Source organism: Bacillus pumilus, from assembly GCF_038738535.1.
GTDB lineage: Bacteria > Bacillota > Bacilli > Bacillales > Bacillaceae > Bacillus.
Genome location: NZ_CP046128.1, coordinates 1,318,985 through 1,375,987 on the forward strand (window position 1 = coordinate 1,318,985; position 57,003 = coordinate 1,375,987).

A 57,003-nucleotide genomic window follows, 5' to 3' on the forward strand; every position below is an offset into this window, starting at 1 on the left:
ATACCCAAATGCGAAGGTATCACTTGTGACCGGCTGGAGTAGTGAAATGCTCAAAAGCTTATACGAGGACCACGTGCACATTGGGATTATTCGCGGAAACCCTGATTGGAAGGGAACAAAGGAATATTTGATGACAGATCATTTATATTTAGTCGATTCTGTCATCAAAGACGTGGACGAGTTAATCGAGACAGAACGCCCGTTTATTCAATTTAAAAGCGACAGCACGTATTATCAGGAAATCCAGCACTGGTGGCACCAAAAATTTAAAGTGTCTCCAAAGCAGACGATTCTAGTGGACCAGATTGAGACATGTAAACAAATGGCCTACCACGGCATCGGCTACGCCATTTTGCCTTCAGTCACCTTATATGACCACGAAAAAAGTGTTCATAAAACACCGCTTGTTGACGTGAATGGAGAGCAAATCGGACGTGACACATGGCTGCTAGGCTATGAAGCTTCTTTTCAATTAAAACAGGTGCAAGCATTTGTCGGTGTGGTCAAAGAAATGCTTGAAAGTGATGCGGTGTAAGTACCTTCTTGGAAGAGGAAGGTGCTTTTTTTATGAAATCATTTGACAATGAAAATCATTATCATTTAAAGTGTACATATAATAATTGAAAATGATTATCATTTAGATGAGGTGACCGATAGATGAAAGCACTAATTGCATTTGCGAGTATGTCTGGTAATACAGAAGATATGGCAGCAATCATAAAGCAAACACTTGAAGGAAAAGGGATAGACACAGAGATGATGGAATTTGATGATACAAGCGCAGAGGACCTTTCTTCATACGATTATGTGTTCATCGGTTCTTATACATGGGGTGATGGTGATTTACCTTATGAAGCTGAGGACTTTTATGAAGAGGTCTCTACGCTTGAACTAAGTGACATCAAAGCAGCTGTGTTCGGATCTGGAGATTACAGCTACCCGAAGTTTTGTGAGGCTGTCCATACATTTCATAACATGCTCAAATCAACCGGGGCATCCGTATTTCCTGAGACATTGAAAATGGAGCTTGCGCCAGATACAGATGAGGATGTGGCGTGCTGTCAGGAATTTGCCACGAGCTTCTTAACTTGGGCCACTTTGTCTGAGAAACGAGTTGAAAATCATGTTTCATAAAGGAGCGACAGCTGTTGCTGCTTCTAAAAATGGTGGATACTTTGTCGCTGTAAAACGTGAAGGTATTTTTCACTACAGTGTGGAGAGCGGGTGGCAGCAGCTCTTTAAGCTCAAGCATAAAATTCATGCCATCAGCTATATCGGACCTTATTTATTCGGTGTTGGTGAAAATGGCACAGTGATTAGATCAGGAGATGAAGGCAATACATGGGCGCTATCATCATTTCCAACAAATGCAGTCGTTTGGTCTATTACAGGACGCAAAGACGGGTTTGTGTGTGCACATGGAAAACATAGTATTTATGTGTCAAATGATTTCGGGATTTCCTGGGAAATTATGAAGCCATTTGCTCATGTGAACCACCCGCCTGTTATTCGTTCTTTATGTGCTGCAGGTGATCACCTTTATATTGGAACACAGATTCATGAGGTTCACGGAGGAATATGGATGTATGACTTGGAGAGTGAGCAGGTTTTCCTCCTAAACAGAGAGGAGCACCGGATGACAGCTTCTATGCTGCTCTGTCAGGAACATCTTCTTGTTTGCGCATTAGGATCAAAAAAAGGAAAAAAGGGGTCTGTTCAAATTTTAGATTTACATACAAATATGCTGCATGATATTCAATCACAGGCCTTTGCTAGAGAGGAATCATTTTTGGATGTGTCAGAGGATAATGGCATTGTATATGTGACCACCTCACAAGACGAACACGGATTTTCTAAAGTGTATCAGCTTGATATTGAGCAAAAAGAGCTCAAATGGTTTGATACGATCAAAGGACACGGTTTTCGTGTAGCCAATCAAAATGAAAACTTTTTCTGTGCTGGTTTATATGAAAGCAAGTTTGTGAGGCCATATGAGGAGCCGGCATTGATTCATTGATAAGGAGGAAGAAAAAGTGACAGAAAAGGTTTTATTGGTGTATGCCACGATGTCTGGGAATACAGAAGCGATGGCAGATTTAATTGAAAAAGGAATAACAGAAGCGGGAGCTAGCGTGGACCGGCATGAAGCGATGGATATTGATGCAGAGCTTCTCAATGATTACACGCACATTATGTTAGGTGCGTACACATGGGGAGATGGTGACCTTCCTGATGATTTTATTGATTTATATGAAGAAATGGAAGAGCTTGATTTAACGGGAAAAGCATTTGCTGTATTCGGTTCTGGGGATACATCTTATGAGCATTTTTGCGGAGCTGTTGACCTAATCGAAGAAAAAGTGAAGGAACTTGGCGGTGACATTGTCTTGCCATCAGTCAAGATTGAGCTGAATCCAGAAGGAGAAGAAGAAGAGAAATTGATTTCTTTTGGCAAACAATTTGTTCATCTTCACCAGCAGGAAGCGGGGTAATCGGTCCCGCTTGTTTTATTTTCCATTGAAGAGTCAACTCTTTCACTTGTCATTAAAACTCTCCTTTGGTACAGTAATGAAGTATAAATTAAGAGGAGGACATACATACATGAAACAAATGGACGCTAATGAAATTATTTCATTTATTCAAAATAGTACAAAATCAACACCTGTGAAAGTCTACATCAAAGGTGATTTAGAAGGTATTAAATTTGGTGAACATGCAAAAACGTTCATCACAGGAAACACTGGAGTTGTTTTCGGTGAGTGGAGCGAAATCCAAGAAGCGCTGGAAACGAACAAAGACAAAATTGAAGATGTTGTCGTGGAAAATGACCGCCGCAACTCTGCAATCCCGATGTTAGATTTAAAGAACATTAAAGCACGTATTGAGCCAGGTGCTATCATTCGTGACCAAGTAGAAATCGGTGATAATGCAGTCATCATGATGGGAGCTTCTATTAATATCGGTTCTGTGATCGGTGAAGGTACGATGATTGACATGAACGTGGTGCTTGGTGGCCGTGCAACAGTAGGTAAGAACTGTCATATCGGTGCTGGGTCTGTTCTTGCAGGTGTCATTGAGCCGCCGTCTGCTAAACCAGTTGTTGTAGAAGATGATGTTGTCATCGGTGCGAACGCTGTAGTTCTAGAAGGTGTGACAATTGGTAAAGGTGCAGTCGTAGCAGCTGGTGCGATCGTTGTGAACGATGTGGAGCCTTACACAGTTGTAGCAGGTACACCTGCAAAGAAAATCAAAGACATTGATGAAAAAACAAAAGGTAAAACGGAAATCAAACAAGAACTGCGTCAGCTTTAATTCACATAATTCGCAGTTGAAGACATAGACGTGGATGATATATATCCACGTCTTATTCGTATAGAGGAAAGGAAGCGAGTTCACTTGTTAAATCGTGAGCAATTAATATCCATTCGAAGAGATTTACACCAAATCCCTGAGCTTGGTTTTAAGGAATTCAAAACACAAGCGTATCTCATCAAGCATCTTGGTGCTTATTCAAAAGATCGAGTTGAGATGGAAACGTGGCGCACTGGACTTTTTGTCAAAGTAAAGGGAACAAATCCTGAGCGCGTTTTTGCTTATCGTGCAGATATGGACGGCCTCTCTATTCCTGAGGAGACAGGGTATCCATTTCAATCAGTACATGAAGGGAACATGCACGCATGTGGACATGACCTTCATATGACCATCGCACTTGGAATCATTGATCATTTCGTTCATGAGCCAATCAAAGAAGATCTATTATTTATTTTCCAGCCGGCAGAAGAAGGTCCAGGCGGAGCTGAACCGATGCTTACAAGCGATGTGCTGAAAAAGTGGACGCCAGACTTTATTACAGCGCTTCATATTGCACCTGAATATCCTGTCGGAACGATAGCCACAAAAACAGGGCTGTTATTTGCTAATACGAGTGAGCTTGTGATTGATCTTGAAGGAAAAGGCGGACACGCTGCTTACCCTCATTTAGCGAATGATATGGTTGTGGCTGCGAGTGCACTTGTAAATCAACTGCAATCGGTTATTTCTCGTAATGTGGATCCTCTTGATAGTGCGGTCATTACGATTGGCACAATTACCGGCGGAACGGCTCAAAATATCATTGCCCAGCATGCAAAGCTTGACGGCACTATTCGTACACTTTCACCAGAGTCTATGGATAAGGTGAGAAAGCGAATTGAAGCACTAGCAAAAGGGATTGAAATTGGCTACGAATGCAAGGCAACCGTGCGATACCCTTCATCTTATTACGAAGTGGACAATTCAAAGGATCTGACAGAGGAATTTATGTCATATGTTGCCGGAGAAGGGCTTGCGAATGTGGTTGAATGCAGAGAAGCCATGACAGGAGAAGACTTTGGCTACATGTTGAAAAAATACCCTGGATTCATGTTTTGGTTAGGGGTCGATTCAGAATATGGCCTGCATCATGCAAAACTCATGCCTGATGAAAAAGCGATAGAAACAGCTGTAAACGTTATGACAGCTTATTTCAAAAAGCAAGCAGGTGAATGAATAATCAAGCTGCCTCCTGTACACCTTATGAACAGGAGGTGTTCTTGATTATGACAAGAATTGGTGTAGAACCATCTTTATCCGATGTAGAAGAACTACTGAAGCAAAAAGGGTATGACGTTGTACGCATTCAAAATGAGCAGCAAATGGATCAGTGTGACTGCTATGTGGTCACAGGGCTAGATTCAAATGTTCTTGGCATTTCAGACACAACGACAAAAGCATCTGTGATTACTGCGTCAGGTATGACGGCTGATGAAATTTGTCAAGAAGTAGAACAGCGTGTTCAATAAAACAAACAAGAAAAAGAACCGGTAGATTATAATCCCGGTTCTTTTTGCTCTTTTTCTATATCGAGTACTTCTTTCATTTTTTTGCGCAAGATTCGTTCTACCCGCCATTGCTCCATTGTTTCGGTTTTAGCTATGATGCGCAGTACGAGTGAAGAGGAGCCGAACGCCTCCACGCCGACAACTTGAGGTCCTTCGATAATTTGAGGGATTTCTTCCCGTACCTCATCACACGCAGCTTGAAGGGCTGTGATCATTTGATCCACATTCTCTTCTGGAGATAACTCGATATCAACGAGTGCCTGCATCGTCCCTCTTGAATGGTTGCTCACGTTCAATATACTTCGATTTGGGATAAAATGAAGGGTGCCGTCAAAGCTTCGAAGCTGAGTGGTTCTAAGTCCAATTTGTTCTACGATCCCATCAAAGCCAGCAACTGTTATATATTCTCCCACATCGAATTGTTTCTCTAATAATATAAAGAATCCTGTCACAATATCACTCACTAGTCCTTGAGCGCCAAAACCGATCGCAAGCCCCACAACGCCTGCGCCAGCTAGCAAAGCGGTCGGGTTATAATGAAATAAGTCGAGGATCATGACCACTAGAATAAAAATCAATATGTAGGCGAAAATATTTAACGTGAGACTTTGCAGCGTCTGAGCTCTTGATAAAGAGACGTCATGCTTTTCAGAGAATGTGGAATAGGCACGCCTAATCATCTTGTTTCCGATGGCTCTGATGATAAAATAAATCGCAAAAATAACGATTAGTTTTAGCAAAATCATACTGCTATTGAGGATAATGGAAACCCAATCTACTTGTTCAAATGCTTTCATGTTCTTCAAAACCTTTCTATGTATGCTCTAATAGAGAAGCTAATCATTTGTTCCCTTATGCAAGACATGTTAAACTTTTGTTAAGTGGAGCAAGAGATTGTGACAAATCGTTAATTAAATTTATTATTAATTAATATTGACTAAAAACCGCTTAAGTATTATAATTGTAATTGTGAAGTTATTAACTAAATGAGAATTTCAACTTTTGATTCTCATTTTATATACAGCTTAGAAGTCTGTATAAAGATATTATTTTTTGGAGGGATTTACATATGGCAGAGCGTTTTGTAGGAAAACAAGCTCCACGTTTTGAAATGGAAGCAGTACTTGCTAACAAGGAATTTGGTAAAGTGAGTTTAGAGGAAAACATGAAGAATGACAAATGGACAGTTCTTTTCTTCTATCCAATGGATTTCACATTTGTTTGCCCAACTGAAATTACAGCAATGAGCGATCGTTATGATGAGTTCGAAGATTTAGATGCAGAAATCATTGGTGTATCTACTGATACAATCCATACGCATCTTGCTTGGATCAACACAGACCGTAAAGAAAATGGTCTAGGTGAATTGAAATATCCGCTAGCTGCTGACACAAACCACACAGTATCTAGAGAATACGGCGTTTTAATTGAAGAAGAAGGTATTGCACTTCGCGGTCTATTCATTATCAACCCAGAAGGCGAACTTCAATATCAAACAGTATTCCACAACAATATCGGTCGTGATGTAGATGAGACATTACGTGTTCTTCAAGCATTACAAACTGGTGGACTTTGCCCAGCTAACTGGAAGCCTGGTCAAAAAACACTTTAATTGATAGCTGAAGAAACAGGAGGGTCTAACTGATGTTAGACCTTTTTGTTTCGACACATACAATGGATGGAGGCGCTTCAAAATGAAATTACGTCAACCAATGCCAGAACTAACTGGTGCAAAAGAATGGTTAAATGGAGAAGTAACAAAAGAAGATCTAATTGGTGACAAACCAACATTGATTCATTTCTGGTCAGTCAGCTGTCATCTTTGTAAAGAGGCCATGCCTCAAGTCAATCAATTCCGTGATGAATACAAGGATCAACTAAACGTTGTAGCCGTTCATATGCCGCGTTCAGAGGATGACCTAGATCTAGATAAAATCAAAGAGGTTGCGAAAGAGCATGAAATCACGCAGCCAATTTTTGTGGACAGTGATCATCACTTAACAGAAGCCTTTGAAAATGAATATGTACCAGCATATTATGTATTTGATAAAACAGGTGCTCTGCGCCACTTCCAAGCTGGCGGAAGCGGAATGAAAATGCTTGAGAAACGTGTCAATCGAGTGCTTTCTGAGTCTGAAAAGGCTGCAGAATAGGCTTTCCCCCATAAATGGGGGTTTTTTCATGGACAAAAATAGGCGACCTATTGCACGGAATGGACTTTTTATGTACGTGTCCTTCCTAAGAAAAGAGAAATTGAGGGAGTTTATTAAAAAATATTCCTGAAATAAAAAGGTATTAAGACCTATTTACATTTTTGTTTTGAAATGAAAATGTAAAGATTTTAACTTTTTACTATTCAGAACGTTTTTTCACAAAAGAAATTTCAGTTTGGTAAATAACGATGTAAATCAAGTAGTATAAGTGTTTATTCAAATTTTTTACAATATTTTAAAGTTTGTCAAAAGCCTTTAGTGGCAATGAAATGGATGCCGATTGTTCCTCTTTGGCAAAATTTTAGTTGAAAATACCTATCTGATAGCAAACTGTAAAATGATAAAAAAATAGTTGATAAAATTAGTTTTCTAATCTAATATTTACTATAGAATATTTTTTATATGATGAGGGGGAAATCCATTGTTTAATGAGAGGGAAGCGTTACGATTACGATTGGAACAACTAAACGAAGCAGAAGTAAAGGTCATCCGTGAATATCAAATTGAGCGAGATGCGATTTATGCAAAATTAAGAGAATTAGACCGTCAAGGAACAGGTCTAGTGTCAGATACAAAAAAAGAAGTGCGTACAGAAAGAAAGACGGATTCGCTGCCTGTATTAGCTGAACTGGCTGCACAAGAAATGAGAAGCTACCAGCCGCCGGCACAATCACAATCAAATCCTGCATCATCTTTAGGAACAGGACAGCTAAACGGTGTACCTGTAGGTATTCCTGAAGGATCTACAAGACGCAGAAGAGGCACAGCCCGCCCTGGTTCAAAGGCAGCTAAGCTTCGTGAAGCTGCGATTAAAACGTTAAAGCGTCATAATGCGGCGATTAAAAGCTCTGAGCTTCAAAAAGAGATTGAAAAAGAGAGCGGTCTTGAAATTCCAAATATGACAACGTTTATGCAAAGCTTAATTAAAATGTATCCTGAAGTGAAAAAGCCATATCGCGGACAGTATATTTTAGAAGGCGACATTCAAACAGAAGACGAATAAATAAAAGAAACTGCTGACGTAAAAGCCAGCAGTTTTTTATTGCGAGAATTACTTTTTTTGATCAACTGTATAGACAATTTTTCGTTCCTTTGACAGGTGATCACGCTGTTTTTTGAAGCCGTCGATCTTCACTGTCATGACCTCTCCATTTCCCTGCACCGCATCGACTTGTGCCTGGAGTATTTGAACTTGTTCGTTCAGCTTTTTCAAGATGGGTTCGATTTCTTCCGTTGTTTGCAGGACGCTGTCTCGAGAGAATGGCTGTGAATTTGTTTGAGCTGACTGGTCAATATCAGCAAAATGAGATGCGATCCATTCCTCGCTTTCTGCTAACTGCTTTTGATAGCTTGTGAGCGTTTCATAAAAAATCGCTTCCTTTGCTTTTTCAATTTGCAGTAATTTCTCTTGTGTTTCATAAAAACGCTCCTGCAGGTGTCTAACGCCTTCCTGTAATAGATGAAGCTCTGCATTTTTATCACTTAATGTTTGCTGCAGTTTCTCAATCACAGCGGATAAAGTATTTCCTTTTTTCTCCTCTTTTGCAAGCCGTTTATCTTGATCCTGCATCCGTTCATTTAATTGTTGAGAGATTTCTTTATATTTGATGACTTTTAAATGCAGCCGATGTTTTTCTTCCGTTTCTTTCCTTCTATGAAAGGTTTCCTTTTGGAGCATTTCATGAAGAAAGACTATTTTATGTAATAATTCAGATTTGCTTGAGGAGAGATCCTGTATTTTTGAGGCTGCATCGTCTTGATCAATGGTCATTTCATCCAATTGTTGTTTTAATTGCGTGTAATCCTTTTTCATCTCATGATATTCTTGAGTTAACTTCTTATTTTTAGAATACGTATATGAGGACTGTAAATCAGAGATCATTTGTTGATATTTGGCTGTTTCAGCTTTTAAGTATAAATTCTCTTGAGATAGGTCATGGAATAGGGGAGAAGCATGGCGCCTGTTCATGGATAGACCCTCCTTATTCATGTTACCAATAAAGTATGCGAAATGAGTGCGATTAGAACAACCATATCCAAGGAGGGTGAGAGAATGGATGTAGTGAATGTCATTTTAGCTGGAGGAGCTTCCAGACGTTTTGGAGTGCCAAAGGCAAGCCATATGTATCAAGGAAAACCACTATATGAGTATGTGAAAAAGCAGCTTTTGAAAGGACAGATGGTCATCATCAGCCATCCATCACTTCTGCCCTTTTTTAAAGAAAGAGGTGAACGAAGTGTGTGGTTAGATGATGAACAGGTGCGCGGATGCGGGCCGCTTGCCGGCATGTATACGGCGATGCAAAAGCAAGAAGCAGCATGGTATTTGGTGACGGCATGTGACATGCCCTTCATACGGAGGGAGACCGCCGAAGCATTATCGTCCTATTGCAGCGAGCACGTAGATGCTATCATCCCGCTTGTTCAGGGCAGATTACAGCCTTTATTTGCGCTTTATCATCGCCGCTGTCTGCCGTCCATTGATGCGTGTTTAAAAGAGAATCAATTAGCCATCAAAGAGTTACTTCAAAGGCTTAAGGTGCGCATCGTCCCAGAGGAGGAACTGAACGTAACACCAAATGAATTTCTAAATATCAATAAAAGAAGCGATTTACCTGAAAACGGTATGATATGATACATAAAAATGGTGAGGAGAGAACAGCATTGAATGACCGATATTCAAGACAAATCTTGTTCCCTCCGGTTGGGGAAAAGGGTCAGCGTGCGCTTGCTGACAGTCATGTTCTGATCGTTGGAGCCGGTGCACTTGGAACTGCCTCCGCTGAAGGGCTTGTCCGGTCTGGGATCGGCACGTTGACGATTGTTGATCGTGATTATGTAGAGTTTTCAAATTTACAGCGGCAGCAGCTGTACACAGAACATGATGCAAAGGCACATGTGCCAAAAGCAGCTGCGGCAAAAAAACGTCTCCAAGAGATCAATCATGAAGTGATCATACACGCCCTGATTGAAGATGCAGGGGTGGAGCTGTTAAGACCGTTATTTCAGAGCGCAGATATTGTCATTGATGCGACGGATAATTTTGAGACGAGAATGGTGATGAATGATTTATCGCAGGAAACGAAGACGCCGTGGATATATGGCGCTTGTGTGAGCAGCCAGGGGATGTATATGACCATTTTGCCGGATAAAACGCCGTGTTTATCGTGTGTCTTTACAGAACTGCCTGTTGGCGGCTTGACGTGTGATACAGCGGGGATTATTTCTCCAGCAGTTCAAATGGTTTCTGCTTATCAGCAAACAGAGGCGCTAAAATATTTAACAGGACATGAAGATCAAATCGAACGGAAATTTGTCACATTTGATCTTTGGCAGGCGACATCGTTTAAAATGGATTTGTCTCGTACTAAGCAGAAGAACTGCCCATCCTGCGGTGAAGAAAGAACCTATCCTTATTTACATGAGCAGCGTAAAAAAACGACGATTCTTTGCGGACGGGATACAGTTCAAGTTGTATCTAAAGATTTAGCAAATCTATCATTTCAGCATGTGAAAGAGAGGCTGTCATCTATTTGTGAGGTGGAAGTGAATGACTTCTTAATCCATGTCCGCTATGAATCTTATCGTATTGTCTTTTTCAAAGGTGGACGTGCATTAATCCATGGGACGAATGATGAAAAAGCAGCCAATTCATTACTAGCAAGACTGCTAGGGATATAGGAGTGAAGTGTGATGGAAAGACGTCAGCCAATTCCAGTAGAAGAAGCCATTCAGAAAGTCCATCAATATGAAAAGCATGGAGAAGCAGAATGGGTGCCTTTAAAAAATAGCCTTGAAAGGTTCATTGCAGAAGATATTTTAGCAGATCATGATGTTCCTGCATTTGATCGTTCCCCGTATGATGGTTTTGCACTTCGGGCAGAAGATACAAAAGAAGCGTCAAGCGAGCATCCGGTTGAATTTGAGGTCATTGACCATATTGGTGCAGGAATGGTCTCAGCAAAAACCATCGGTCCCTTTCAAGCCATCCGTATCATGACAGGAGCAAAAATCCCGGATGGAGCAAATGTCGTCATCATGCTTGAGCTGACTAAGACCTTCGAAAAAGACGGCAAATCATACATGTCACTTAAAAGAACGCTGAAAAAAGGGGACAATATTTCTCGTCAAGGAGAAGAAGTACTTGAAGGAAATGTGATGGTCAAAAAAGGAACCAAAGTAACTCCGGGCGTTACGGCCCTATTGGCGACATTTGGATATGGTGTAGTGCCAGTTGTCAAAAAGCCAGTGATCGGCATCATCTCAACAGGTACAGAGCTTCTTCAAGTGAGTGATGCGATGGTGGACGGTAAGATTAGAAACAGTAATCTTAGTATGGTTTATGCCCAGATACTTGAGGCCGGGGGAGAGCCGCTTGATTTAGGCGGTGTGTCTGATGATTTTGACAAAAGCTATCATGCAGTCAAAGCAGCCTTAAGCAAGGTAGATTTCTTAATCACAACAGGCGGTGTGTCAGTAGGTGATTTTGACTTTCTCCCTGCGATTTATGAAAAGCTGGGAGCTGAGGTGCTGTTTAATAAAGTGGCCATGAGACCCGGAAGTGTGACGACGGTTGCTGCAATGCCAAATGGTCAACTGCTGTTTGGGCTGTCAGGAAATCCCGCTGCCTGTTTTGTTGGCTTTGAATTATTTGTGAAACCGATGATCTATAAATGGTCTTTGAAGAAGCAGCCGTTTCCTGCTTTTGCTGAGGCGAAGCTGACACACGATTTTCCAAAAGCCAATCCGTTCACTCGATTTGTCAGAGCGGCACTACAATTCACGGGCAGTCAGCTCAGTGTGACCCCAACAGGTCTTGATAAATCAAGTGCCGTGACCTCTATTGCAGATGCTAACTGTTTCATCGTGCTGCCCGGAGGAACAAGAGGTTTTAAGGCCGGTGATCAGGTCCATGTTCTGCTGTTTCAGCACGAAGGAGAGGGTTCCCCATGCTGGATGACACATTAAGCATATTACAGGTGGTCGGTTATCAAAACAGCGGCAAGACTATGTTGATTGAAAAGCTCTGTCAGCTGGCTGTACTTGACGGGCTGAAGCTAGGCTGCTTTAAACACCATGGACATGGCGGTAAACCAGATCGTCTTTTGAAAGAAAAAGACACCGATCGATATGTCGGGGCAGGTGCATTTGCCGCTGGCGTGGAAGGAGAGGGTGAATTTCACTTTTCAATGCAGCACATCACGTTAGAGCAGTTGCTCAACATGTGTCAGCATCTTCCATTAGACGCTGTCTTGATAGAAGGGTATAAACAGGCACCATACCGCAAAATCGTTTGTGTAAAGAATGAAGAGGAGCTCATTGATCTTTCAACTCTTTCCAATATACAAGCAGCTATTTATTTTTCTCAAGAGTTTCAATTAATCGAAAATTACTCGTTTCCAGTGTTTTCAGCCTTTGAAAAGGGCGCAGTCACATTTGGTTTTAACTTATTGAAGGGAGGTGTCTCTGCTTGAGTGAATTTTTTAAAATAACAAAAACGCCGATTGATGTAAACGAATTGATTCAGCATGTGACAAGGCGAAAGGCAGGGGCCATTACGACGTTTATCGGGACGGTCAGAGAGTGGACAAACGGCAAAAAAACATTGCGTTTAACTTATGAAGCATACATACCAATGGCTGAAAGCATGCTAAGTCAAATTGGACAAGAAATCAAGAAACGGTGGCCTGAAACTGAAGCAGCCATTGTGCACCGGATCGGGACACTTGATATAACGGATATTGCTGTTGTGATAGCCGTTTCATCTCCTCATAGGAAGGCTGCATACGAAGCGAACGAATATGCCATTGAGCGAATTAAGGAAATCGTTCCAATTTGGAAAAAAGAATATTGGGAAGACGGGGAAGCCTGGATAGGTGATCAGCTTGAAACGGTTTCATATCCAGAGGGGAAACCTAGCGATCTTCAACTTGCAAAGAAAGAAGGTGATCAGTTTGATTAGTGTATTATTGTTCGCCGGCCTTGCTGAGAAGGCCGGTAAACAACAAATCATCATTCAAAAAGATCAAACAACGGTTGATGAGATTAAATTAGAATTACAGGAGGTATATGGTGTTGATGCTGCACAAAACGTGATGGTTGCAGTCAACGAACTATATACGAGGGAAAACGCTGAAGTGCGTAGCGGGGACACTGTTGCATTCATTCCTCCTGTAAGCGGTGGATAATAGATATTAGAGGATTTGGTTATGGCCAGCGGCTGTAACCAATTTTTTATGTGTGAAAAGATTGTAGAGGTATTTGGGTGTGATCTTCGTAAATAAAACATCCCCTTCGTGCTTTAGAAATGTGAGGGTCGAGCTGCTGGATCAGATCATACAATTCGCTAATTCGTCTCACATTGAAATCTGTCTGGGCGTGAAGCTGTTCTTTTAATTCTTTTGTACTCACAATGCTTCCCTTTTTCTCTTTAATAATATCTACACATCTAGCAGCGTAGTATATTTTGTCATTAGAGGGTCTGCTTTCTTTCATATCAAGTAATTTGAGCTCATGATAAATCAGTTCTCTTTCCTTTCGAAAGTATTGCCATGCTTCTTGTTCCTTTTCATAAAGTAAAATCAATTGTGTTTTCAATTTTTCTCTTAACATTCACTTGACTCCATTTCCACTATCATTTAACCTACCTCTATTTTACATTATATGAAAAAATAACTTTTGATCAAGTAAAAACCTTATATTTTTCATTTTTTAATATGAAAGTATTGATACTAAAGGCTCATTTGTTCTATAAAAGAAACCAATCATAGTCCTATAAAGCCGAGATTTGTCGAAATTACTAGGATTATTTTAACAAAAAATTGTTGTGTCTAACTAAGACCATCCGAATTCAAAGGAAAAGGATATTTATTCCGAAAGACATGTGGTTTTTTGATAAAATGTTTTTAGGTCAGTAAAACCTCTATTTTTTGATATGAATATGGTCTGGTCATGGTGTCATTTGGAGGATGTCATTCGTGATAATAGAATAATAGATAAATTTTTTCCTCAATGAAAATAAGAAAATCAAATCATCCATCACTTATTGGCAATCTTTTGATAAAATAGAAAGAACAAGAGAGAACATGTGCGTTTGCATACTTGCATGACATAGAGAGGAGACATTTGATGAAAGAAAATATGCAAAAGCCCACGATCATTGGAGTGAGCACAAGACCTTTAGAGCACCTGAAAAGAGTATAAGAAAACCCGGTGGTTTGGTGGCCTTTATCCTGTGTGCTTCTTTTAACAGTGATTGTGACTTATTTGTCAGAGCTAGTGAATGAAGGAATGTGGGCAGATTTAAGCTTGCCGGTATCGGTCGTTTATGTGGTGACGCTAATTGGTCTAATTCTCGGGCTTGTGATTAATGCTGCTATATATAAGTTCATCGTATTTTTAGCAAAGGGTGATGCATCGTTTCAGCAGCTGTTTTCAGCGGTCCTGTTTATTACACCAGTTACGATCATTGGTACGATTATTTCTCATCTGTCCGTCATCCTGTTCCATGTGCCAAAAAACATCACAATAACCTCATTAAATGCACTCATTCAAACTTCTGGTCCATGGCACGGTGTGTTTGCTAATATTGATCTCTTTGTGATCTGGAATCTTGTTTTAACAGGCTTTTTATTGATCAAAGTCGGTCATATATCTCCAAGAATATCTTGGACCATGATAGGAGTCTTTTATGTCATTTCTTTCATTCTTCAATATGTAGGAACCGCAATCAACATATCAGTAAGCTGGGGGTAGAATGTCTTATGAGAAAGAAAATCATCATCGGATCCATTTTTATTATTGTCATCGGTCTATTTATTGGCTTTAACATTGCGAAAAATCAATCAAAGCCTGCTTCGACAGCAGCTATTAAAACAGTAAAACCCACACAAAAAGAAATCACCACTACGGTAATGACGCCAGGGACACTTTCATTCTCTGAAGAGCAGTTCATTTATGCAGAAGAGGAAAAAGGACACTTGAAGGGGATTTCTGTGAAAGAAGGAGAAAAGGTAAAGGCTGGAACGCCGCTTCTTACATATGAAAATAGGGAGCTGGAGCTTGAAGAGCAGCAGCAAGCTCTTGCGGCTGAATCAAGTACGCTAAAACGCGAACAATTACAAAATAGACTGAGCGAATTAGATGAAAAACAAGCAGGCGACTCAGTCGCCCATCCTAAAAACGAGCGAGACCAGCTCGAATTAGAGCTGAAAGCGGCTGAATTAGAACAAAAACAAGCAGAGATCAGCCAAGAAAAAGTAAAAGCACAAATAGAAGATTTAACCGTACATAGTAAAATTGACGGTACAGTGATTTCCATTGAGCAAGAAGAAGGGGCAGGAAAGCCGGAAGAAAGACAGCCGATCATTCATATTGGCAATGAGAAAAAAATGATTGTGCGAGGATTGATTTCTGAGTATGACGCCATAAAAGTGAAAAAGAAACAAAAAGTAAAGGTTACATCTGATGTCATTCGCGGAAAGAGCTGGCAAGGGGTCGTGAAAAAAGTGGGGGCTGTACCTGCTCAGGCAGCATCCGAAACAACTGCGGGTGATCAAACGGTACAATATCCTGTTGAAATCGAAATAAAGGGAAAAAAACCTGAAGCGAAACCTGGTTTTAAAATGATCATGGAAATTGAAACAGATAAGCGTCAAGCCCAAACGATTCCTGAATCAGCTGTAAAAAAAGAGGATGATGGACAATACGTTTATGTTGTCAAAAAGAATGTACTTAAAAAAGTAAAAGTGGTGCTAGGGGAAACGTCAGGTCATGACCTTGAAGTGACAAAAGGTGTCAAGGCAGAGGATCAAATCATTGCTCATCCATCAGATGACATGTATGACGGAATGGAAGTGAATGCTGAATGATTCAGCTTTCAAACGTGATAAAAAGCTATGAGGTCGCCCAAGAAACATTTGATGTATTAAGTGAGATCGATCTTGTCATTGAAAAAGGCGAGTATATGTCCATTATGGGCCCGTCCGGCTCTGGAAAATCGACGTTAATGAATATCATTGGCTGTTTAGACCGACCAACCACAGGACAATATCATTTTCAAGGAAGAGAGCTGTCAGCTGCAAAGGATCAAGAGCTTGCAGTGATTCGAAATCAATTCATTGGATTTGTCTTTCAGCAATTTCACCTGCTGCCGAGGTTAAATGCGAGGCGTAATGTTGAGCTTCCGATGATTTACGCTGGTATCAGTCAAAAGGAAAGAAAAGAACGCGCAGAAATGGCACTTGAAAAGGTTGGTTTGGCAGACCGAATGAAGCATATGCCAAGTGAGTTGTCTGGAGGGCAAAAGCAAAGAGTGGCTATTGCTCGTGCAATTGTCAATAAGCCGCAGCTTATCTTAGCAGATGAACCAACAGGCGCTCTTGACTCAAAAACAAGCTTCTCAATCATGGAACAGTTTACTAAGCTGAATGAGGAAGGGACAACGATTGTGCTTGTCACCCATGAAGAAGAAATGGCTGCGTATACAAATCGGACGGTCGTTGTAAGAGATGGACGGCTCGTTGAAGATAGATTGACACAAGGGGACGCTATGGAATGAAACTCTTTGAAAATATCAAAATAGCGATGAATTCTGTTTTAGCTCATAAATTACGTTCTATTTTAACGATGCTTGGGATTATTATTGGTGTTGGATCGGTCATTGCGGTCGTGGCTATCGGTCAAGGCGGAGAGCAAATGTTAAAAGGGTCGATTTCAGGTCCAAACAATACCATTGATATGACATATACGCCTTCTGACGAAGAGTTAAATGCAAATCCAAACGCTTTATTCGACGCCACATTTACTGAGGAAGACATAAAAAGCATTAAGACAATCAACGGTGTGAATCAGGTTGCCTCTTCGACTGCACAAGGAATGCAGCTGAGATTTCAAGATACGACAGTGGATGCGACAGTTAACGGTATAAATGAAGGGTATACGAATGTCCATTCATTACAAATAGCAGAAGGACAGAATTTAAGAGATGTTGACTTTAGAAGCGGCAGAAGAGCCGCTCTCATTTCTGAAGGCTTACAAAAAGAATTATTTAATGGACAGAAGGCATTGGGCGAAATGATTTGGATGAACGGACAGCCTGTTGAAGTCATCGGTGTTTTAGCAAAACAGAAAGGGATGTTTTCATTTGATATGAACGAAATATTTGTCCCGTTTGCTATGCTCACCTCCACATTTGGGATCAATGAATATGATAAGTTGTCAATCCAAGTCGCACATGCTGATCAAATGAAGGAAGTAGGAAAGAATGCGGCTGCATTATTAAATGAAAATCATCATACAGAAGATGCTTATGAAATGATCAATATGGAAGAAATCGCAGAAGGCATTGGTCAAATCACATCTGTTATGACAACAATCATTGGCTCAATAGCTGGGATTTCTTTGCTTGTCGGCGGTATCGGTGTGATGAATATCATGCTTGTTTCTGTGACAGAGAGGACAAGGGAAATCGGTATCCGAAAGGCGATTGGAGCAACAAGGGCTCAAATACTCGTTCAATTTTTAATTGAATCTGTCGTCTTAACATTGATCGGCGGGTTGATGGGGATCGCACTTGGCTTAGGTGGCGCTGCGCTAGTATCACTAGTTGCCGGCTGGCCGTCCTTAGTATCTTGGCAAGTCATCTGTGGCGGTGTGCTGTTTAGTATGCTTATTGGGATTGTTTTTGGGTTAATTCCTGCGAATAAAGCAGCAAGACTAGATCCTATTGATTCTCTTAGATATGAATAATTTGGAGAAGAACAAAAGCATACAAACAGCGTGAATTCGCCTGTAATCCACCATCAAAAGCTTTTATGCACATCGCATAAAAGCTTTTTTTAGTTCCATTGAATGAAATGAAAAATGATAGAAATGCTAAGATCATGACTTTCATCTTAATGTCACATATTTTTCAGTTTACAAATGGTACATATAAAGGTAAGATGACCATGGTGAAAGATTTTGATAGTTATTGAATGTATTTGATTGTTTTGTATTGATAATGTTGAAAAAAGCGATTACAATAAAGGTGCGCGCAAAATGAATACGTTTTCAAAAGGGGGTGTTTTCATGTTGACACCGGAAAGACATCAACTCATTATCGACTGTTTAGAAGAAAATGATGTCATCAAAATACAGGACTTAACGATTATGACGGATGCTTCTGAATCTACAATTAGAAGAGATTTATCAGCCCTTGAAGAAAAAGGATTTCTTAAAAGAGTCCATGGGGGAGCAGCCAAGATATCAAGTATCCGTCTTGAACCAGATGTATTTGAGAAATCTGCCAAAAACCTTCAAGAAAAGTCATTGGTTGCAGAGGCAGCTGCTTCACTTTTAAAACAAGGCGATTGTATTTATTTAGATGCTGGTACGACCACACAGCAAATGATTGAATATATCGATCCCGATCAAGATATTGTTGTGGTGACAAACGGTGTTATGCACATTGAAGCACTCATGAGAAAAGGCATTTCTTTTTACCTGATAGGCGGATCAGTGAAACATCGAACAGGAGCCATGGTGGGAGCCGCAGCTTTGACAGCGATGGAAAATTACCGTTTTGACAAAAGCTTTGTTGGGACGAACGGCATTCATCCCGAGGCGGGGTTTACAACACCTGATCCAGAGGAAGCGCTCATGAAAAAAAGAGCCATGAAGCAGGCGAAAAAAACCTATATCTTATCAGATGCCTCTAAGTTTGGCGAAATATCGTTTTCAGCCTTTGCTAGTTTACAGGAAGCCACCATTATCACAAACGACGCAAAAGAGGATTCATTCGATAATTACCATGAAAAAACGGTTATAAAGGTAGTGAAAACATGATTTATACAGTTACTTTAAACCCATCAGTTGATTACATCGTACACGTGGAGGATTTCGCAGTCGGCAGTTTGAATCGTTCAACCTATGACAAAAAATATCCAGGTGGAAAAGGGATCAATGTCTCAAGGCTTTTAAAACGTCACGGTGTTGAATCAAAAGCGCTTGGATTTATAGGCGGATTTACAGGAAAATATATTCAAGACTTTTTACAAAACGAACAATTACAAACAGCCTTTCACGAGGTGTCAGAAGATACACGAATTAATGTGAAACTAAAAACAGGTGAAGAAACCGAAATCAACGGACTCGGCCCATCTATTACTGAAGCGCAATTTGAGTCGTTTCTGTCTCAATTTTCTTCATTGACTGAAGGAGATGTCGTTGTCTTAGCTGGCAGCATTCCTTCTTCATTGCCTCATAACACGTATGAACGTATTGCTGAGGTGTGCGAAAAGCAAGGTGTCAGAGTTGTCCTTGATATTTCCGGGGAAGCACTAAAAAAAGCAGCAGGCTTGAAACCGTTCTTAATGAAGCCAAACCATCATGAGCTAGGTGAAATGTTTGAGACAAGCATCTCATCTGCGGAAGAAGCCATTCCTTATGGGAAGAAGCTGTTAGAACAAGGTGCTGAACATGTCATCGTATCAATGGCTGGAGATGGAGCTCTCTTATTCAGTAAGGAAGGGGTTTATCAGTCCAATGTTCCAAAGGGTACGCTTGTTAATTCAGTTGGTGCAGGGGATTCAGTCGTTGCAGGATTTTTAGCCGGCGTTTCGAAAGGCCTTTCGATTGAAGAATCATTTAAGCTTGGCGTCACATCAGGCAGCGCTACAGCATTTTCTGAGGAGCTTGGAACTAAAGAGCTTGTCGACACACTATTACCACAAGTAAAAGTCACACGCATTTAAAGGAGGAGTCATCATGAAAATTACAGAACTACTCACAAAGCAGACAATTAAGCTTCAATTAGACAGCCAGCAGAAAGAAGCAGTCATTGAAGAACTAGTCACTGTTTTAGATACAGCAGGCAAGCTAAATGATAAAGAGGGCTACAAAGAAGCAGTGATCAACCGTGAAAAACAGAGCTCTACTGGTATTGGCGAAGGAATTGCTATCCCTCACGCTAAAACAGCAAGTGTAAAAGAGCCTGCCATTGCATTTGGCCGCTCGACAGCTGGTGTAGATTATGAATCACTGGACGCGCAGCCGAGTCATCTTGTCTTTATGATTGCAGCAACTGAAGGCGCAAACAACACGCACTTAGAAGCACTTTCTCGTTTATCAACACTTCTCATGCGTGAAGAAATCCGAAAGCAGCTTCTTGAAGCGGCTACTGAAGATGAAATCATCGATATCATCAATACGCATGACAAGGACGATGATGAAGAAGAAGAGGAAGTTCAAGAAGAGCCGGCTGTATCAGGTAAACCAGCTAAGATTTTAGCAGTAACAGCTTGCCCAACAGGTATTGCGCATACATTTATGGCAGCAGATGCTTTGAAAGAAAAAGCAAAAGAAATGGGCATTGACATTAAAGTCGAAACAAACGGCTCTGGCGGTATTAAACACGCCCTTACGGCAAAAGAAATCGAAGAAGCACCAGCCATCATTGTGGCAGCGGACAAGCAAGTTGAAATGGAACGCTTTAAAGGCAAACATGTCATTGAAGTACCTGTGACAGCTGGAATCCGCCGTCCTCAGGAATTAATTGAAAAAGCAGTCAATCAAGATGCGCCGATTTATAAAGGCTCAGGCGGCAGTTCTTCAAAAGACGAAAATGAGTCATCTGGCAAAGGTAGAAGTGGTTTCTACAAGCACTTAATGAGTGGTGTAAGCAACATGCTTCCATTTGTTGTCGGGGGCGGTATCCTTGTTGCAATTTCATTTTTCTGGGGAATTAACTCAGCAGATCCTAAGGACCCTTCATTTAATTCATTTGCAGCTGTATTAAAAGGAATTGGCGGAGATAATGCGCTTGCCTTAATCGTTGCTGTTTTAGCCGGATTTATTGCAATGAGTATTGCAGATCGTCCAGGTTTTGCGCCAGGTATGGTCGGTGGATTTATGGCGTCGGCAGCAGGTGCAGGATTCTTAGGCGGACTAATTGCCGGTTTCCTTGCAGGTTATGTCGTTGTGCTACTTAAAAAAGTATTCACATTCGTACCGCAGTCACTCGACGGAATTAAACCGGTTCTGCTGTATCCATTGTTCGGTATTTTCTTCACAGGCATCATCATGCATTACATTGTTAACACACCGGTAAAAATGGTGATGGATGGATTAACTCACTGGCTTGAAACTTTAGGTACTGGAAACCTTGTCTTAATGGGCATTATTTTGGCAGGTATGATGGCGATTGATATGGGGGGCCCAATTAACAAAGCGGCTTACACATTCGGTCTTGCGATGATTGCTGCTGGAAACTATGCACCGCATGCTGCCATTATGGCAGGCGGAATGGTACCACCATTAGGTATTGCACTTGCTACAACAATCTTTAGAAATAAATTCTCAAAACGTGACCGAGAAGCAGGGATTACATGCTACTTCATGGGAGCTGCCTTCATCACTGAAGGGGCGATCCCGTTTGCAGCGGCTGACCCTCTGCGCGTAATTCCTTCAGCTGTCATTGGAGCAGCCGTGGCTGGCGGATTAACGGAATTCTTTAGAGTCACGCTTCCTGCGCCGCACGGCGGACTATTCGTTTTCTGGGTAACAAATCATCCGGTTCTTTATATCATCAGCATCTTAATCGGTGCCGTTGTAACAGCGATTTTACTGGGTATTTTGAAAAAACCAGTCAAACTAGAAGCGTAATTCAGAAGAGAAGCATCGTGAAGAGCGGTGCTTCTTTTTGTTTAATCATGAACAAATTAGGAAAAAATATCTAATTGAATGGTTGTCTTGTGAATTTTTAAATGACATGTGATAAAGTAAAGTTATTCAATTCACGTTTCAAGTCTTTTAGCAGAAAGTCTTAGGAGGAAGCAGTATTTTGAACGAAGAAAACAAACAAAACGAAAATGATATTCAATCTGATGCAAAGCAAGACAAAACAGAGAAGAAAAGTTCACTGTTTGAATGGATCAAAGCCATTTTAATTGCACTTGCGCTCGTCCTGCTCATCCGTACGTTTATATTTGAGCCGTATGTGGTGGAAGGAGAGTCAATGGAACCGACTCTTCATGATGGGGAAAAGCTGTTTGTCAACAAAACCATTAACTATCTAGGTGGTGTCAAACGAGGTGACATCGTGATTATTAATGGAAAAGATGGCCAGAAGATTCATTATGTAAAACGATTGATCGGCCTTCCGGGAGACACGATTGAAATGAAGGATGATACGCTTTACATTAATGGTAAAAAAGTTGATGAGCCTTATTTAAAAGAGAACAAGGCACATGCGAAAGAGTATGAAGTGCATTTAACAGGGGATTTTGGTCCAGTGAAAGTACCGAAAAACGATTACTTTGTGATGGGGGACAACAGACTCAATTCTATGGACAGCAGAAATGGACTTGGACTCATTGAAAAGGATCGGGTTGTCGGGACATCAGAATTTGTTTTCTTCCCATTTGGCGACATTCGGCAAACAAAATAAAAGCACCCTTCTCAGGTGTGTGAGAAAAGTGCTTGAATGGACGACCCTTTAAAAGAAGGGTCGTTTTAATTTGGCGTGAGCACCGTAACAATGATCACAATCGCCAACACAGAAGCGAAGACAGACCCAGTAATGGCTAAAACGGACCGAAACAATCCGACCTTTTGATTTTCTTTCCCTCGCTTTTGTAAAAAGCGTTTCGAAAAGATGTGTACCAGTGTGTAAATAAGCACAAGCCCAATATAAAGGCCAAAATCCCTCGCATTAAAGCCTGTTGCAGATAAATAAATACCCATAAAGAAAATCAATAAACAGTATTCCATAAGTGTAAGTAATCTCAAATCGCACGAACTCCTTCAATAAATCATTCCCATTTATTATACCATAATGGACAAATTGCCTTCGTTCTTAGCTAGAGACGTTTCTATCAAACGTTATTCATGTTATACTTCATAATGATGAATGAGTGATGGAGGATTAATAAATGATTGCAGTAAATAATGTTAGTTTGCGTTTTGCTGATCGTAAACTATTTGAAGAAGTAAATATTAAATTCACTCCTGGCAACTGCTACGGTCTAATTGGTGCCAATGGAGCTGGTAAATCAACGTTTCTAAAGATTCTTTCAGGTGAAATTGAAGCTCAGACGGGCGATGTTCATATGAGCCCTGGTGAGCGTTTAGCGATTTTAAAACAGAACCATTTTGAATACGAAGAATTTGAAGTATTAAAAGTCGTTATGATGGGTCACAAACGTCTATATGATGTGATGCAGGAGAAAGATGCGATCTATATGAAACCTGATTTCTCAGATGAAGACGGGATTCGTGCAGCAGAGCTTGAAGGTGAGTTCGCTGAGTTAAACGGCTGGGAAGCAGAAAGTGAAGCAGCGATCTTATTAAAAGGTCTTGGCATTCCAGAGAGCCTTCAATCGAAGAAAATGTCTGAGCTTGGTGGTTCTGAAAAGGTAAAAGTACTACTAGCCCAAGCTTTATTTGGTAAGCCTGACGTTCTTCTTCTTGATGAGCCAACGAACCACTTGGACTTACAAGCAATCCAGTGGCTGGAAGAGTTCCTCATTAATTTTGAAAATACCGTGATTGTCGTTTCGCATGACCGTCACTTCTTAAACAAAGTATGTACACATATTGCGGACCTAGACTTCGGAAAAATTCAAGTATATGTCGGTAACTATGATTTTTGGTATGAGTCCAGCCAGCTAGCGCTGAAGCTCAGCCAAGATGCGAATAAGAAAAAAGAAGAACAAATTAAGCAGCTTCAAGAGTTCGTTGCCCGGTTCAGTGCGAACGCTTCTAAATCGAAGCAAGCGACCTCAAGAAAGAAATTGCTTGATAAAATCTCTTTAGACGACATTAAGCCATCTTCACGTAAATATCCGTACGTTCATTTTGCGCCAGAGCGCGAAATCGGAAATGATGTCCTTCAAGTAGAAGGTCTATCGAAAACAATTGACGGTGTGAAAGTACTTGATAACGTCAGCTTTATCATGAATCGCGAGGATAAAATTGCATTCTTAAGCCGTAATGAGCTTGCTGTATCCACTTTATTTAAAATTCTTGCTGGTGAGATGGAGCCAGACAGCGGAACGTTTAAATGGGGCGTTACAACATCTCAAGCCTTTTTCCCGAAAGACAATAGTGAATACTTTGAAGGAAACGATGTCGATCTAGTGGATTGGCTTCGTCAATATTCTCCTAATGATCAAAGCGAAAGCTTCTTACGCGGGTTCTTAGGACGTATGCTTTTCTCTGGGGAAGAAGTAAAGAAAAAAGCAAGCGTCTTATCAGGAGGAGAGAAGGTTCGTTGTATGTTATCGAAAATGATGCTGTCAGGAGCGAATGTTCTGCTGCTGGATGAGCCGACGAACCACTTGGATCTAGAATCCATTACAGCGCTGAATAACGGTTTAATGAGCTTTAAAGGAGCTATGCTCTTCTCATCTCATGACCATCAGTTTGTTGAAACAGTGGCAAACCGTATCATCGAAGTGACGCCAAATGGCATCGTCGATAAACAAACAACATATGATGAGTTCTTATCAGATCAAGACATTCAAAAGAGACTCGATGAGCTTTATGCGTAAATAAGAAAAGACATCCAAAAGTGGATGTCTCAGCGTGTAGACAAACCCTCGCATTCGGTGTCAGTCCTGCGTGCCGGTGCTCACGAATGTCAAATTCGCTCCGCTCCGGTACTCGTCCTTCCTAGACTGCAAAGGTTTTCTATCACGCTGAAAAGAAGACAAAAGGCTAAAATGAAGATCATTTTAGCCCTTTGTCAACAATCTGAGACATCCATAAGTGGATGTCTTTTTTTCGATTAAATCGCCCAGTTTCCATTACGGAAGATCGGTTCGCGTTTCCCGTCTTTTGTAATCCCGTCAATATTCATTTCCTTTGAACCAATCATGAAATCGACGTGTGTAATACTGTTGTTCACACCAGCTGCATCCAATTCTTCACGATTCATCTCTTTTCCGCCTTCGATATTGAACGCATACCCGCTGCCGATGGCAAGGTGATTCGATGCATTTTCATCATAAAGGGTATTGTAATAGAGAATATTCGAGTTTGAGATTGGTGAATCGTCTGGTACGAGAGCAACCTCACCTAGATAATGGGAGCCTTCATCTGTTTCAACGAGCGAAGTTAAAATGTCTTCGCCTTCCTTCGCTTTCACATTGACAATTCGTCCATTTTCAAATGTTAATGTAAATTCATCAATGATATTTCCTGCATAACTGAGCGGTTTTGTGCTTGAGACAGTCCCATTTACACCGTCTTTTTTAGGTACGGTAAATACTTCTTCTGTCGGCATGTTGGCCATGAAAGAGACGCCGCGCTCGCTCACGCTGCCGGCACCTACCCAAATGTGCTGTTCTGGGAGCTCAATCGTTAAATTTGTGCCAGGAGCATCATAATGAAGCTTGTGGTAGTGGCGCTCATTTAGTATTTTGACCTTTTCATTTAGTGACTCATCGTGCTTTTTCCAAGCCTCAACAGGATCTGCTTGATCAGCACGTGCGACTTTAAAGATTTGATCCCATAATAAAGCGACAGCTTCTTCATCTGTATGGTCAGGAAAAATCTTTTTTGCCCATTCTTTTGATGCAGCGCCTACGACCGTCCAAGCAACTTTGTCTGATTGAACGAATTGGCGATATGTATGAAGGGCTGATCCAGCGGCCTTTTGCTGTGCAGCGATTTTTTTCGAATCAATGCCTCGCAGAAGGTCAGGGCTTTCTGACAAGATCGTGATAAAAGCGCCGCCGCGTTTTGCGATGGTTTCCATCATCTGTGCTTCCCATTCTGGGAATTGGTCAAACACATCCTGCGGTGCATGTTCATATTTTAAACGGGCAAGAACACCATCACTCCAGCGGATATGTACGTTTTTCGCCCCGCGCTCATACGCATGTTTCGCGACAAGACGAACAAGGTCTGCAGATTCAGTAGATGCAGATACGACGACTTCTTGTCCTTTTTGTACATTCACACCGACTTCAACGATGGTCTTAGCATATTGATCTAGTTGTTTTTCAAATGAACTCATAAAAAACCCTCCTTTAGTCATGTTCATCATATCAGATTTAAGACCGAAAAGGAAAATGGGGAGCATGCTTAAAGCCAAAATAAAAAAGCCGCTTTCGTGCGGCTTTTTTAGCGGTTCAGTTGTTTCACGGGCTGTGCATTAGAAGGGGGCATATGTGAAAACGACAGGCTCATTCCTCCTAAAATAATACCCGTTAAAATGACTGTGACAACGACTCGTTTACCTAAATCAAGCAACATGTTCTTCCTCCTTCACGTTTATCCATTTCTCACGATATGATCGAAATGATAAAAAAAGAAGTAGAACAAGAAGATTATTTTAATGTTTTTTGCAATTTATGAATGACTTCTAGTGAACGACCTGTTCCGATTGCGACAGATTCAAGTGGATTTGCTGCAATATGAACTGGAACGACAATCTCCTGTGAGAGCCATTCTTGAATCCCATTTAACAAAGCGCCGCCGCCAGTTAAGATCACGCCGCGGTCTACAATGTCACCACTAAGCTCTGGAGGGCTGTCCTCTAATGTGGCACGAATCGCCTCTAAAATATGAAGAAGTGATTCTCGCATGGCACCTTGAATTTCATGAGATTTAAGTGTGATCGTTTTTGGAAGACCTGTCACCAGATCACGTCCACGTACTTCTAATGATTCCGGCTCATGCTCAATGAGACCATAACCAATTTCCATTTTAACCTGCTCGGCTGTCCGCTCGCCGATTAATAGATTATATTTCTTTCGGACAAACGTAATGATATCTTCATCCAGCTGATCTCCGCCAATTCGAATGGAATGACAAGAGACAACGCCGCCAAACGAAATGATGGCAACTTCCGTTGTTCCTCCGCCAATATCGACCACGACGTTTGCAACAGGCTCATCTACCGGGAGATCAGCGCCGATTGCGGCTGCAACAGGTTCTTCTATTAAATGCACGTGCTTTGCTCCGCAGTTTTTCACAGCATCACTGATGGCACGGCGTTCAACAGCTGTTGAACCAGAAGGTGTACATACTACGACCGTTGGTTTTCTGAAGGTAAACCCGATATTTTTCCCTGCTTTTTTCATGATTTGTTTGAGTAAATCTGTTGTCATATCATAATCAGCGATGACACCGTCTTTCATCGGACGGATCGCCACAATTTTACCAGGTGTTTTCCCAATCATTTCTTTTGCTTCTGCTCCGACTGCAAGTACAGTTTTTGTTTCTGTATCGACTGCCACGACGGACGGTTCATTTAAAATAATTCCCTTATTTTTACTATAAACCAATATGTTAGCTGTTCCTAAATCAATTCCAATTTCGGCATTTTGAAACATGTTTTCACCCAATCTCTATTTTTGCTGTTTTAAACAATTTTACATTTAAAAGTTCAGAGGGTTGATGTCATTTGTGGGGGTTTGTGATGACCTTGAAATGAACTTGTAAAATTCAAGTATCATTTTGACAATCACAATAAATTTTCCCTTTGTTTTTTCTTTTATGAAAAAAATTTTTATAGAGGAGAAACCTTTTGAGAATCTCTTACGTCTACGATATATCAATTGGTGCAAAACAGATTGATCTTGAGCTAATGAAAGAAAGAGGGAACGAAATTGAAATCTATCGGAGTCGTAAGAAAAGTAGACGAACTAGGGCGTATTGTGATGCCAATCGAATTAAGAAGAGCACTTGATATTGCTATTAAAGACAGTATGGAATTTTTTATAGATGGGGAGAAAATCGTCTTGAAAAAATACCAGCCAGAGGGCGTTTGCCTCATGACTGGTGAGATTACATCGGAGAACCATGATTATGGAAATGGTCAAATTACATTAAGCGCTGAAGGCGCAGAACTACTGTTAAAAGAGCTGCAAGAAGCTCTTCAGCAGTAATTAAAATAGCCTGCTCTCTTCCTTTGTGCTGAGAACAGGCTATTTTTTTCTGAAAAAGTTCCTTAAAAATGCCCCATCACCCTCAAAAAATAAGTGGAAAATGGTACAATTGACAAAGAATCTCAGGGCGGCAGGTGGAATCATTTGAACAAAACATATCAAGTGCGGATCGTGTTGTCTGTTCTTGCATTTATTTTAATCTTAAGCTGGGATTTCTTTTATTATCTAGGCGGCTATCAAATTAATTGGCCGCTCGATCTAGCCTTTACAGTCTTGGTTTTAACAGGGATCTGGGTTGTCTCAGGCTATGTAGACCGCTTAAATCTACTTGTGTCAGACTTAAATAAGAGAGAAAAAGAAGCACATGAACTGACAGAGCGGCTGAATCGAATCACAGATAACTTGCAAGAAATCGTCTTTGAAACAAACGAGAAAGGTGAAATTATTTTCTTAAATCAAGCATGGACACAAATGACAGGCTATGACATAGATGAATGTCTAGGCACAATGTACAATCAGTACTTTGATCAAGAGGAGCGCGTGGTCCAGCATTTGTTATCTGTGATCAAGGAACATAAGGATGCGGGGCGGGTAGAACTGCAGCTTCTCCATAAAGAGGGAAAGAAGGTATGGGGAGACGTTCATTACAAGCTCTATTTTGATGAGCATCACCAGTTTACCGGAGGGATTGGGACGGTTGCTGATATTACGAAACAAAAGCAGGCAAAGCTTGAGCTTGAAAGATCCAATCAGCAATTGCAAATGCAGGCGCAAAAGCTGGCTGTTGCTGGACAAATAGCTGCTGGGATCGCCCATGAAGTCAGAAATCCACTGACATCAGTAAATGGCTTTTTGCAGCTGATGAAGACACAATATCCTGAAAGAACCGATTATTTTGACATTATCTTTTCCGAAATTAAACGGATTGATTTTGTTTTAAGTGAGCTGCTTGTATTGGCTAAGCCTCAAGCGGTCCATTTTCAAGAAGTCCAGCTTCATGAGCTCCTAGAACAGGTGATTACCTTATTAAAAACAAATGCAGTTCTTTCAAATATTGATCTCAAACAGCCATTTAAAAAGCAGGATGCCGGTGCTATCCTAGCAGACGCTAATCAAATGAAGCAGCTGTTCATTAATTTAATTAAAAATGCCATTGAGGCAATGCCTGAAGGTGGCAGCATATACATATCTACAGAAAAAGTATTGAATGAATGGAAGATTACCATTCAAGATGAAGGAAAAGGGATGTCTGAAGAGGATATTCAAAAAATATATGATCCTTTCTTTTCCACGAAAAAAGAAGGGACAGGGCTTGGTTTGACCATCTGTGCGACGATTTTAAAAGATCATCACGGAAGAATGGACGTATCCAGTGAGCTTGGAAAAGGCGCAGCTTTTCAAATCTATTTGCCTGTGTGTCAAAAAAGCAGGCAGCAGCAAGTTGAGAGGACGTGATGTCATGACGATAAAAGCTTTATTTGTATATGGGACGCTATTGCTGCATGAAGAGCACCACGAAGCGTATATGAAGGAAAGCAGGCTATTAGCTAAATCAGCTTGGATGAGTGGAAGGATCTATGATACAGGTCAAGGATACCCAGCGTGCGTTCCCGCAGAAAAAGGCACTGTATACGGGGAATTGTACGAGGTGGCCGCTGATGCGTTGAATAAGATAGATGTACTAGAGGAAGGGTATGACAAGCAGGAAATCAATGTCATGACGGATCAAGGTCAGGTAGAGGCCATGACATACACTTTGCCAGAGCAGAAGACATCAGCTCTGAAAGAAATAAAGAGAGGGTGCTGGAAAGCTTATAGACTGTGGCAGCAGAAGCCGTCATCCTTCTATTATTTTGCCTATGGCTCCTGTATGGATGATGCAAGATTTAAGCTGGCAGAAGTCAATCATCACTTCAAACAAATCATCGGCGGAGGAGTACTAAACGGTTTTACCACGAGATTTACATTGGTGAGGCCAGATGGATCAAGAGCTGATATGGTAGAAGACGGCGGCGAAACAGAGGGTGTTTTATATGAAGTTCCTTTTGATGCCATTCGTTATTTGTATAAACGAGAAGGAGTATATGAAGGTACATATCGTCCAGCTTTTGTCGATGTCAAAATAGGTGATCAAATTTATGAGAACTGTTTAACCTTTCTTGTGCTTCAAAAGAGCGAAGAAATCGCTCCGCCAGCTCATTATCGCAGTGAAATTGAAAAAGGAGCAGACCTTTACTTAAGTGAAGCGTTCCGTAAAAAAATTCGTTCGCATATGGATTCATTAATCAAACCGTAGTAAAATGCATGTTAAGTGAGATAAAAGGAGTCTGAACATGAAAAAGGAATATGCAGTCATTGGTCTTGGACGCTTTGGCGGAAGTATTTGCAAGGCGCTGAGCGAAGAAGGACTTGAAGTCATGGCGATGGATATGAATGAAGATCGAGTAAACGAGTACGCGAAAATTGCCTCACATGCGGTCATTGGTGATTCGACGGACGAAAACGTTTTAAAAAATCTTGGTATTCGCAATTTTGATCATGTGATCGTTGCAATTGGCGAAAACATTCAGGCAAGTATTTTAACAACGATTATGCTGAAAGAGCTTGGTGTCAAGATGGTCACTGTGAAAGCGCAAAATGATTACCATGAAAAGGTGCTCAACAAAATTGGAGCGGATCGCGTCGTTCATCCAGAGCGAGATATGGGGAGACGGATTGCACATAAAATCATTTCAAATAACGTGCTTGATTACCTTGAGCTGTCAGATGAGTACAGCCTGATTGAGATTGTTGCAAACAACAGGCTTGCGGGGCATTCTCTTTTAGATCTTGATATTAGGGCAAGATACGGTATCAATATTGTGGCGATTAAGCGCGGAAAGGAAGTCATTGTTTCCCCGCTGGCTGATGAAATGATTCAAAAAGAAGATATCCTCATTGTCATTGGGGCAGTAGCCGATATAGGACGCTTTGAAAAACGAGAAATGCAGAACGATTATTAAACACTCCGATGACTTGGGGTGTTTTTTACATGAATGTGTTCATGACAGGTGGACATTGAGATGGAAATAGACACTGAAAAGGGTTGCTTTGTTCATGTATAACCGCAAAAATAAGTCATCCTATTTTTCATGCAATTATCACTATTCAGAAATAAAAATCAGTGTTTTGATAAGGTTGATTTTCTCTAAATGTCATTGACTGGACAAACAGATTCGTTTACGATAAGAAACATTATATTGTTTACTTGGAGGAGGCAGTGTCGTTGGATAAGGAGCTTTTCAGACATCAAATTGAGGTAGCAGCAAAGAGAAAAAAAGCAGCCCTCGTGATTAAACATGCGAAAGTCATGGATGTGTTTAACCAGGAATGGATAGACGCAGATGTCGCTGTTGAAAATGGACAAATCGTCGGGATAGGAGAGTACGAGGGAGAACAGGAGCTTGATGCAGCAGGTCAAATGCTTGTGCCCGGTTTTATTGATGGCCACGTTCATATCGAGTCCTCTATGGTCACCCCTGCTGAATTCTCCAAAGCTGTCGTTCCGCGCGGTGTGACAACTGTCGTAACAGATCCGCATGAAATCGCCAATGTGTCAGGTATAACAGGCATCCGTTTTATGCTGGAAGAAGCGAGAAAAGCTGCCTTACATATTTATTTCATGCTGCCATCCTGTGTACCGGCAGTCAGTTTTGAACGATCAGGTGCTACATTAAAAGCGAAAGATTTAAAGCCCCTTTATCAAGAGAAGGAAGTGCTTGGTCTTGCTGAGGTGATGGACTATGTCGGTGTGGAGCAGGCAGAAGAAGATATGCTTCAAAAGCTGCTTGATGCTCAAAACGAGAATAAATTAATTGATGGCCATCTAGCAGGCTTAACAGACCGATTAATAAACGTTTACCGCACGGCCAATGTCCAAACAGACCATGAGGTGACAACAGCAGAGGAAGCCCTTGAACGTGTAAAACGAGGCATGTATGTCATGCTGAGAGAGGGATCTGTTGCCAAAAACGTGAAAAACGTTTTACCTGCTGTGAATGAGAAGAATGCGAGACGTTTTTTCTTTTGTACAGATGATAAACATTTAGATGATTTAATGGCGCAGGGAAGTATTGATGAGCAAGTACGGATGTCCATAAAAGCAGGCTTAGATCCATTTTTAGCCTATCAAATGGGAAGCTTAAATGCCGCAGAGTGTTTTGGTCTTAAAACAAAGGGAGCCATTGCACCAGGCTATGATGCTGATTTTATGCTCGTCTCAGACCTTCATCATGTAGACATCTCAAGCGTATTTATTGCGGGAGAATTGGTTGCGCAGCATGGAGAGTACAAACCGAGTGTCGAAAAGATCGCACCGAGCCCAGCATTATTACAATCTGTTCATGCAGTAGACGTTCAAGAGCAAGATATTGCACTGCCTATCACAGACGATCAAAAAATGAATGTCATCCGTATTATTCCGAATCAGCTTGAAACAAAGTTAGAACAAGTCACTCCTTCAGAAACGAACGGACAATTTACAAGTGATACAGAGAGAGATGTATTAAAAATGGTGCTTGTCGAACGTCATCAAGGTTTATCTGAAATGGGGGTAGGGATTGTCAGCGGCTTCGGCATCAAACAGGGCGCGATTGCAACAACGGTTGCACATGATTCACATAACTTAATTGCAGTTGGCACAAATGATGCCGATATTATTAAAGCGATTGAGGCGTTAAAAGAAGCAGGCGGCGGTTTGACCGTTGTCAAAGAAGGCCAGTCTCTTCATACGCTGCCATTACCGATCTCCGGTTTATTGTCAGATCAGCCGGCACATCTCGTCAATGAAAGCCTCCATGAACTCCATGAAGCACTAAAAGAAACTGGTTTTTCCTTAGACTTTAATCCGTTTTTGACGCTGTCCTTCTTGGCACTTCCAGTCATTCCTGATGTGAAAATGACGACAAAGGGCTTGTTTGATGTCAGAAGCTTTCAGCACCTCCCAATTCAATCATAAAAGAATGAGAAACTGCATGTATACCTTGTATATGTGCGGTTTTTTTCAATGCTTGATGAAAAAAAGAGACACAGCCAGTCGGCTCGTGTCTCTTTTTGTTATTACACTTCCATAATAATCGGTAAGATCATTGGGCGGCGTCTTGTTTTTTCATAAAGGAAAGGTGCAAGTGTGTCCGTAATTTCGTTCTTAATTTCCGACCACTGAGTTGTCTTACGTTCCATTACTTTTTCAAGATGCTTTGAAATCAAATCTTGTGCGTCGTTGATGAGGTCTCCAGATTCTCTCATGTAGACAAAGCCTCTTGAGATGAGATCAGGACCAGCAGAGATTTTGAATTCTTTCATGTCCATGCTGACGACCACAATGACAAGACCTTCTTCTGAAAGAATGCGGCGGTCTCTTAAGACGATATTCCCGATATCGCCAATTCCGCTTCCGTCGATATACACGTTACCTGATGGAATTTTGCCAGCGACACTTGCTTCGTCACCTTTTAGTGCAAGAACTTCACCGTTATCCATGATAAAGCAGTTTTCCTCAGGAATTCCGCAATCATTCGCAAGCTTAATATGCGTTTTTTGCATGCGGTATTCACCGTGAATCGGCATAAAGAATTTTGGTTTAATTAAACGGAGCATCAGCTTTTGTTCCTCTTGTCCGCCGTGACCAGATGTATGAATATTATTGAGTGAGCCATGAATGACCTCAGCGCCAGCACGATAAAGCTGGTTAATGGTGCGGCTTACGCTAATATTGTTACCCGGAATCGGTGAAGATGAGAAGACAACAGTGTCTCCAGGATTAATCGAAATCTGGCGGTGAGTGCCGTTTGCAATACGTGAAAGAGCAGCCATCGGTTCACCTTGGCTCCCAGTACAAAGAATGGTCACTTTGTTTGCTGGTAGACGGTTGATTTCATTATGTTCAATAAACGTGTTTTTCGGACATTTAATGTAGCCAAGATCTTGTCCAATATCAATGGCAGACTCCATACTGCGTCCAAACACAGCAACTTTTCGGCCGTTGGCAACAGCGGACTCAATGACTTGCTGAAGTCTGTGAATGTTTGAAGCAAACGTAGCAAAGATGATACGTCCGTCGACTTTTCTAAAGATGTCATCAATGCTTTCGCCTACGCGTCTTTCAGACATCGTAAATTCTGGAATTTCACTGTTTGTACTATCGGATAAAAGACATAGAACGCCTTCTTTCCCGATTTCAGCCATTTTTGTTAAGTTGGCAGGCTCGCCAACAGGCGTAAAGTCAAACTTGAAATCACCTGTATGTACGATGTTACCAGGAGGTGTCTTCACGACAATTCCATAAGAATCTGGAATACTGTGTGTTGTTCTAAAGAAAGACACAGCTGTTTTTCTAAATTTAATGGTATCTTCTTCTTCAAAAATGTGAAGTTTTGTTTGTCTCAAGAGACCGTGCTCTTCCAATTTATTACGAAGTAGGCCGATTGCGAGTTTGCCGCCGTAAACTGGAATATTCACTTGCTTGAGAAGGTAAGGGATACCGCCGATGTGGTCTTCATGTCCGTGAGTGATGAAAAGACCTTTGATTTTATCTTCGTTTTTAACTAAGTACGTATAGTCAGGGATGACGTAGTCAATTCCAAGAAGCTCATCTTCAGGGAACTTAATACCAGCATCAATTAAAATGATTTCATCTTGAAATTGAACGCCATACGTGTTTTTACCGATCTCGCCTAAACCGCCGAGCGCAAAAACTGCCGCCTGATCGTTTTTAACAAATTTCATTCCTCTCATAGCTCCAATACTTTAAAATTTTCACTTTCTCGTTCATAGTCTAAAAAAGCACCGTCTACAGGCTGAATGAATTCAATGTTGTAGCTATGTTTTTTCAACTTATCGCGTACGTCTCTTTCAGAAACCGCTTCAACGTATAGTGAATCTGTGTGTTCTCTTACAGGTACCTCAGTAGTACTTGCCTGAAAAAATACCTTATATATCATCCAAATCTCTCCTTAAATACCGTATGTTACACTCGCTAATTCTATTATATTAAAAAAACGCGCATAAGAAAAGTCTCTGAGAAAAAAGGACCTTCGGCAAATGTGCGGAAGATCCTTTTAAGCGATCGATTTTTTACGAAGCATGTCCTTCCATTGTCTTCTAATTTTCTTGCGCAGACGACGAAGCATCACAGGTCGCCTCCTTTCGGTTTGAAGTCAGATTAGACCATGTATTCCGTTCTCTCTTTATACTTGTATTATATGACGATTCCATTGAATGTTACATGGTTATATGTGGGAAATAGGCGTTTTCATAGGAAGTGGTTTCGAAAGAGGAAATCTTTCTGTATGATGAAAGGGAGTGGGTATACATAACAAGAGACAGGAGACGGGATATGAATAAAAAAGTCATCTTCTTTGATATCGACGGTACTTTATATGATCATGATAAAAAAATACCTGAATCAACGAAGCGAGCGGTTCGCTTATTAAAAGAAAAAGGCCATCATCTCTTTATTGCATCTGGGCGGTCGCCTTTTTTGATTCAGCCTATTTTAGAGGAATTAGGGCTTGACTCCTTTATTGCTTATAACGGTCAGTATGTCATGTATGAGGGAGAGGTCATTTACGGCAATCCGCTGAAACTGGAGCTGATGGAGCAAATTTATGAAACGGCGGATCGTCATGATCATCCGCTTGTTTTCATGGGGGAAAAAACGATGAAGGCTTCTGTGCCAAATCATCCGTTTATCCATGAGGGGATTGGGACTTTAAAAACAGAGCATCCTGAGCATGATTTGTCTTACTTTAAAGAAAACGAGATTTTTCAAATGCTGTTATTCTGTAAGGCTGAAGAGGAAGTCCAATACGAGGCGTTCCGCGAAGAAATTGATCTTGTCAGATGGCACGAGCTGTCAACAGATGTCCTGCCAAAAGGCGGGTCGAAGGCTGAAGGCATTAAACGAGTCATCGAAAGGCTGCCTTATGATCAAAAGGATACCGTTGCCTTTGGAGACGGTCTGAACGATCGAGAGATGATTTCATTTGCTGGAACTGGCGTTGCCATGGGTAATGCTGTGAATGAATTAAAAGATTTGGCTGATTTTGTGACAAAGCCAGTAGATGAAGACGGCATATTCCATGCAGTGACTCATCTAGGCCTCATTGAAGAGTAAAAAAAGAAGACCCTTAGGCTAATGGGTCTTCTTTTTATTTTATGATCTGCCGATCGCAACAGAGTTGTCTGGCTCAGCGAAGGGCTGATCCTTTTGAATATGATCATAAAACATAATGCCGTTTAAATGGTCGATTTCATGCTGAAAAACAATGGCCGGGAAACCTTTTAGGCGAATATCAATGTCTTCTCCTTCAAGCGTTGTGGCCTTCACCCTGATCTTTTGATATCGAGGGACAAATCCAGGAATGGCTTCATCAACAGATAAGCAGCCTTCACCAGTTGCTAAATAAGCTCTTTTGACCGAGTGGCTGACAATGCGCGGGTTGAAAAGGGCATAGCTGTATTCCTCTCCATCTTCGTCCTCACAGTGAACAGCGATCATCCGTTTACTGATATTAATTTGCGGAGCTGCTAGTCCAACGCCGGGTCTGAGTCCATACTTTTCAGCCATGTCAGCATCCTGACTATTTTTGACGAATTCAATCATGTCAGCTAATTGCTGTTTTTCCTCTTCTGTCGGCGGGAGCTCGACCGCTTCAGCTGTTTGTCTTAAGACGGGATGTCCGTCCCGTACGATATCTTCCATGGTAATCACAAATCTTCACTCCTATTTCCTTTGTATGTAAAGTATATAAAATGATACACAACATATGCAATGAAATAAAGAAGACCGGTCCTATGAGACCGGTCAGAGGCTTAAACAGCCATTAGCAGCAGCCGCCACCGCCGCCTAAGAATGCTGCGCCAACGATGATTAATAGGATGAAAAGGACAACGATTAAAGCGAATGTCCGTCCTCCGCCGTATCCGTAGCCACCGCCATAACTTGGGTAACAACAGCCACCGCCATATCCACCACCGTATCCATACCCGTGACCGCCGTATCCACCATACATACTTCCATGACTATAATTAGACATACTTTTGACCTCCTTTGGAAATACACTCGGCCTCATAAGTGAAGGCGAAGCGTGTAATATAAACTATGTATGAATGCACTATTTGTATAGTCATACGCCTATCACTTGAAAAAAATCTTCTCCGGCTCATCAGGATGACCTCTTTCCTTGTCACAAGCGCCTATAAAAATTATAGTGGTATGTGGAGATGTAAAGGGGGAACCTTGTGATGAGACAGATGAGAAGAAGCATGAAAGCATGTGCTGCTTTAGCGGGGATATGTACCCTTTTGCTGGCGGGATGCGGAGGTCAAAGTCCATTTCATGACATGCAAGATGCGATGACGAAAATGAGCGAAAAAGAGGCATCCTTTGAAAAAGAGCAAGGTACACTGCAAAGCTATGAGAAAAAAGAGCAGCAGCTCTATACAAAAATGATTCAAACCACAAAAGATCATACAAAAACAGTGTCAAGCCTTTCTGATCAGGCGTTAGCATCTGCAGCGAAACGAAAAGAACATTTAAAAACAGAAAAAGACAGCATGGATGAATCGAAAAAAGAATTGAAAACGGTAAAGGAATCTGCCGGACGTATAAAAGATACGGATTTAAAAGAAAAAGCAGATGAAACGGTCAAATCGCTTGAGAAAAGATATGCGTCGTATGACCAGCTTTACAAGGAATATCAAAAGGCGCTGAAACAAGATCAGCATTTGTATCAATCTTTAAAGAAGAAGGACTTAGGATATGAAGAGTTGAAATCCAAGCTGAAGACGGTGAACCGTTCTTATAGCAAAGTCAGAAAAGAAGGTAAGAAGTTCAATCAATATACAAAGCAATTGAATGAGCATAAACAGGCTTTGTCTAAAGCGGCAGATCAAGAATCCCAAAAGAGCTGAAAAAACAGCTCTTTTTTTATTTTTCGACAAAAACAAACATTTTCTATTGTAGTACAGCAGTATACTCTATACTAGTACAGTTCGAGGTGTTTGTTAAACAGATTGATACAGCTCACTATAAAAAGTAAAGCGAATACATTTATTTAAATAAAGCCGTTAAATCAATTGACGGACTATTTTTCTTGTTGTAAACTAGTCCTTGTTAACAGAAGTTGTATTAGTTTTTTGTGAACTATCGTTAATACAGTTAGAAGAACTCAAAAACGAGCGATCATCTAATGTTTCGACAACGATCCTAGTGGCTATTAAATACAGGAGTCATATGTGTATTTTGGGTTATCCTATATCTGTATGTATAAATGGATTCACGACAAATTGACTGTTAAAAGAAAGGAAGAGGTGACTTTAGAATGGCTGCAAAAACAAAAAAAGCAATTGTTGATAGCAAAAAGCAATTTGATGCCATCAAAAAGCAGTTTGAAACGTTTCAAATTTTAAACGAAAAAGGCGAAGTCGTAAACGAAGCGGCAATGCCGGATCTCTCAGATGACCAATTAAAAGAATTAATGCGCCGTATGGTGTTTACACGTGTATTAGATCAACGTTCAATTTCATTGAACCGTCAAGGACGTCTTGGCTTCTATGCGCCTACAGCTGGACAAGAGGCTTCTCAGCTTGCAACTCACTTTGCACTTGAGAAAGAAGATTTCATTCTTCCGGGATATCGTGATGTACCACAATTAATCTGGCATGGCCTTCCATTAACAAAAGCGTTCTTGTTCTCTCGTGGACACTTTGTTGGTAACCAAATGCCTGAAGATGTGAATGCACTTTCTCCACAAATCATTATCGGTGCACAAATCATTCAAGCTGCTGGTGTAGCTCTTGGTTTGAAAAAGCGCGGTAAAAATGCTGTTGCAATCACTTACACTGGTGATGGCGGAGCTTCACAAGGTGATTTCTACGAAGGTATCAACTTTGCAGGGGCTTACAAAGCGCCAGCGATTTTTGTTGTCCAAAACAACAGATATGCGATCTCTACACCTGTTGAGAAGCAATCTGCTGCACAAACAATTGCACAAAAAGCAGCTGCAGCTGGTATCGTAGGCGTACAAGTTGACGGTATGGATGCATTAGCTGTATATGCAGCAACTGCTGAAGCTCGTGAGCGTGCTGTAAATGGCGAAGGTCCAACATTAATCGAAACTCTTACATTCCGTTACGGTCCACATACAATGGCTGGTGACGATCCAACAAGATATCGTACAAAAGAAGATGAAAATGAGTGGGAGCAAAAAGATCCATTGGTACGCTACCGCAGATTCTTGGAAAACAAAGGCCTATGGTCTGAAGAAGAAGAGAATAAAGTCATCGAAGATGCAAAAGAACAAATCAAACAAGCGATCAAAGAAGCTGACGAACAGCCTAAGCAAAAAGTCACTGACTTGATTGATAACATGTACGATGTGAAACCATTCAACTTAGTTGAACAGCTTGAAATTTACAAACAGAAGGAGTCGAAGTAAGCCATGGCGCAAATGACAATGATTCAAGCGATCACTGATGCGTTACGCACAGAACTGAAAAATGACGAAAACGTTCTCGTTTTCGGAGAAGACGTTGGTAAAAACGGCGGCGTATTCCGTGCGACTGAAGGATTGCAAAAAGAGTTTGGTGAGGATCGTGTATTCGATACTCCACTTGCTGAATCTGGTATTGGCGGTCTTGCAATTGGCCTTGGACTACAAGAATTCCGCCCAGTAATGGAAATTCAATTCTTCGGATTCGTTTACGAAGTATTAGATTCTGTTTCTGGACAAATGGCTCGTATGCGTTACCGTTCTGGCGGACGCTGGCATTCTCCAGTGACAATCCGTTCTCCATTCGGTGGAGGGGTTCATACTCCTGAGCTTCATGCTGACAGCTTAGAAGGTCTTATCGCACAACAGCCTGGTATCAAGGTTGTCATTCCTTCAACACCTTACGATGCAAAAGGACTATTAATTTCTGCAATCCGCGACAACGATCCGGTTGTGTTCCTTGAGCATATGAAACTTTATCGCTCTTTCCGTCAGGAAGTTCCTGAAGAAGAGTACACAATTGAAATCGGTAAAGCTGACGTGAAACGTGAAGGTTCTGACCTTTCAATCATCACTTATGGTGCAATGGTTCACGAATCACTTAAAGCTGCTGAAGAACTTGAAAAAGAAGGCGTTTCTGCTGAAGTGATCGACCTTCGTACAGTAAGCCCGCTTGATATTGAAACAATCATCGCTTCTGTTGAAAAAACAGGTCGTGCGATCGTTGTTCAAGAAGCACAAAAACAAGCTGGTATTGCTGCAAACGTAGTAGCTGAAATCAATGACAGAGCAATCCTTAGCCTAGAAGCACCAGTACTTCGTGTAGCTGCACCTGATACTGTATTTGCTTTCTCTCAAGCTGAGAGCGTATGGCTTCCAAACCATAAAGACGTGCTTGAAACAGCTAAGAAAGTTCTTGAATTTTAATTAAATGACAGAGGGGAAAAGAATTTATTTCTCTTCCCCTTTATCAATTACATGACCGTGTAAATATACACAACAAGGATTCAACAAAATCTAGGAGGCGAAAAACAGTGGCATTTGAATTTAAACTTCCGGACATCGGAGAAGGTATCCACGAAGGTGAGATCGTTAAGTGGTTTGTAAAACCAAACGACGAAATCAATGAAGATGACGTTTTAGCAGAGGTACAAAACGATAAAGCAGTTGTAGAAATTCCTTCACCTGTTAAAGGAAAAGTATTAGAATTAAAAGTTGAAGAGGGAACAGTTGCAACAGTAGGACAAACAATCATTACGTTTGATGCACCTGGTTACGAAAATCTTCAATTTAAAGGCAGCGAAGAAGAAGGCGAAGCAAAAACTGAAGCTCAAGTACAAGGTACTGCTGAAGCTGGTAACGAGCCAGAGAAGAAAGAAGTGGCACAAGAAGAAGCGGCAGCAGCAACTGGTGCAGGCGCACAAGAGCAAGTAGATGCTGATCCAAACAAACGCGTCATCGCTATGCCATCTGTACGTAAATATGCTCGCGAAAAAGGCGTTGAAATTTACAAAGTTGCAGGTTCTGGTAAAAACGGACGTGTGTTAAAAGAAGATATCGACAGCTTCGTTAATGGTGGTTCTGCAGCTCAAGCAGCAGCACCTCAAGCAGCTGAAAGTGCGAAAGAAGAAGCAGCTCCTAAAGCGGCAGCAGCTCCAGTTCTTGAAGGAGAATTCCCAGAAACTCGCGAGAAAATGAGCGGCATCCGCAAAGCGATCGCGAAAGCAATGGTGAACTCTAAGCATACAGCTCCTCACGTAACATTAATGGATGAAGTTGATGTAACGAACCTTGTTGCACATCGTAAACAATTCAAACAAGTTGCAGCTGATCAAGGAATCAAGTTAACTTACTTGCCTTACGTTGTAAAAGCTCTAACTTCTGCTTTGAAAAAGTACCCAGTACTTAACACTTCTATCGATGATAAAACAGATGAAGTTGTTCAAAAGCATTACTACAACATCGGAATTGCAGCTGACACTGAAAAAGGCCTGCTCGTTCCAGTTGTGAAAAATGCAGATCGCAAAGCGATTTTCGAAGTGTCTAACGAAATCAATGAGCTTGCAACAAAAGCACGTGATGGTAAATTGGCTCCAGCTGAAATGAAAGGTGCATCTTGCACAATCACAAACATCGGTTCTGCTGGTGGACAATGGTTTACTCCAGTCATCAACCACCCAGAAGTAGCGATCCTTGGTATTGGCCGTATCGCTGAAAAAGCGGTTGTTCGTGATGGCGAAATCGTTGCAGCTCCAGTCTTAGCTCTTTCCCTTAGCTTTGACCACCGTATGATCGACGGAGCTACTGCGCAAAATGCCCTTAACCACATCAAGCGTTTATTGAATGATCCACAATTAATTTTAATGGAGGCGTAATGTCATGGTAGTAGGAGATTTCCCAATCGAAACAGATACTCTTGTCATCGGTGCAGGTCCTGGTGGATATGTAGCTGCTATTCGTGCTGCACAGCTTGGACAAAAAGTAACAATCGTTGAAAAAGGAACACTTGGCGGTGTATGTCTAAACGTTGGCTGTATTCCTTCAAAAGCATTAATCAATGCTGGCCATCGTTTCGAAAATGCTAAGCATTCTGAAGACATGGGTATCAAAGCTGAAAACGTAACAGTTGATTTCACAAAAGTTCAAGAGTGGAAAGCTTCTGTTGTTAACAAATTAACAGGTGGAGTTCAAGGTCTTCTTAAAGGAAATAAAGTAGACATCGTTAAAGGTGAAGCTTATTTCGTAGACAGCAACTCTGTACGTGTAATGGATGAAAATTCAGCACAGACTTACACTTTCAAAAATGCAATTCTTGCAACTGGATCTCGTCCAATTGAATTGCCTACTTTTAAATACACAGACCGCGTGATCAACTCAACTGGTGCTTTGGCGCTTAAAGAAGTACCTAAAAAGTTAGTTGTTATCGGTGGTGGATATATCGGTACTGAGCTTGGAACTGCTTATGCAAACTTTGGAACAGAAGTTGTCATCCTTGAAGGTGGAGACGAAATCCTTCCAGGTTTCGAAAAGCAAATGAGCTCATTGGTTAAACGTAACCTGAAGAAAAAAGGAAACGTTGAAATCCATACAAACGCTCTTGCAAAAGGCGTTGAAGAAAAATCTGATGGTGTCACTGTTACTTTCGAAGTAAAAGGTGAAGAAAAAACAGTTGATGCTGATTACGTACTTGTTACAGTTGGTCGTCGTCCAAACACGGATGAGCTTGGTCTTGAGCAAGTTGGTGTTGAATTGACTGACCGTGGAGTTGTCAAAACAGACAAACAATGCCGTACAAGCGTATCTAACATCTATGCAATTGGTGACATCGTTGATGGACCACCACTTGCACACAAAGCTTCTTACGAAGGTAAAATTGCAGCTGAAGCAATCGCTGGAGAGCCAGCTGAAATTGATTACCTTGGTATTCCTGCTGTTGTATTCTCTGAGCCAGAACTTGCAACTGTTGGGTACACAGAAGCAGAAGCAAAAGAAGAAGGAATCGACATCGTTGCAGCGAAATTCCCATTCGCAGCGAACGGACGTGCACTTTCTCTTGATGCAACTGATGGCTTCATGAAAATGATCACTCGTAAAGAGGATGGTCTTGTTATCGGTGCACAAATCGCAGGTGTTGGCGCTTCTGATATGATTTCAGAGCTTAGCCTTGCAATCGAAGCTGGAGTGACTGCTGAAGATATCGCAATGACAATTCACGCTCATCCAACTTTAGGTGAAATTACAATGGAAACGGCTGAAGTAGCAATTGGAAGCCCAATTCATATCGTAAAATAATGAACCTATTAAAACCCTCTCCTTGATGGAGAGGGTTTTTTTGAGCGCTCCCATATGAAAAACCCCTCATGAGATGAGGGGCTTTTTCATATGGATATATAAGTGCAAGGTTAGGCCATTAATTTGTATTCACGCGGTCTAAAGCGTGGCATAAGGGCGATAAAATATCCTCTTTGCTGCTGACATTTCCTTCAACCTTCACAATGACTTTTTCATTATTTACAAGTAAAATAGCCGGCAATTCGTCTACTTCATTTTTCCAGCCTTTACGATCTTCTTTCACAATCATCTTTGACATTTCCTTCGGATATTCATTCTTTAAATCGAGGACTGCATCATAATAAGGACTTTCTTTATCAAGATTTTCTGCATCTGTAAAAAAGAGAATTCTTGGTTTCTGAATATGACTGACTTGGTCGGTCTGATTCGGTATGATATACGCAAATGAGCATGAACTAAGTACAAAGAGCATGGGGAATATAATGAGAAGTGACCTCATAAAATTCAATCTATTCACCTCAAAATCCTTTGGGGTTGTCCCAACATTTTTAGGAGCTGGTTACCTGTTAGTCACTCTAGTGTATCATGTCCTTTTTGACAATTTTCGATTGTTACTCAATTGTTACAGAATTGATATGAAGCAAAATACAATTGAAACGTTCCCTCAATATGATGAGAAAAAAGCACATAATCATAAAAAATATTTAAATGTGTCATACAGTTAACCGTTGACAACTTAAATGTGACATCATATTATAGAGATATGAAATAGATTAAACGCTTTCAAATTATGAATGAAGAAAAGGGGAATGTACGTGGGTACAATTATTTGTCAAGATTGCAATGAAACCATTGATCAATTTGAAAATGAAAAAGTGACAACGCTATACGGAACGTGTGGTCACTGTCATTGCTGTGATGAAGCCTCTGAATAAATAAAAAAGCATGCAGCTCCATTTGGGGCTGCATGTTTCTTTTTTATAAAATTGGTTTTTGTTCTTTAATCACGCGGATCATTTCAAGCGTTGAATCTTCTGGTCCTTGGACAGGGAGACCAATTTCAATGTTTTTAAAGATATATGAGATATTTTCTTCTGTGATAATTTCTCCTGGTATAAAAATAGGAATGCCTGGCGGGTACACCATAACAAACTCTGCGATGATGCGGCCCGCTGCTTCTTTAAACGGAACCACTTCTGTTGTGGCGTAAAAGGCGTCACGCGGCGTCATGGCAAGCGATGGAATCTCAGGCAGCAGGACTTCTGTGACCGCTTGTGTGTCGCTCTCACTTGTAGAGGTTGCGGCAATTTCCTTCATAGCCGTTATAAGCGTATCGATTGTTTCATCAGAATCACCAGGGGTCACAATACATAAAATGTTGTAAAGGTCAGAGAGCTCCACTTCAATCCGGTAGCTTTCTCTCAGCCATTTTTCGACATCATGGCCATTTAGCCCAAGGTCTTTAATTGAGATAATTAATTTCGTTGGGTCATAATCGTACGTAGAAGCTGAAGCGAGTATTTCCTTGCCAATACACGTAATGCCATCAATTTGGTTCAAACGGTTTCTCGCTGATTCAGCCAAACGGATGGCTTCATCTGCAAGTGCCTTTCCTTCAGTGGCTAATCGCTTTCGAGCGACATCAAGTGACGCCAAGAGCAAATAAGAAGTAGACGTTGTCGTCAGCATGCTCAAAATCGATTGTACGCGATCTTTTGAGACAAGCCCTTCCTTCATATTTAAAATAGAGCTCTGGGTAAGGGAACCGCCGAGTTTATGGACACTTGTTGCTGCCATGTCGGCACCTGCCTGCATCGCAGATAGTGGAAGCTCATCGTGAAAATGAATATGCACGCCGTGTGCTTCATCGACAAGGACAGGCACATGAAATGAATGGGCAATGTCTACAATCGATTTTAAGTCTGCTGAAACCCCAAAATACGTCGGATTAATCACAAGCAGACCTTTTGCATCTGGGTGCTCCGTGAGCGCCTTTTTCGCTGATTCTGGTGTAATGCCGTGAGAGATGCCAAGCTCTTTGTCTATTTCTGGGTGAATAAAAACAGGAACTGCGCCAGAAAATACAATGGCGGACATAATCGATTTATGGACGTTGCGCGGAATGATGATTTTATCTCCAGGTCCGCATACGGTCATCACCATTGTCATGATGGCGCCGCTTGTTCCTTGAATGGAGAAGAATGTATGGTCAGCACCGAATGCTTCAGCAGCGAGCTCCTGTGCTTCTTTTATCATCCCTCGAGGTGAATGTAAATCATCAAGAGGTTCTATATTAATGAGATCAATGCTTAATGCATTGTCGCCAATGAATGCTCTAAATTCAGGGTCCATTCCGGCTCCTTTTTTATGGCCTGGAATGTGAAATTGGACTGGATTGGTTGCTGCATGCTTTTTTAGTCCAGTGTATAAGGGTGTATCATGTTGTGACAATTGCTTTCCCACCTTCATCGAAATACCTGCTATTATTGTGCCAATAATGGCAGATTTCATTGCATAAAACAAAAGAATTATATTATGAACTGATCGGAATGTAAAGCATAAAATCAATCGGTTTCTGATCGAACAGATGCTATAATAAAAGTTCAAATAAGAAATGAGTGTTAAAGTGAGGGACAAGTAAATGGAATATCAATATCCAATGGATGTCGACTGGACGACAGAGGAAAAGATTGCCGTTATTTCGTTTTTTCAAGCTGTTGAAAAAGCCTATGAAAAAGGAATTGCGAAGCAGGAGTTATTAGATACTTATAAACGATTTAAAGAGGTTGTGCCATCAAAAGCAGAGGAAAAGACGCATTGTGCAGCGTTTGAAAAGGAAAGCGGGTATTCTCCTTATCGTACAGTGAAATCTGCAAGAGAGGCAGAAGAGACAGCCATTATACGTATGTAAGAAAAAACGAGCCTGCATGGGCTCGTTTCAGCGTGTAGACAAACCCTCGCATTCGGTGTCAGTCCTGCGTGCCGGTGCTCACGAATGTCAAATTCGCTCCGCTCCGGTACTCGTCCTTCCTAGACTGCAAAGGTTTTCTATCACGCTGAAAAGAAGACAAAAGGCTAAAATGAAGATCATTTTAGCCTTTTGTCAACAATCAGAAACGAGCCTGCATGGGCTCGTTTTTTTATACAGATTCTTTTTGTGTAAAGCGGTATAGATAAGTCAACGTGCGGAAGGCATCTTCGATTTTTGATAAGAATTCTTCATTATTCATTTGAACGACTTCTTCTCTAGGCAGCTGAATGCCGCAAAGGAGCTCAGCTTTTTTCACCGTTTGGACACGTTCAAACAGCGTTTTCAGCTGTTCTGCATCAAGCTCGCTGTGACGCATGACATCTGGTTTCATATGATCTTTAGACCAAACAAAATCTTGTGGTATTTTCTTCTGAATGGTATCTAGTTCTTTTTCGAACAGCTGACCATACTCGCCTTTCACAGGAGATTCATAAATGAGCGCAAACCATACAAAGACATGTGTTTTCCAAAGCCCAATTTGAAAATGAGGGAGTTTTTTATACCCACGCTTGCTGTTTGCAAAAGCAACCCACGTATCATTTGGCGGATTGACTGATCTTCTAGCATGCTTTGCGACATGTACAAACATTTCGTCTCCTGTAATAGAAGAAAGAAGTGGTGCAAAGTGTTCACCAAGTGCCTCAAGCTTTGGACGGACTCTTTCTTTTAATACGGTCATTCGTTCATCTAAACCGTCAACTGTAAATGTCTCAAAATCTTCATCTCTAAAACGCATTTCACTCATATTATGCCTCCTGTATTCTTTAGCTGATCATATTTTATCATAGCTTGGGTCAAGCTCAAAAAAAGATGCACCAACAGATCAAAGATTGTAGAGGAAGTAGGACAGCGTTTAAAAACAACGATTTTGTGGTACATAATAAATAGGTAAAGACACAATTTTTAGAATGTCGTTGCGGTTATGCGATCGCTTCATACGATATAAGCAAGAACCAATTCTCTTATCGATTGAATTTTTTATCAATGAAAACTGACAAGGAATGAATCATTCTCTGGAAGGGGCGTTGACCAAATGAAGCAAATCGTGAAGCAGGGGTATAGACAGGAGAAAAAGAATCGCATCGCTGTGTGGAGATTAGAGGTGGATTATGAGCTTTCTACGCTTCATGAAGCCATCGAGCAAAAAGATGACATCCAAATCGAACGCAGCAAACGAAAGCTTGAGCGCCTAAGAAAAGAATGGGAGCAGCTTAAAGGGTAAAACAAGGTGAGGTAAAAACGAACCAATTCATCGGTTCGTTTTTGTATGAAGCTGCTTTTTTCTTGCTTTTACGTACATAATATCAGTATGCTAATACAAATAGGTATTACATAGAAAAGAGGTTTACAGTCTGATGACAAACTGGGTGGAAATTGACCGTCTTGCAAAGCTTTGGGTAAAAGAAGCAGGAAGCCGTATTAAAGCGTCCATGCAGGAAGGTCTATCAATTGAAACAAAATCAAATCCAAATGATCTTGTCACTAATATCGATAAAGAAACAGAACGTTTTTTCATTGAAAAGATACAATCGACATTTTCAGATCATCACATTTTAGGAGAAGAGGGACAAGGGGAAGAGGTGACCTCACTGGATGGGATCGTGTGGATCATTGATCCAATCGATGGCACAATGAACTTTGTCCATCAAAAACGCAACTTTGCCATTTCCATCGGGATATTTGAAAATGGCATAGGGAAAATCGGTCTCATTTATGACGTCATTCATGACGAGCTTTACCATGCGGTCAAAGGGGAAGGGGCCTATATGAATGATACCCTGCTTCCGCCATTAAAAGATGTAGCGATTGATAAAGCCATTGTCGGCATTAACCCGACCTGGGCGATCGAAAGCCCTTATTTTGATGCTAAACCGTTTGCCCGTCTCGTGCGTGATGTGAGAGGGACGAGAACGATTGGATCAGCTGCCCTTGAGCTCGCTTATATCGCAAGCGGCAGAAGTGACGCATACGTCACGTTAAGGCTTGCGCCATGGGATTATGCAGCAGGCTGTGTGCTTCTAGATGAAGTAGGGGCAGTCTACTCAAATATACACGGAGAACGCCTAACGTTTCTAGAGAAAAACAGCATCGTCGCCGGAAATCGATCCGTTTGTGAAAAGATCTTGCACGATTACATAAAACGCAGTGAAAATAAAAAATAAACCAAATCACTTCATGAGAATGAAGTGATTTTTTGTGTTTGATGAAACTTTTTGGTAACAAATGACTAGTTGTCGATATGAAAAAGTCAAGTGATCATTCTTTATTGGCTGAAATAAAAAACCCCCATCTGGGCGAACCAGGTGGGGGTTTTGAGCTTAGCTTAATTTTTCTTTTGCCATTTGAACTGCATCATAGAACGTTTTTAATTGCTCTTGAGGAATTTTCTTAAGCATTTGGTTGAAAACAAGTAATTCAGTAGAGCTGAATCCAAGACCTTTTGCAATTTTTGAATCAATTACAACGTTTCCTTTTTTGTCTAGAACAAGTGCATCACCAGCAAGATCAGCAAGTCTGATCACTGATTTGAAAAGCTTTTCGAATTTAGCTGCTTCTTCTTTCGTAAGACCAAGTTCAACAGCTTTTGCTGAATCAAAGATCAATTTCCCTTTTTCGTTTTTAGTGATGCTTTCACTGAAAACGATTGTAAGAACAGCTGCGCGATCTAAGAATTTCTCAGCAGTCGCCGCTTCTTCTTCAGTTAGTCCGAGCTCAACAGCTTTTTTCACATCAAATGTGTAGCTATTGTCTTCTTCAACAAATGAATTGATGAGAATGTTGATGACGCGCTCGTTTTTCTCCAATAATTCTTTAATGATTTGCTGCTGCTCGAAAGGAATCCCTTTGAAAGTTGCAGCACTTGCTTGCCCAGGAGCTACTGTTGTGAAGGTAAGGATAATAGCTAAAGCGAAAAATACAACAGAGCTGAGCGATTTACTCAAAAACTTCTTCATGCTTCTTTTCTCTCCCTTTTCTGTTAAATTTTGTTGCAAGAACAGCATACCATGAGAAACTTTGTGGAAGAATAGGAAAATTGTAACTTTATGTTTGGTTTTGGAGAACTATAAACGTTATTGTCGAAAAATGAAGAGGTTCAGATTGCTTACTTTTGCCAATTCTATATGATATGTTTTGTCTCTACACTCGAGCTTTCATAGGTGGTTGGTCTTATTTTTACTCAAAATAAAAAGCCTTCTACATGTAGAATGTAAAAGGCTTTTGAGGAATTTTATGATTGCACGTTTAATTTTCTTTTTAATGTAAATCCTGTACCCATGAAAATCATGGCGAACATAATACTTAGACAAATACCCAGCACGTTTTTTTCTGCAAGAGATACCCCAATAAACGCCATACTGACAACTGCAAGTAATGCACATAATAATAGAAGCCATTTGATTTGTTTCATTTGTCTCCATCCCTTTTTTTAGAGTTAATATAAGTTTACAGAAAAACGATCGGCATTTAAAGGGGATTGTGATATAATATGAAAGTTATCTAATTATTTTAGGAGATGAAAATGTGAAACTTCGAAAAGATCTTCGCAACATCGCAATTATTGCCCACGTTGACCATGGTAAAACGACGCTTGTTGACCAATTGCTCCATCAAGCTGGTACTTTCCGTGCGAATGAAAATATCGCTGAGAGAGCCATGGATTCAAATGATTTAGAGCGAGAGCGCGGTATTACGATTTTAGCTAAAAATACTGCGATCCATTATAAAGATACACGCATTAATATTTTAGATACACCAGGACACGCCGATTTCGGTGGTGAAGTTGAGCGTATCATGAAAATGGTAGATGGTGTACTTCTCGTTGTGGATGCTTATGAAGGCTGTATGCCTCAAACACGCTTTGTGCTGAAAAAAGCACTTGAGCAAAACTTAACACCAATCGTTGTTGTCAACAAAATTGACCGCGACTTTGCTCGTCCGGCTGAAGTAGTCGATGAAGTAATTGACTTGTTCATTGAATTGGATGCAACAGAAGAACAGCTTGAATTCCCAGTTGTCTATGCATCAGCAATCAATGGTACAGCAAGTAACGATGCGAGCAAGCAAGATGAAAACATGGAATCTTTGTTTGAAGCCATTGTGAACCATATCCCTTGCCCAGTTGATAACCATGAAGAGCCGCTTCAATTCCAAGTGGCACTACTTGATTACAATGATTATGTTGGAAGAATCGGGATCGGCCGTGTATTCAGAGGAACAATGCAAGTAGGACAGCAAGTGGCCTTAATGAAAGTTGACGGCAGTGTGAAACAATTCCGTGTGACAAAGATTTTTGGTTTCCAAGGGTTAAAACGAGTGGAAATCAACGAAGCGAAAGCAGGAGATCTTGTTGCTGTATCGGGAATGGAAGACATCAACGTAGGTGAAACGGTTTGTCCGGTAGAACACCAAGAGGCCCTGCCAATCCTTCGTATTGATGAGCCGACACTTCAAATGACGTTTGTTGTAAACAACAGCCCATTTGCAGGCCGTGAAGGAAAATACGTGACATCACGTAAAATTGAAGAGCGCTTAGAGCAGCAGCTTCAAACAGACGTCAGTCTTCGTGTGGATCCAACTGATTCACCTGATGCTTGGGTTGTATCTGGACGCGGAGAGCTTCACTTATCCATTCTTATTGAGAATATGAGACGTGAAGGATTTGAATTACAAGTATCGAAGCCAGAAGTTATTGTAAAAGAAGTTGATGGTGTTCGATGTGAGCCTGTTGAACGCGTTCAAATTGATGTACCAGAAGAGCACACTGGCTCTATCATGGAATCAATGGGCGCAAGAAAAGGTGAAATGATTGACATGATCAATAATGGTAACGGTCAAGTTCGCCTGATCTTTACAGTGCCATCACGTGGTTTAATCGGATATACAACTGAATTTCTTTCATTAACTCGTGGTTTTGGTATTTTAAACCATACGTTTGACAGCTATCAGCCAATGCAGTCTGGCCAAGTTGGCGGACGCCGTCAAGGTGTACTTGTTTCAATGGAAACAGGTAAAGCGACTGCTTACGGAATCCAAGGCGTTGAAGAGCGCGGTGTGATCTTCGTTGAGCCGGGTACTGAAGTATACCAAGGAATGATTGTTGGTGAGCATAACCGTGAGAACGATCTTGTTGTCAACGTGAGCCGTATGAAACAACAAACAAACGTACGTTCAGCGACGAAAGATCAAACGGTGAGCATGAAGAAACCACGTATTATGTCACTTGAGGAATCTCTTGAGTACTTGAATGAAGACGAATACTGTGAGGTTACACCTGAATCAATTCGTTTAAGAAAGAAAATTTTAGATAAAAACGAACGTGAGAAAGCAGCGAAGAAGAAAAAGCTAGCAGGATTATCGTAATTCCATGAAGAATTAAAAAGATAGAACCCTGAAAGATAAGGGGAGGGAATCTTTTTGAATGATCAGGAAGTAAGTGAAAATCTATCCTTTTTCGCGATGCTGTTTCGTGTCGATGAAAATCCGCAAACAGGGATGTGGCTCCTATATGGTACCATCCTTGTTTTAGCGATTATTGTTTTTAAGCTCGGCTTTGCTAGACGTTTACCGATTTTAAAAGCACTCGTGATTTACTTGTTTTTGATTTTTGGCTGCACGTTTCTCACATTTCTAGGAATCTTTCTGCCAGTAGCGGAAGGCCTAGTCGTGGCAGCTGCCATTTTGATTATTTATAAAATACGGCTGCATCGTGCAAAAAAAGAAGGAAGAGTGAATACGTAAAAAAAGACCTGAACATGTGTCAGGTCTTTTTTATGTCTTTTGTTCTTTTTTTCCTTTTTTCTTCTTTTTCTCTTTCGTCGCAGGATCTTGATAAAGAGAGAATCTGCCAGTTTTGATGCGTGCTTCTGTCTTTACTTTAATGCGTTCCTGACAGTCATCGCACATATATGTATGAATCGGTCGATTTCTTAACCGCTTAGCAACGAGTGTATCATCATCAATGGTTTCAAGCTTCTCACATAATGAGCACTTCACTCTCATCATTTTCACCTCACTTATTGCATTTATTATAGCATGTTTTCTAAGCACTTGAAATCAGCGTAGAAAAAGGCTTATATCACAGGAGATATAAGCCGTTCTCTTTATTTCTTCTGATTCATATGATGGTTTGATTGATCATTTTGATGTTTGTCTAACTGCTTTTGATCGTTTTGTTTGAGCTGATCATTTGGCTCATTCGTCGGGTCTTTTTCGTGACGATCGATTTCATTTCTCGGCATCTCTGGCATCACGCGGCCGACAATGGCAGCTAGTTCATCCATAATACCACTTACAGGACGGCCTGCTTGTATTTCTTTGCCCATTTCTTTTAACCGGCTGACTGTATCCGGATCAGCGACTACAACAGCATTCGCACCTTCTGGGTCATTTTTCAGCGCTTTTGCAACTGAATATTTAATGGTTTCTACTTTGCTTCTATCTAAATCATCTTTTACATCAATACCAACAACAGCATAGCGGCCGATGACGATCGCCGTTGCATCATTGACATCTGCTACGTTCTCTGTCACTTTGACAAGATGCTGCGCAACATCTGTGGATGACCGGGCTTGATTGGTCTTTTTCTTTGTTGAGTCTGACACCCGTACTACGTGCTGGCGTCCATCTTGCTTGTCCAGTGCTTCTGGCTTTTCCTGCTGCTGGCAAGCGCCCAACAGAATGATGGCTTGAATCATGAATAATGTCATAAATAGTCGCATCTATATTCCCTCCTTCACAAACTGCATGATTTATTTTATTGTTGAATTAACCTTCTAACTTTATTCATGAAAACATATATTTTAACAATCGTTTTGGGAAAGACAAGGATGAATGAAACCCCGATCAGGAGGCGAAGGACCTGAGTAAAATTTATGTATTAGACACAAATGTGTTATTACAGGATCCGAATTCAATCTTTTCATTTGAAGACAACGAGGTCGTCATACCAGCCGTTGTGTTAGAAGAAGTAGACTCGAAAAAGAGATATATGGACGAGGTTGGGCAAAATGCCCGGCGTGTCTCACGCTTAATCGACGGTTTAAGATCGAAAGGGAAACTGCATGAAAAAATTACACTAGAATCAAAAGGGACGCTGCGCATTGAACTGAATCACCGCTCCTTCCATGAGCTTCAAGAAATTTTTATTGAAAAAACGAACGATAATCGGATTTTGGCAGTCGCGAAAAATTTGAGCTTAGAGGAAGAAACAAAACCTCATGGCCGGCCTGTCATTTTGGTCAGCAAGGATGTCTTAGTGCGGGTAAAGGCGGATGCTATAGGGCTTCAAGCAGAAGACTTCTTAAGTGACCGTGTTCTGCAAAATGAAGACATCGATAATGGCTATCATGAGCTCTACATTCCGACTGAGCAATTGAATACATTTTATAAGCAAAATCAATTACCAATAAAAGAGGTCACAAGTGCACCATTCAACCCTCATCAATTTGTCATCATGAAGGGAAATGAAGGCGGTTCTGCTTTAGGAATGCTTGATCTAAAGGCAGAGCATGTGAAACGTCTCGTTTATGATCAAGAGTATATTTGGGGAATCCGTCCAAAAAATGTCCAGCAGACGATGGCACTCGAGCTGCTTTTGCGCCGTGACATTCCGCTCGTGACGCTGATCGGAAAAGCGGGGACTGGTAAAACATTGCTTGCACTTGCTGCCGGATTAATGCAGACAGAGGACCTCGGTATGTTTAAAAAATTGATCGTGGCGCGCTCAATCGTACCTGTTGGGAAAGACTTAGGCTACTTGCCAGGAGAAAAGGAAGAAAAGCTCAGACCATGGATGCAGCCGATCTATGACAACCTAGAGTTTTTATTTAATACAAAAAAGCCTGGTGAGCTTGATGCGATTTTGGCGGGAATTGGATCTATTCAAGTCGAAGCATTAACGTATATCCGGGGAAGAAGTATACCTGATCAATTTATTATCATTGATGAGGCGCAGAATTTAACAAAGCACGAGGTGAAAACATTATTAACGCGAGTCGGAGAAGGAAGTAAAATTGTGCTGATGGGAGATCCAGAGCAGATTGATCATCCTTATTTAGACAGCTTAAATAATGGGCTTACGTATGTGATCGAGCGGTTCAAAGGACAGCAAATCTCTGGACATGTCAAGCTTGTCAAAGGAGAAAGGTCTGGACTTGCACAGCTTGCCGCTGATTTGCTATAGTCCAGACCCTCTGACTTATGTAATCATCAGCTCTTTGACACCTTTTATCGGCTGAGTGAGGTTGGACTGATCCGCGAAATAGACGTGGATTGGTCCTTCTTCTGTGATTGGCTTACCATTTTGGCTGAAATGAGCAATACTCTCCATTGCCTGAGAAAGCGGCACAGCAATTGTACCTGTTTCTGTGACAAATTCGCATGTATCCGCATGTTCAAGCGGCTCAGCATTTTTTAGCATATCGCCAAGCTTCATCCCGAAGCTGCCTGTGACGAGTCTTTCCTTTTCGTACTTCTTCTCTGTTTTTAACGTGGGTGGAAGTGTTTGACCTTCTCTTATGACCCGCTCTTGGTCAAGCTCCTGATCTAGCTGATTCTCTTCACTTTCTGCACTTTTTTCAAAGAATGAATCCATTAAAAATTTACGGTCATCAAAAATCCATACACTTGGATCAATGGTGATCTTGTACTGTACGTTCCCCTTGATTTGAATGATGCTCATGTTCAAGACAACCCCTTTCCAACATAAATTATAAAAGTTTTCCCCCGCTTTGTCACTTTCATAAACATGCGTCTCCTTGTACACACTAATCTTACATGAAAGATAGGGAGGATATTAGGCATGGCATGTCGCGACAATGAAGAGCTTCAGCGATTTGTAGAAGAAGCAAAAAAAGTGGCCAAAGATGGTCAAGTAGCATCCTATATTCCCGCACTCGGCAAAGCGGATCAGACGGATTTATCTGTGGCTGTGTATCATGTGAGTAATACGTGCCACTCGGCAGGAGATGTAGATAAACGGTTTACTCTTCAAAGCATTTCAAAAGTATTAGCACTTGCGCTCGTGCTCTCAGAAGAAGGACCAAAAAAAGTATTTCAATTTGTTGGACAAGAACCAACAGGTGACCCGTTTAATTCGATGATCAAACTGGAAACAGCGAGCCCGAATAAACCGCTGAATCCAATGATTAATGCAGGGGCGCTCGCAGTCACGAGTTTAATCAGAGGAGCGACTCCGCAAGATCAGCTGAGCCGTTTGCTTGGCTTCATTAGAGAGCTGGCAAATGACAAAAGCATTACATACTGCAAAGAAACAGCTGCCTCCGAATTTGAGACATCCATGATTAACCGGGCGATGTGCTATTATATGAAGCAATATCATATTATTAGAGGGAACGTAGAAGAAGTCATGGACGTCTATACGAAACAATGTGCCATCATGATGAACAGCTTGGATTTGGCGAAAATTGCTTGTGTTTTTTCATTAGACGGCAGACATCCAGAGACGGGTAAGCAGATTCTTTCGAAAGATGTCGCTAGAATTTGTAAAACCTTTATGGTGACGTGCGGCATGTACAATGCGAGCGGAGAATTTGCCATTAACATCGGAATTCCTGCAAAAAGTGGTGTCTCAGGCGGTATTATGGGGGCGGCACCATATGATTTTGGGATCGGTATCTTCGGTCCTGCTCTGGATGAAAAAGGGAATAGTATTGCTGGGATTAAGCTGCTTGAGCTGATGAGTGAAAAATACGAGATGAGTATCTTTTAATGAAGGAAGGCTTCTTTTTATTTTTACAAAGCGAACTGTACAAATCTGCTTGCAATTTTGGGCGTTTCGCTTTATGATAAATAGAAGAATTAGGTACTCGCCTGGGGAACGGAGGGATACTTTTGGCGTCAGAAATTTTAGTCGATCATCGGCAAAAAGCACTGGCTTTATTAAAATTGGATGCAGATAAAATTTTAAAATTGATCCAAGTGCAAATGGACAACTTAACGATGCCGCAATGTCCTCTTTATGAAGAGGTTTTAGATACTCAAATGTTCGGATTATCGAGAGAAATTGATTTTGCTGTCCGGCTTGGATTAGTTGATCAACATGAAGGTAAGAAACTACTCGATAAACTTGAGAGAGAGCTTTCCGCACTTCATGATGCGTTCACAAAAAAATAATGATTGAAAACTCAAACTTCCACAACATAAGTTTGAGTTTTTTTGTCCTCTATTTTCTTTTCATTGATTGATGTCAAACGGACTTGATTCTTTCATGAATGACGAACAATATAAAAGAGGTAAAACGAGATCAAACGGAGAAAATGTAGTAGAATAAAAACAGCTAAGAGGATATCAAGCAGTAGAAACAGACGTTAGGAAGAGGATTATATGTTAAAGAGAATGCTAAAATCGTATGACTACTCATTATTGTTCGCCATTATCTTAATTAGCGCATTCGGTTTGGTCATGGTGTATAGCTCAAGTATGATTACATCTGTGATCAGATACGATGCCGCACCAGATAATTTTTTTAAGAAACAGCTTTTATTTATGATCGTTGGAGCGGTCATCTTGTTCTTTACAGCACTAGTTCCATATCAGCTGTTTTCAAATAAGAAATTCCAGATCGGTATGCTGCTGCTATCAGTGTTTTCACTCATCTATGTGTACTTTGGCGGTCATATTGCAGGGAACGCAAGAAGCTGGATCAAAATAGGCCCATTTAGTCTTCAGCCAGCGGAA

Annotated in this window: 65 protein-coding genes (2 of these 65 only partly in view); 46 read left to right on the top strand and 19 right to left on the bottom strand. The window is 41.0% G+C overall.

The window, feature by feature from the left end; translation table 11 throughout:
• From GKC25_RS06495 to GKC25_RS06525, 7 genes are all read left to right on the top strand, one after another.
• Positions 1–535: the 3' portion of a LysR family transcriptional regulator gene (locus GKC25_RS06495; protein WP_003211236.1), read on the top strand. The gene continues 347 nt to the left of window position 1, outside the view; the window shows 535 of its 882 coding nt (coding positions 348–882); the start codon falls outside the window, past its left edge; the stop codon is at positions 533–535.
• Between the two features lie 122 nt (positions 536–657).
• Entirely contained in the window at positions 658–1,134 is a 477-nt protein-coding gene (locus GKC25_RS06500; RefSeq protein ID WP_095285088.1) for a flavodoxin, read from the top strand.
• Positions 1,124–2,017, top strand: coding sequence for a WD40/YVTN/BNR-like repeat-containing protein (locus tag GKC25_RS06505; protein ID WP_034662759.1), 894 nt, complete (start codon positions 1,124–1,126; stop codon positions 2,015–2,017). The genes GKC25_RS06500 and GKC25_RS06505 overlap by 11 nt, the downstream gene beginning before the upstream one ends.
• A gap of 16 nt (positions 2,018–2,033) precedes the next feature.
• Positions 2,034–2,492, top strand: coding sequence for a flavodoxin (locus GKC25_RS06510; RefSeq protein WP_034662756.1), 459 nt, complete (start codon positions 2,034–2,036; stop codon positions 2,490–2,492).
• 109 nt (positions 2,493–2,601) lie between these two features.
• Positions 2,602–3,312 carry a 2,3,4,5-tetrahydropyridine-2,6-dicarboxylate N-acetyltransferase gene (gene dapD, locus GKC25_RS06515; RefSeq protein WP_034662753.1) on the top strand — a complete coding sequence of 237 codons (711 nt, stop codon included), beginning with the start codon at positions 2,602–2,604 and terminating at the stop codon, positions 3,310–3,312.
• A gap of 84 nt (positions 3,313–3,396) precedes the next feature.
• A complete protein-coding gene (locus GKC25_RS06520; protein WP_187704478.1) occupies positions 3,397–4,527 on the top strand; it encodes an N-acetyldiaminopimelate deacetylase in 1,131 nt (376 codons plus the stop codon).
• A gap of 50 nt (positions 4,528–4,577) precedes the next feature.
• On the top strand, positions 4,578–4,820 hold the full coding sequence (locus GKC25_RS06525; protein ID WP_003211408.1) for a YkuS family protein: 243 nt from the start codon (positions 4,578–4,580) through the stop codon (positions 4,818–4,820).
• A gap of 26 nt (positions 4,821–4,846) precedes the next feature.
• On the opposite strand, the gene GKC25_RS06530 is transcribed toward GKC25_RS06525, so the two are convergent.
• A complete protein-coding gene (locus tag GKC25_RS06530) occupies positions 4,847–5,656 on the bottom strand; it encodes a mechanosensitive ion channel family protein (RefSeq protein WP_034662747.1) in 810 nt (269 codons plus the stop codon).
• 272 nt (positions 5,657–5,928) lie between these two features.
• Between GKC25_RS06530 and ahpA the strand changes: the two genes are divergently transcribed.
• From ahpA to GKC25_RS06545, 3 genes are all read left to right on the top strand, one after another.
• A complete protein-coding gene (ahpA, locus tag GKC25_RS06535; protein WP_034662744.1) occupies positions 5,929–6,471 on the top strand; it encodes a biofilm-specific peroxidase AhpA in 543 nt (180 codons plus the stop codon).
• A gap of 82 nt (positions 6,472–6,553) precedes the next feature.
• Positions 6,554–7,012, top strand: coding sequence for a TlpA family protein disulfide reductase (locus GKC25_RS06540; RefSeq protein WP_034662741.1), 459 nt, complete (start codon positions 6,554–6,556; stop codon positions 7,010–7,012).
• A gap of 481 nt (positions 7,013–7,493) precedes the next feature.
• The gene (locus GKC25_RS06545) at positions 7,494–8,075 is read left to right on the top strand and encodes a hypothetical protein (RefSeq protein WP_034662739.1); all 582 of its coding nucleotides are present in this window, start codon (positions 7,494–7,496) and stop codon (positions 8,073–8,075) included.
• Positions 8,076–8,123: 48 nt separating this feature from the next.
• Here GKC25_RS06545 and GKC25_RS06550 read toward each other — a convergent pair whose 3' ends face one another.
• Positions 8,124–9,041 carry a sigmaE regulated sporulation protein gene (locus GKC25_RS06550; protein WP_095285092.1) on the bottom strand — a complete coding sequence of 306 codons (918 nt, stop codon included), beginning with the start codon at positions 9,039–9,041 and terminating at the stop codon, positions 8,124–8,126.
• An 84-nt stretch (positions 9,042–9,125) separates the two neighbouring features.
• Between GKC25_RS06550 and GKC25_RS06555 the strand changes: the two genes are divergently transcribed.
• From GKC25_RS06555 to moaD, 6 genes are read left to right on the top strand one after another with little or no spacing between them, the layout of a single operon-like run.
• Positions 9,126–9,707, top strand: a complete 582-nt coding sequence (locus GKC25_RS06555; RefSeq protein ID WP_095285094.1) for a molybdenum cofactor guanylyltransferase — start codon at positions 9,126–9,128, stop codon at positions 9,705–9,707.
• A 29-nt stretch (positions 9,708–9,736) separates the two neighbouring features.
• The gene (locus GKC25_RS06560; protein WP_034662731.1) at positions 9,737–10,753 is read left to right on the top strand and encodes a thiazole biosynthesis adenylyltransferase ThiF; all 1,017 of its coding nucleotides are present in this window, start codon (positions 9,737–9,739) and stop codon (positions 10,751–10,753) included.
• A 9-nt stretch (positions 10,754–10,762) separates the two neighbouring features.
• On the top strand, positions 10,763–12,040 hold the full coding sequence (glp, locus tag GKC25_RS06565; protein ID WP_223249857.1) for a gephyrin-like molybdotransferase Glp: 1,278 nt from the start codon (positions 10,763–10,765) through the stop codon (positions 12,038–12,040).
• Entirely contained in the window at positions 12,022–12,546 is a 525-nt protein-coding gene (mobB, locus tag GKC25_RS06570; protein ID WP_095285097.1) for a molybdopterin-guanine dinucleotide biosynthesis protein B, read from the top strand. The genes glp and mobB overlap by 19 nt, the downstream gene beginning before the upstream one ends.
• Positions 12,543–13,034, top strand: coding sequence for a molybdenum cofactor biosynthesis protein MoaE (locus GKC25_RS06575; protein ID WP_034662723.1), 492 nt, complete (start codon positions 12,543–12,545; stop codon positions 13,032–13,034). Before mobB ends, GKC25_RS06575 begins: the two co-directional genes overlap by 4 nt.
• The gene (gene moaD, locus GKC25_RS06580) at positions 13,027–13,260 is read left to right on the top strand and encodes a molybdopterin converting factor subunit 1 (RefSeq protein ID WP_060596152.1); all 234 of its coding nucleotides are present in this window, start codon (positions 13,027–13,029) and stop codon (positions 13,258–13,260) included. Before GKC25_RS06575 ends, moaD begins: the two co-directional genes overlap by 8 nt.
• A gap of 46 nt (positions 13,261–13,306) precedes the next feature.
• Here the strand turns inward: moaD and GKC25_RS06585 are convergent, their stop codons facing one another.
• Complete coding sequence (locus tag GKC25_RS06585) at positions 13,307–13,684, bottom strand: hypothetical protein (protein WP_034662717.1); 378 nt, start codon at positions 13,682–13,684, stop codon at positions 13,307–13,309.
• Between the two features lie 600 nt (positions 13,685–14,284).
• Here GKC25_RS06585 and GKC25_RS06590 point away from each other — a divergent pair.
• From GKC25_RS06590 to lepB, 8 genes are all read left to right on the top strand, one after another.
• A complete protein-coding gene (locus tag GKC25_RS06590) occupies positions 14,285–14,827 on the top strand; it encodes a YIP1 family protein (RefSeq protein ID WP_262417180.1) in 543 nt (180 codons plus the stop codon).
• Positions 14,828–14,835: 8 nt separating this feature from the next.
• Positions 14,836–15,942 carry an efflux RND transporter periplasmic adaptor subunit gene (locus GKC25_RS06595; RefSeq protein ID WP_066030961.1) on the top strand — a complete coding sequence of 369 codons (1,107 nt, stop codon included), beginning with the start codon at positions 14,836–14,838 and terminating at the stop codon, positions 15,940–15,942.
• Entirely contained in the window at positions 15,939–16,631 is a 693-nt protein-coding gene (locus GKC25_RS06600) for an ABC transporter ATP-binding protein (RefSeq protein WP_034662709.1), read from the top strand. The genes GKC25_RS06595 and GKC25_RS06600 overlap by 4 nt, the downstream gene beginning before the upstream one ends.
• Positions 16,628–17,821 (top strand): ABC transporter permease, encoded by a 1,194-nt coding sequence (locus GKC25_RS06605; RefSeq protein ID WP_034662707.1) that lies wholly within the window; start codon positions 16,628–16,630, stop codon positions 17,819–17,821. The genes GKC25_RS06600 and GKC25_RS06605 overlap by 4 nt, the downstream gene beginning before the upstream one ends.
• Before the next feature lie 321 nt (positions 17,822–18,142).
• Positions 18,143–18,898 carry a DeoR/GlpR family DNA-binding transcription regulator gene (locus GKC25_RS06610; protein WP_034662703.1) on the top strand — a complete coding sequence of 252 codons (756 nt, stop codon included), beginning with the start codon at positions 18,143–18,145 and terminating at the stop codon, positions 18,896–18,898.
• Entirely contained in the window at positions 18,895–19,806 is a 912-nt protein-coding gene (pfkB, locus tag GKC25_RS06615) for a 1-phosphofructokinase (protein ID WP_034662701.1), read from the top strand. Before GKC25_RS06610 ends, pfkB begins: the two co-directional genes overlap by 4 nt.
• A gap of 13 nt (positions 19,807–19,819) precedes the next feature.
• Positions 19,820–21,715, top strand: coding sequence for a PTS fructose transporter subunit IIABC (locus GKC25_RS06620; protein ID WP_095285096.1), 1,896 nt, complete (start codon positions 19,820–19,822; stop codon positions 21,713–21,715).
• A gap of 211 nt (positions 21,716–21,926) precedes the next feature.
• Positions 21,927–22,499 carry a signal peptidase I gene (gene lepB / locus GKC25_RS06625; protein WP_034663870.1) on the top strand — a complete coding sequence of 191 codons (573 nt, stop codon included), beginning with the start codon at positions 21,927–21,929 and terminating at the stop codon, positions 22,497–22,499.
• Positions 22,500–22,564: 65 nt separating this feature from the next.
• On the opposite strand, the gene GKC25_RS06630 is transcribed toward lepB, so the two are convergent.
• A complete protein-coding gene (locus GKC25_RS06630) occupies positions 22,565–22,840 on the bottom strand; it encodes a hypothetical protein (RefSeq protein ID WP_060596158.1) in 276 nt (91 codons plus the stop codon).
• 143 nt (positions 22,841–22,983) lie between these two features.
• Between GKC25_RS06630 and GKC25_RS06635 the strand changes: the two genes are divergently transcribed.
• Positions 22,984–24,603: an ABC-F family ATP-binding cassette domain-containing protein gene (locus GKC25_RS06635; RefSeq protein ID WP_034662692.1), complete on the top strand. Its 1,620-nt coding sequence runs from the start codon at positions 22,984–22,986 to the stop codon at positions 24,601–24,603.
• Between the two features lie 236 nt (positions 24,604–24,839).
• Here GKC25_RS06635 and GKC25_RS06640 read toward each other — a convergent pair whose 3' ends face one another.
• The 3 genes from GKC25_RS06640 to mreBH all read right to left on the bottom strand — a co-directional run bounded on the left by GKC25_RS06640 (position 24,840) and on the right by mreBH (position 27,393).
• On the bottom strand, positions 24,840–26,072 hold the full coding sequence (locus tag GKC25_RS06640) for an aminopeptidase (RefSeq protein ID WP_095285099.1): 1,233 nt from the start codon (positions 26,070–26,072) through the stop codon (positions 24,840–24,842).
• A gap of 107 nt (positions 26,073–26,179) precedes the next feature.
• On the bottom strand, positions 26,180–26,311 hold the full coding sequence (locus GKC25_RS06645) for a protein YkpC (RefSeq protein ID WP_003210922.1): 132 nt from the start codon (positions 26,309–26,311) through the stop codon (positions 26,180–26,182).
• 74 nt (positions 26,312–26,385) lie between these two features.
• A complete protein-coding gene (mreBH, locus tag GKC25_RS06650) occupies positions 26,386–27,393 on the bottom strand; it encodes a rod-share determining protein MreBH (protein ID WP_034662688.1) in 1,008 nt (335 codons plus the stop codon).
• Positions 27,394–27,669: 276 nt separating this feature from the next.
• Between mreBH and GKC25_RS06655 the strand changes: the two genes are divergently transcribed.
• The 5 genes from GKC25_RS06655 to ade all read left to right on the top strand — a co-directional run bounded on the left by GKC25_RS06655 (position 27,670) and on the right by ade (position 32,944).
• Positions 27,670–27,948 carry an AbrB/MazE/SpoVT family DNA-binding domain-containing protein gene (locus GKC25_RS06655; protein WP_034662686.1) on the top strand — a complete coding sequence of 93 codons (279 nt, stop codon included), beginning with the start codon at positions 27,670–27,672 and terminating at the stop codon, positions 27,946–27,948.
• Positions 27,949–28,092: 144 nt separating this feature from the next.
• Positions 28,093–29,403, top strand: coding sequence for an ATP-binding protein (locus GKC25_RS06660; protein WP_034662683.1), 1,311 nt, complete (start codon positions 28,093–28,095; stop codon positions 29,401–29,403).
• Between the two features lie 4 nt (positions 29,404–29,407).
• The gene (locus GKC25_RS06665) at positions 29,408–30,244 is read left to right on the top strand and encodes a gamma-glutamylcyclotransferase (protein WP_187704479.1); all 837 of its coding nucleotides are present in this window, start codon (positions 29,408–29,410) and stop codon (positions 30,242–30,244) included.
• Between the two features lie 37 nt (positions 30,245–30,281).
• Positions 30,282–30,950, top strand: a complete 669-nt coding sequence (locus tag GKC25_RS06670; protein WP_012009816.1) for a potassium channel family protein — start codon at positions 30,282–30,284, stop codon at positions 30,948–30,950.
• A 263-nt stretch (positions 30,951–31,213) separates the two neighbouring features.
• Entirely contained in the window at positions 31,214–32,944 is a 1,731-nt protein-coding gene (ade, locus tag GKC25_RS06675) for an adenine deaminase (protein WP_095285100.1), read from the top strand.
• 101 nt (positions 32,945–33,045) lie between these two features.
• On the opposite strand, the gene rnjA is transcribed toward ade, so the two are convergent.
• On the bottom strand, positions 33,046–34,713 hold the full coding sequence (gene rnjA, locus GKC25_RS06680) for a ribonuclease J1 (RefSeq protein ID WP_012009818.1): 1,668 nt from the start codon (positions 34,711–34,713) through the stop codon (positions 33,046–33,048).
• 5 nt (positions 34,714–34,718) lie between these two features.
• A complete protein-coding gene (locus GKC25_RS06685; RefSeq protein WP_003211882.1) occupies positions 34,719–34,928 on the bottom strand; it encodes a DNA-dependent RNA polymerase subunit epsilon in 210 nt (69 codons plus the stop codon).
• Between the two features lie 395 nt (positions 34,929–35,323).
• Between GKC25_RS06685 and GKC25_RS06690 the strand changes: the two genes are divergently transcribed.
• On the top strand, positions 35,324–36,103 hold the full coding sequence (locus GKC25_RS06690; RefSeq protein WP_034662673.1) for a Cof-type HAD-IIB family hydrolase: 780 nt from the start codon (positions 35,324–35,326) through the stop codon (positions 36,101–36,103).
• Between the two features lie 39 nt (positions 36,104–36,142).
• Here GKC25_RS06690 and def read toward each other — a convergent pair whose 3' ends face one another.
• Positions 36,143–36,700 carry a peptide deformylase gene (gene def, locus GKC25_RS06695; protein ID WP_034662672.1) on the bottom strand — a complete coding sequence of 186 codons (558 nt, stop codon included), beginning with the start codon at positions 36,698–36,700 and terminating at the stop codon, positions 36,143–36,145.
• A gap of 112 nt (positions 36,701–36,812) precedes the next feature.
• The gene (locus tag GKC25_RS06700; RefSeq protein WP_034663866.1) at positions 36,813–37,001 is read right to left on the bottom strand and encodes a YjcZ family sporulation protein; all 189 of its coding nucleotides are present in this window, start codon (positions 36,999–37,001) and stop codon (positions 36,813–36,815) included.
• 232 nt (positions 37,002–37,233) lie between these two features.
• Here GKC25_RS06700 and GKC25_RS06705 point away from each other — a divergent pair, with 232 nt between their 5' ends.
• The 5 genes from GKC25_RS06705 to lpdA all read left to right on the top strand — a co-directional run bounded on the left by GKC25_RS06705 (position 37,234) and on the right by lpdA (position 43,274).
• Entirely contained in the window at positions 37,234–37,902 is a 669-nt protein-coding gene (locus tag GKC25_RS06705) for a YkyA family protein (RefSeq protein ID WP_066030955.1), read from the top strand.
• Between the two features lie 410 nt (positions 37,903–38,312).
• Positions 38,313–39,428: a pyruvate dehydrogenase (acetyl-transferring) E1 component subunit alpha gene (pdhA, locus tag GKC25_RS06710; RefSeq protein WP_034662669.1), complete on the top strand. Its 1,116-nt coding sequence runs from the start codon at positions 38,313–38,315 to the stop codon at positions 39,426–39,428.
• 3 nt (positions 39,429–39,431) lie between these two features.
• Entirely contained in the window at positions 39,432–40,409 is a 978-nt protein-coding gene (pdhB, locus tag GKC25_RS06715) for a pyruvate dehydrogenase complex E1 component subunit beta (protein WP_012009824.1), read from the top strand.
• Positions 40,410–40,516: 107 nt separating this feature from the next.
• Positions 40,517–41,857, top strand: coding sequence for a dihydrolipoamide acetyltransferase family protein (locus GKC25_RS06720; protein WP_034662667.1), 1,341 nt, complete (start codon positions 40,517–40,519; stop codon positions 41,855–41,857).
• A gap of 4 nt (positions 41,858–41,861) precedes the next feature.
• Complete coding sequence (lpdA, locus tag GKC25_RS06725) at positions 41,862–43,274, top strand: dihydrolipoyl dehydrogenase (RefSeq protein ID WP_003211097.1); 1,413 nt, start codon at positions 41,862–41,864, stop codon at positions 43,272–43,274.
• A 118-nt stretch (positions 43,275–43,392) separates the two neighbouring features.
• Here lpdA and GKC25_RS06730 read toward each other — a convergent pair whose 3' ends face one another.
• Positions 43,393–43,773 (bottom strand): hypothetical protein, encoded by a 381-nt coding sequence (locus tag GKC25_RS06730; protein WP_223251442.1) that lies wholly within the window; start codon positions 43,771–43,773, stop codon positions 43,393–43,395.
• Positions 43,774–44,089: 316 nt separating this feature from the next.
• Here GKC25_RS06730 and GKC25_RS06735 point away from each other — a divergent pair, with 316 nt between their 5' ends.
• Positions 44,090–44,209 (top strand): GapA-binding peptide SR1P, encoded by a 120-nt coding sequence (locus tag GKC25_RS06735; protein WP_003212464.1) that lies wholly within the window; start codon positions 44,090–44,092, stop codon positions 44,207–44,209.
• Between the two features lie 43 nt (positions 44,210–44,252).
• Here the strand turns inward: GKC25_RS06735 and GKC25_RS06740 are convergent, their stop codons facing one another.
• On the bottom strand, positions 44,253–45,725 hold the full coding sequence (locus GKC25_RS06740) for an aminotransferase class I/II-fold pyridoxal phosphate-dependent enzyme (protein WP_309415496.1): 1,473 nt from the start codon (positions 45,723–45,725) through the stop codon (positions 44,253–44,255).
• A gap of 190 nt (positions 45,726–45,915) precedes the next feature.
• Here GKC25_RS06740 and GKC25_RS06745 point away from each other — a divergent pair, with 190 nt between their 5' ends.
• Positions 45,916–46,185, top strand: coding sequence for a UPF0223 family protein (locus GKC25_RS06745; protein WP_034662658.1), 270 nt, complete (start codon positions 45,916–45,918; stop codon positions 46,183–46,185).
• A gap of 229 nt (positions 46,186–46,414) precedes the next feature.
• Here GKC25_RS06745 and GKC25_RS06750 read toward each other — a convergent pair whose 3' ends face one another.
• Positions 46,415–47,050 carry a DUF1054 domain-containing protein gene (locus tag GKC25_RS06750; RefSeq protein ID WP_095285103.1) on the bottom strand — a complete coding sequence of 212 codons (636 nt, stop codon included), beginning with the start codon at positions 47,048–47,050 and terminating at the stop codon, positions 46,415–46,417.
• A gap of 288 nt (positions 47,051–47,338) precedes the next feature.
• On the opposite strand from GKC25_RS06750, the gene GKC25_RS06755 reads away from it, so the two are divergent.
• Together GKC25_RS06755 and GKC25_RS06760 are read left to right on the top strand one after the other, a co-directional pair.
• Positions 47,339–47,527, top strand: a complete 189-nt coding sequence (locus GKC25_RS06755) for a hypothetical protein (protein ID WP_003211901.1) — start codon at positions 47,339–47,341, stop codon at positions 47,525–47,527.
• A 133-nt stretch (positions 47,528–47,660) separates the two neighbouring features.
• Positions 47,661–48,467 carry an inositol monophosphatase family protein gene (locus GKC25_RS06760; RefSeq protein ID WP_034662652.1) on the top strand — a complete coding sequence of 269 codons (807 nt, stop codon included), beginning with the start codon at positions 47,661–47,663 and terminating at the stop codon, positions 48,465–48,467.
• 156 nt (positions 48,468–48,623) lie between these two features.
• On the opposite strand, the gene GKC25_RS06765 is transcribed toward GKC25_RS06760, so the two are convergent.
• A complete protein-coding gene (locus GKC25_RS06765; protein WP_066030952.1) occupies positions 48,624–49,259 on the bottom strand; it encodes a hypothetical protein in 636 nt (211 codons plus the stop codon).
• Between the two features lie 275 nt (positions 49,260–49,534).
• Positions 49,535–49,714, bottom strand: a complete 180-nt coding sequence (locus tag GKC25_RS06770) for a DUF5325 family protein (protein WP_034662648.1) — start codon at positions 49,712–49,714, stop codon at positions 49,535–49,537.
• Between the two features lie 113 nt (positions 49,715–49,827).
• On the opposite strand from GKC25_RS06770, the gene typA reads away from it, so the two are divergent.
• Positions 49,828–51,666 carry a translational GTPase TypA gene (typA, locus tag GKC25_RS06775; protein ID WP_034662645.1) on the top strand — a complete coding sequence of 613 codons (1,839 nt, stop codon included), beginning with the start codon at positions 49,828–49,830 and terminating at the stop codon, positions 51,664–51,666.
• Positions 51,667–51,762: 96 nt separating this feature from the next.
• Positions 51,763–52,044, top strand: a complete 282-nt coding sequence (locus GKC25_RS06780; protein ID WP_045210084.1) for a YlaH-like family protein — start codon at positions 51,763–51,765, stop codon at positions 52,042–52,044.
• A gap of 30 nt (positions 52,045–52,074) precedes the next feature.
• Here GKC25_RS06780 and GKC25_RS06785 read toward each other — a convergent pair whose 3' ends face one another.
• Together GKC25_RS06785 and GKC25_RS06790 are read right to left on the bottom strand one after the other, a co-directional pair.
• Positions 52,075–52,305: a YlaI family protein gene (locus GKC25_RS06785; protein ID WP_012009835.1), complete on the bottom strand. Its 231-nt coding sequence runs from the start codon at positions 52,303–52,305 to the stop codon at positions 52,075–52,077.
• A gap of 101 nt (positions 52,306–52,406) precedes the next feature.
• Complete coding sequence (locus GKC25_RS06790) at positions 52,407–53,024, bottom strand: YhcN/YlaJ family sporulation lipoprotein (protein ID WP_034662638.1); 618 nt, start codon at positions 53,022–53,024, stop codon at positions 52,407–52,409.
• Positions 53,025–53,164: 140 nt separating this feature from the next.
• Here GKC25_RS06790 and GKC25_RS06795 point away from each other — a divergent pair, with 140 nt between their 5' ends.
• On the top strand, positions 53,165–54,487 hold the full coding sequence (locus GKC25_RS06795; RefSeq protein ID WP_034662635.1) for a PhoH family protein: 1,323 nt from the start codon (positions 53,165–53,167) through the stop codon (positions 54,485–54,487).
• 15 nt (positions 54,488–54,502) lie between these two features.
• Here the strand turns inward: GKC25_RS06795 and GKC25_RS06800 are convergent, their stop codons facing one another.
• A complete protein-coding gene (locus GKC25_RS06800) occupies positions 54,503–54,985 on the bottom strand; it encodes a hypothetical protein (protein WP_034662633.1) in 483 nt (160 codons plus the stop codon).
• 120 nt (positions 54,986–55,105) lie between these two features.
• On the opposite strand from GKC25_RS06800, the gene glsA reads away from it, so the two are divergent.
• The 3 genes from glsA to ftsW form a co-directional block, all read left to right on the top strand.
• Positions 55,106–56,035 (top strand): glutaminase A, encoded by a 930-nt coding sequence (glsA, locus tag GKC25_RS06805; RefSeq protein WP_034662630.1) that lies wholly within the window; start codon positions 55,106–55,108, stop codon positions 56,033–56,035.
• Between the two features lie 122 nt (positions 56,036–56,157).
• Positions 56,158–56,439, top strand: a complete 282-nt coding sequence (locus GKC25_RS06810; RefSeq protein ID WP_003212509.1) for a YlaN family protein — start codon at positions 56,158–56,160, stop codon at positions 56,437–56,439.
• Positions 56,440–56,649: 210 nt separating this feature from the next.
• Positions 56,650–57,003: the start of a putative lipid II flippase FtsW gene (ftsW, locus tag GKC25_RS06815; RefSeq protein WP_034662626.1), read on the top strand. Its footprint extends 858 nt past the window's final position; 354 of the gene's 1,212 nt are visible here — the first part of the coding sequence; it begins with the start codon at positions 56,650–56,652; its stop codon lies off the right edge, out of view.

What these genes read in the sequence shown, in the direction of transcription:
- GKC25_RS06700 (WP_034663866.1), bottom strand. Translation starts at nt 37,001, where the DNA reads ATGTATGGTGGATACGGCGGTCACGGGTATGGATACGGTGGTGGATAT.
- pdhA (WP_034662669.1), top strand. Translation starts at nt 38,313, where the DNA reads ATGGCTGCAAAAACAAAAAAAGCAATTGTTGATAGCAAAAAGCAATTT.
- GKC25_RS06730 (WP_223251442.1), bottom strand. Translation starts at nt 43,773, where the DNA reads ATGAGGTCACTTCTCATTATATTCCCCATGCTCTTTGTACTTAGTTCA.
- GKC25_RS06530 (WP_034662747.1), bottom strand. Translation starts at nt 5,656, where the DNA reads ATGAAAGCATTTGAACAAGTAGATTGGGTTTCCATTATCCTCAATAGC.
- pfkB (WP_034662701.1), top strand. Translation starts at nt 18,895, where the DNA reads ATGATTTATACAGTTACTTTAAACCCATCAGTTGATTACATCGTACAC.
- GKC25_RS06800 (WP_034662633.1), bottom strand. Translation starts at nt 54,985, where the DNA reads ATGAGCATCATTCAAATCAAGGGGAACGTACAGTACAAGATCACCATT.
- GKC25_RS06645 (WP_003210922.1), bottom strand. Translation starts at nt 26,311, where the DNA reads ATGTTGCTTGATTTAGGTAAACGAGTCGTTGTCACAGTCATTTTAACG.
- GKC25_RS06595 (WP_066030961.1), top strand. Translation starts at nt 14,836, where the DNA reads ATGAGAAAGAAAATCATCATCGGATCCATTTTTATTATTGTCATCGGT.
- rnjA (WP_012009818.1), bottom strand. Translation starts at nt 34,713, where the DNA reads ATGAAATTTGTTAAAAACGATCAGGCGGCAGTTTTTGCGCTCGGCGGT.
- GKC25_RS06550 (WP_095285092.1), bottom strand. Translation starts at nt 9,041, where the DNA reads ATGAACAGGCGCCATGCTTCTCCCCTATTCCATGACCTATCTCAAGAG.
- GKC25_RS06600 (WP_034662709.1), top strand. Translation starts at nt 15,939, where the DNA reads ATGATTCAGCTTTCAAACGTGATAAAAAGCTATGAGGTCGCCCAAGAA.
- GKC25_RS06690 (WP_034662673.1), top strand. Translation starts at nt 35,324, where the DNA reads ATGAATAAAAAAGTCATCTTCTTTGATATCGACGGTACTTTATATGAT.
- GKC25_RS06685 (WP_003211882.1), bottom strand. Translation starts at nt 34,928, where the DNA reads ATGATATATAAGGTATTTTTTCAGGCAAGTACTACTGAGGTACCTGTA.
- GKC25_RS06555 (WP_095285094.1), top strand. Translation starts at nt 9,126, where the DNA reads ATGGATGTAGTGAATGTCATTTTAGCTGGAGGAGCTTCCAGACGTTTT.
- glsA (WP_034662630.1), top strand. Translation starts at nt 55,106, where the DNA reads ATGGCATGTCGCGACAATGAAGAGCTTCAGCGATTTGTAGAAGAAGCA.
- GKC25_RS06760 (WP_034662652.1), top strand. Translation starts at nt 47,661, where the DNA reads ATGACAAACTGGGTGGAAATTGACCGTCTTGCAAAGCTTTGGGTAAAA.
- GKC25_RS06610 (WP_034662703.1), top strand. Translation starts at nt 18,143, where the DNA reads ATGTTGACACCGGAAAGACATCAACTCATTATCGACTGTTTAGAAGAA.
- GKC25_RS06780 (WP_045210084.1), top strand. Translation starts at nt 51,763, where the DNA reads ATGCTGTTTCGTGTCGATGAAAATCCGCAAACAGGGATGTGGCTCCTA.
- GKC25_RS06765 (WP_066030952.1), bottom strand. Translation starts at nt 49,259, where the DNA reads ATGAAGAAGTTTTTGAGTAAATCGCTCAGCTCTGTTGTATTTTTCGCT.
- GKC25_RS06785 (WP_012009835.1), bottom strand. Translation starts at nt 52,305, where the DNA reads ATGAGAGTGAAGTGCTCATTATGTGAGAAGCTTGAAACCATTGATGAT.
- GKC25_RS06540 (WP_034662741.1), top strand. Translation starts at nt 6,554, where the DNA reads ATGAAATTACGTCAACCAATGCCAGAACTAACTGGTGCAAAAGAATGG.
- GKC25_RS06770 (WP_034662648.1), bottom strand. Translation starts at nt 49,714, where the DNA reads ATGAAACAAATCAAATGGCTTCTATTATTATGTGCATTACTTGCAGTT.
- GKC25_RS06665 (WP_187704479.1), top strand. Translation starts at nt 29,408, where the DNA reads ATGACGATAAAAGCTTTATTTGTATATGGGACGCTATTGCTGCATGAA.
- GKC25_RS06640 (WP_095285099.1), bottom strand. Translation starts at nt 26,072, where the DNA reads ATGAGTTCATTTGAAAAACAACTAGATCAATATGCTAAGACCATCGTT.
- GKC25_RS06750 (WP_095285103.1), bottom strand. Translation starts at nt 47,050, where the DNA reads ATGAGTGAAATGCGTTTTAGAGATGAAGATTTTGAGACATTTACAGTT.
- GKC25_RS06745 (WP_034662658.1), top strand. Translation starts at nt 45,916, where the DNA reads ATGGAATATCAATATCCAATGGATGTCGACTGGACGACAGAGGAAAAG.
- ahpA (WP_034662744.1), top strand. Translation starts at nt 5,929, where the DNA reads ATGGCAGAGCGTTTTGTAGGAAAACAAGCTCCACGTTTTGAAATGGAA.
- GKC25_RS06605 (WP_034662707.1), top strand. Translation starts at nt 16,628, where the DNA reads ATGAAACTCTTTGAAAATATCAAAATAGCGATGAATTCTGTTTTAGCT.
- GKC25_RS06705 (WP_066030955.1), top strand. Translation starts at nt 37,234, where the DNA reads ATGAGACAGATGAGAAGAAGCATGAAAGCATGTGCTGCTTTAGCGGGG.
- GKC25_RS06670 (WP_012009816.1), top strand. Translation starts at nt 30,282, where the DNA reads ATGAAAAAGGAATATGCAGTCATTGGTCTTGGACGCTTTGGCGGAAGT.
- GKC25_RS06635 (WP_034662692.1), top strand. Translation starts at nt 22,984, where the DNA reads ATGATTGCAGTAAATAATGTTAGTTTGCGTTTTGCTGATCGTAAACTA.
- pdhB (WP_012009824.1), top strand. Translation starts at nt 39,432, where the DNA reads ATGGCGCAAATGACAATGATTCAAGCGATCACTGATGCGTTACGCACA.
- GKC25_RS06500 (WP_095285088.1), top strand. Translation starts at nt 658, where the DNA reads ATGAAAGCACTAATTGCATTTGCGAGTATGTCTGGTAATACAGAAGAT.
- GKC25_RS06620 (WP_095285096.1), top strand. Translation starts at nt 19,820, where the DNA reads ATGAAAATTACAGAACTACTCACAAAGCAGACAATTAAGCTTCAATTA.
- GKC25_RS06790 (WP_034662638.1), bottom strand. Translation starts at nt 53,024, where the DNA reads ATGCGACTATTTATGACATTATTCATGATTCAAGCCATCATTCTGTTG.
- mobB (WP_095285097.1), top strand. Translation starts at nt 12,022, where the DNA reads ATGCTGGATGACACATTAAGCATATTACAGGTGGTCGGTTATCAAAAC.
- GKC25_RS06585 (WP_034662717.1), bottom strand. Translation starts at nt 13,684, where the DNA reads ATGTTAAGAGAAAAATTGAAAACACAATTGATTTTACTTTATGAAAAG.
- GKC25_RS06505 (WP_034662759.1), top strand. Translation starts at nt 1,124, where the DNA reads ATGTTTCATAAAGGAGCGACAGCTGTTGCTGCTTCTAAAAATGGTGGA.
- GKC25_RS06755 (WP_003211901.1), top strand. Translation starts at nt 47,339, where the DNA reads ATGAAGCAAATCGTGAAGCAGGGGTATAGACAGGAGAAAAAGAATCGC.
- dapD (WP_034662753.1), top strand. Translation starts at nt 2,602, where the DNA reads ATGAAACAAATGGACGCTAATGAAATTATTTCATTTATTCAAAATAGT.
- mreBH (WP_034662688.1), bottom strand. Translation starts at nt 27,393, where the DNA reads ATGTTTCAAAATGCCGAAATTGGAATTGATTTAGGAACAGCTAACATA.
- lpdA (WP_003211097.1), top strand. Translation starts at nt 41,862, where the DNA reads ATGGTAGTAGGAGATTTCCCAATCGAAACAGATACTCTTGTCATCGGT.
- GKC25_RS06525 (WP_003211408.1), top strand. Translation starts at nt 4,578, where the DNA reads ATGACAAGAATTGGTGTAGAACCATCTTTATCCGATGTAGAAGAACTA.